This window comes from Levilactobacillus huananensis (assembly GCF_003946145.1).
Taxonomy (GTDB): domain Bacteria; phylum Bacillota; class Bacilli; order Lactobacillales; family Lactobacillaceae; genus Levilactobacillus; species Levilactobacillus huananensis.
In genome coordinates this window covers 1-51,137 of the sequence record NZ_RHOC01000013.1, presented here as the reverse complement: position 1 = coordinate 51,137, position 51,137 = coordinate 1, and the positions used below count along the sequence as shown (strand labels likewise).

52 protein-coding genes and 1 tRNA gene are annotated in these 51,137 nt (G+C 48.4%); 34 read left to right on the top strand and 19 right to left on the bottom strand.

Features of this window, described 5'->3' with window-relative positions:
• Positions 1–109 precede the first annotated feature (109 nt).
• Positions 110–2,359 carry a glycoside hydrolase family 3 C-terminal domain-containing protein gene (locus EKM71_RS09545; RefSeq protein ID WP_125574383.1) on the bottom strand — a complete coding sequence of 750 codons (2,250 nt, stop codon included), beginning with the start codon at positions 2,357–2,359 and terminating at the stop codon, positions 110–112.
• A 400-nt stretch (positions 2,360–2,759) separates the two neighbouring features.
• Between EKM71_RS09545 and EKM71_RS09540 the strand changes: the two genes are divergently transcribed.
• From EKM71_RS09540 to EKM71_RS09510, 7 genes are all read left to right on the top strand, one after another.
• Entirely contained in the window at positions 2,760–4,397 is a 1,638-nt protein-coding gene (locus EKM71_RS09540; protein WP_125574382.1) for a peptide ABC transporter substrate-binding protein, read from the top strand.
• 110 nt (positions 4,398–4,507) lie between these two features.
• Positions 4,508–5,056 (top strand): DNA-3-methyladenine glycosylase I, encoded by a 549-nt coding sequence (locus EKM71_RS09535; RefSeq protein ID WP_125574381.1) that lies wholly within the window; start codon positions 4,508–4,510, stop codon positions 5,054–5,056.
• A gap of 507 nt (positions 5,057–5,563) precedes the next feature.
• Positions 5,564–6,367 carry a MetQ/NlpA family ABC transporter substrate-binding protein gene (locus tag EKM71_RS09530; protein ID WP_125574380.1) on the top strand — a complete coding sequence of 268 codons (804 nt, stop codon included), beginning with the start codon at positions 5,564–5,566 and terminating at the stop codon, positions 6,365–6,367.
• A gap of 74 nt (positions 6,368–6,441) precedes the next feature.
• Positions 6,442–7,488 carry a methionine ABC transporter ATP-binding protein gene (locus tag EKM71_RS09525; RefSeq protein ID WP_164504777.1) on the top strand — a complete coding sequence of 349 codons (1,047 nt, stop codon included), beginning with the start codon at positions 6,442–6,444 and terminating at the stop codon, positions 7,486–7,488.
• A gap of 39 nt (positions 7,489–7,527) precedes the next feature.
• Positions 7,528–8,172, top strand: coding sequence for a methionine ABC transporter permease (locus EKM71_RS09520; protein WP_191986207.1), 645 nt, complete (start codon positions 7,528–7,530; stop codon positions 8,170–8,172).
• Positions 8,173–8,361: 189 nt separating this feature from the next.
• Positions 8,362–9,303, top strand: a complete 942-nt coding sequence (locus tag EKM71_RS09515; protein WP_125574387.1) for a DMT family transporter — start codon at positions 8,362–8,364, stop codon at positions 9,301–9,303.
• Between the two features lie 15 nt (positions 9,304–9,318).
• Positions 9,319–9,945, top strand: coding sequence for a histidine phosphatase family protein (locus EKM71_RS09510; RefSeq protein WP_125574377.1), 627 nt, complete (start codon positions 9,319–9,321; stop codon positions 9,943–9,945).
• Positions 9,946–10,002: 57 nt separating this feature from the next.
• Here EKM71_RS09510 and EKM71_RS09505 read toward each other — a convergent pair whose 3' ends face one another.
• Positions 10,003–10,218 carry a P8 family protein gene (locus EKM71_RS09505; protein ID WP_125574376.1) on the bottom strand — a complete coding sequence of 72 codons (216 nt, stop codon included), beginning with the start codon at positions 10,216–10,218 and terminating at the stop codon, positions 10,003–10,005.
• Positions 10,219–10,427: 209 nt separating this feature from the next.
• Between EKM71_RS09505 and EKM71_RS09500 the strand changes: the two genes are divergently transcribed.
• Complete coding sequence (locus EKM71_RS09500; protein ID WP_125574375.1) at positions 10,428–11,411, top strand: aldo/keto reductase; 984 nt, start codon at positions 10,428–10,430, stop codon at positions 11,409–11,411.
• A 51-nt stretch (positions 11,412–11,462) separates the two neighbouring features.
• Here EKM71_RS09500 and EKM71_RS09495 read toward each other — a convergent pair whose 3' ends face one another.
• Positions 11,463–11,837 (bottom strand): glycine cleavage system protein H, encoded by a 375-nt coding sequence (locus EKM71_RS09495; protein ID WP_125574374.1) that lies wholly within the window; start codon positions 11,835–11,837, stop codon positions 11,463–11,465.
• Positions 11,838–11,979: 142 nt separating this feature from the next.
• On the opposite strand from EKM71_RS09495, the gene EKM71_RS09490 reads away from it, so the two are divergent.
• Positions 11,980–13,020, top strand: a complete 1,041-nt coding sequence (locus EKM71_RS09490; protein ID WP_225418027.1) for a lipoate--protein ligase family protein — start codon at positions 11,980–11,982, stop codon at positions 13,018–13,020.
• Positions 13,017–13,331: a DUF7671 family protein gene (locus tag EKM71_RS09485; protein WP_125574373.1), complete on the top strand. Its 315-nt coding sequence runs from the start codon at positions 13,017–13,019 to the stop codon at positions 13,329–13,331. Before EKM71_RS09490 ends, EKM71_RS09485 begins: the two co-directional genes overlap by 4 nt.
• Before the next feature lie 449 nt (positions 13,332–13,780).
• On the opposite strand, the gene EKM71_RS09480 is transcribed toward EKM71_RS09485, so the two are convergent.
• Entirely contained in the window at positions 13,781–15,430 is a 1,650-nt protein-coding gene (locus tag EKM71_RS09480; protein ID WP_225418026.1) for a peptide ABC transporter substrate-binding protein, read from the bottom strand.
• A gap of 140 nt (positions 15,431–15,570) precedes the next feature.
• On the opposite strand from EKM71_RS09480, the gene mutY reads away from it, so the two are divergent.
• The 5 genes from mutY to EKM71_RS09455 all read left to right on the top strand — a co-directional run bounded on the left by mutY (position 15,571) and on the right by EKM71_RS09455 (position 18,602).
• Positions 15,571–16,710, top strand: coding sequence for an A/G-specific adenine glycosylase (gene mutY, locus EKM71_RS09475; RefSeq protein WP_125574372.1), 1,140 nt, complete (start codon positions 15,571–15,573; stop codon positions 16,708–16,710).
• A gap of 158 nt (positions 16,711–16,868) precedes the next feature.
• Positions 16,869–17,189 carry a hypothetical protein gene (locus EKM71_RS09470; protein WP_125574371.1) on the top strand — a complete coding sequence of 107 codons (321 nt, stop codon included), beginning with the start codon at positions 16,869–16,871 and terminating at the stop codon, positions 17,187–17,189.
• A gap of 10 nt (positions 17,190–17,199) precedes the next feature.
• Complete coding sequence (locus tag EKM71_RS09465; RefSeq protein ID WP_125574370.1) at positions 17,200–17,808, top strand: alpha/beta hydrolase; 609 nt, start codon at positions 17,200–17,202, stop codon at positions 17,806–17,808.
• Positions 17,809–18,004: 196 nt separating this feature from the next.
• Entirely contained in the window at positions 18,005–18,208 is a 204-nt protein-coding gene (locus tag EKM71_RS09460; protein ID WP_011668621.1) for a cold-shock protein, read from the top strand.
• Between the two features lie 151 nt (positions 18,209–18,359).
• Positions 18,360–18,602, top strand: a complete 243-nt coding sequence (locus EKM71_RS09455) for a cytochrome b5 domain-containing protein (protein ID WP_125574369.1) — start codon at positions 18,360–18,362, stop codon at positions 18,600–18,602.
• 96 nt (positions 18,603–18,698) lie between these two features.
• Here EKM71_RS09455 and EKM71_RS09450 read toward each other — a convergent pair.
• Positions 18,699–18,772 (bottom strand) — tRNA-Arg (locus tag EKM71_RS09450).
• A gap of 229 nt (positions 18,773–19,001) precedes the next feature.
• Here EKM71_RS09450 and EKM71_RS11105 point away from each other — a divergent pair.
• The 3 genes from EKM71_RS11105 to EKM71_RS09440 all read left to right on the top strand — a co-directional run bounded on the left by EKM71_RS11105 (position 19,002) and on the right by EKM71_RS09440 (position 20,215).
• Positions 19,002–19,151 (top strand): hypothetical protein, encoded by a 150-nt coding sequence (locus EKM71_RS11105; protein ID WP_164479009.1) that lies wholly within the window; start codon positions 19,002–19,004, stop codon positions 19,149–19,151.
• Between the two features lie 199 nt (positions 19,152–19,350).
• Complete coding sequence (locus tag EKM71_RS09445; protein ID WP_125574368.1) at positions 19,351–20,043, top strand: NAD(P)H-dependent oxidoreductase; 693 nt, start codon at positions 19,351–19,353, stop codon at positions 20,041–20,043.
• On the top strand, positions 20,036–20,215 hold the full coding sequence (locus EKM71_RS09440; protein ID WP_125574367.1) for a hypothetical protein: 180 nt from the start codon (positions 20,036–20,038) through the stop codon (positions 20,213–20,215). The genes EKM71_RS09445 and EKM71_RS09440 overlap by 8 nt, the downstream gene beginning before the upstream one ends.
• A gap of 64 nt (positions 20,216–20,279) precedes the next feature.
• Here the strand turns inward: EKM71_RS09440 and thiD are convergent, their stop codons facing one another.
• Entirely contained in the window at positions 20,280–21,095 is an 816-nt protein-coding gene (thiD, locus tag EKM71_RS09435) for a bifunctional hydroxymethylpyrimidine kinase/phosphomethylpyrimidine kinase (RefSeq protein WP_125574366.1), read from the bottom strand.
• A gap of 105 nt (positions 21,096–21,200) precedes the next feature.
• On the opposite strand from thiD, the gene EKM71_RS09430 reads away from it, so the two are divergent.
• Both EKM71_RS09430 and codA read left to right on the top strand, forming a co-directional pair.
• Positions 21,201–21,497 carry a hypothetical protein gene (locus tag EKM71_RS09430; protein ID WP_125574365.1) on the top strand — a complete coding sequence of 99 codons (297 nt, stop codon included), beginning with the start codon at positions 21,201–21,203 and terminating at the stop codon, positions 21,495–21,497.
• A gap of 36 nt (positions 21,498–21,533) precedes the next feature.
• Positions 21,534–22,769, top strand: coding sequence for a cytosine deaminase (gene codA, locus EKM71_RS09425; protein WP_125574364.1), 1,236 nt, complete (start codon positions 21,534–21,536; stop codon positions 22,767–22,769).
• Positions 22,770–22,864: 95 nt separating this feature from the next.
• Here the strand turns inward: codA and EKM71_RS09420 are convergent, their stop codons facing one another.
• On the bottom strand, positions 22,865–23,338 hold the full coding sequence (locus EKM71_RS09420) for a hypothetical protein (protein ID WP_125574363.1): 474 nt from the start codon (positions 23,336–23,338) through the stop codon (positions 22,865–22,867).
• Between the two features lie 270 nt (positions 23,339–23,608).
• On the opposite strand from EKM71_RS09420, the gene EKM71_RS09415 reads away from it, so the two are divergent.
• The 4 genes from EKM71_RS09415 (at position 23,609) to EKM71_RS09400 (ending at position 27,850) form a co-directional block, all read left to right on the top strand.
• Complete coding sequence (locus EKM71_RS09415) at positions 23,609–24,439, top strand: ribonuclease H family protein (RefSeq protein ID WP_125574362.1); 831 nt, start codon at positions 23,609–23,611, stop codon at positions 24,437–24,439.
• A 113-nt stretch (positions 24,440–24,552) separates the two neighbouring features.
• Positions 24,553–25,002 carry a VOC family protein gene (locus EKM71_RS09410; RefSeq protein WP_125574361.1) on the top strand — a complete coding sequence of 150 codons (450 nt, stop codon included), beginning with the start codon at positions 24,553–24,555 and terminating at the stop codon, positions 25,000–25,002.
• 311 nt (positions 25,003–25,313) lie between these two features.
• Positions 25,314–25,928, top strand: a complete 615-nt coding sequence (locus EKM71_RS09405) for a sugar O-acetyltransferase (RefSeq protein WP_125574360.1) — start codon at positions 25,314–25,316, stop codon at positions 25,926–25,928.
• Between the two features lie 308 nt (positions 25,929–26,236).
• Complete coding sequence (locus tag EKM71_RS09400; protein WP_318530887.1) at positions 26,237–27,850, top strand: BCCT family transporter; 1,614 nt, start codon at positions 26,237–26,239, stop codon at positions 27,848–27,850.
• A gap of 269 nt (positions 27,851–28,119) precedes the next feature.
• On the opposite strand, the gene EKM71_RS09395 is transcribed toward EKM71_RS09400, so the two are convergent.
• Positions 28,120–29,397, bottom strand: a complete 1,278-nt coding sequence (locus tag EKM71_RS09395) for a DUF805 domain-containing protein (protein ID WP_125574385.1) — start codon at positions 29,395–29,397, stop codon at positions 28,120–28,122.
• Positions 29,398–29,590: 193 nt separating this feature from the next.
• Between EKM71_RS09395 and EKM71_RS09390 the strand changes: the two genes are divergently transcribed.
• Both EKM71_RS09390 and EKM71_RS09385 read left to right on the top strand, forming a co-directional pair.
• Positions 29,591–30,049, top strand: a complete 459-nt coding sequence (locus EKM71_RS09390) for a universal stress protein (RefSeq protein WP_125574358.1) — start codon at positions 29,591–29,593, stop codon at positions 30,047–30,049.
• Between the two features lie 94 nt (positions 30,050–30,143).
• Positions 30,144–30,821 carry an HAD family hydrolase gene (locus EKM71_RS09385; RefSeq protein ID WP_125574357.1) on the top strand — a complete coding sequence of 226 codons (678 nt, stop codon included), beginning with the start codon at positions 30,144–30,146 and terminating at the stop codon, positions 30,819–30,821.
• Here EKM71_RS09385 and EKM71_RS09380 read toward each other — a convergent pair.
• A complete protein-coding gene (locus EKM71_RS09380) occupies positions 30,766–31,167 on the bottom strand; it encodes a DUF488 domain-containing protein (protein WP_125574356.1) in 402 nt (133 codons plus the stop codon). The two genes, EKM71_RS09385 and EKM71_RS09380, sit on opposite strands and share 56 nt — an antisense overlap.
• Before the next feature lie 51 nt (positions 31,168–31,218).
• Here EKM71_RS09380 and EKM71_RS09375 point away from each other — a divergent pair, with 51 nt between their 5' ends.
• Complete coding sequence (locus EKM71_RS09375; protein WP_125574355.1) at positions 31,219–31,845, top strand: DNA-3-methyladenine glycosylase; 627 nt, start codon at positions 31,219–31,221, stop codon at positions 31,843–31,845.
• Between the two features lie 112 nt (positions 31,846–31,957).
• On the opposite strand, the gene EKM71_RS09370 is transcribed toward EKM71_RS09375, so the two are convergent.
• The 4 genes from EKM71_RS09370 to EKM71_RS11095 form a co-directional block, all read right to left on the bottom strand.
• Positions 31,958–32,677 (bottom strand): demethylmenaquinone methyltransferase, encoded by a 720-nt coding sequence (locus tag EKM71_RS09370; RefSeq protein ID WP_125574354.1) that lies wholly within the window; start codon positions 32,675–32,677, stop codon positions 31,958–31,960.
• A gap of 114 nt (positions 32,678–32,791) precedes the next feature.
• Positions 32,792–33,586, bottom strand: coding sequence for a type I methionyl aminopeptidase (map, locus tag EKM71_RS09365; RefSeq protein WP_125574353.1), 795 nt, complete (start codon positions 33,584–33,586; stop codon positions 32,792–32,794).
• 192 nt (positions 33,587–33,778) lie between these two features.
• Positions 33,779–33,940: a hypothetical protein gene (locus tag EKM71_RS11100; RefSeq protein WP_164504776.1), complete on the bottom strand. Its 162-nt coding sequence runs from the start codon at positions 33,938–33,940 to the stop codon at positions 33,779–33,781.
• A 97-nt stretch (positions 33,941–34,037) separates the two neighbouring features.
• The gene (locus tag EKM71_RS11095) at positions 34,038–34,214 is read right to left on the bottom strand and encodes a hypothetical protein (protein WP_164478999.1); all 177 of its coding nucleotides are present in this window, start codon (positions 34,212–34,214) and stop codon (positions 34,038–34,040) included.
• Positions 34,215–34,416: 202 nt separating this feature from the next.
• Here EKM71_RS11095 and EKM71_RS09360 point away from each other — a divergent pair, with 202 nt between their 5' ends.
• Positions 34,417–35,823, top strand: a complete 1,407-nt coding sequence (locus EKM71_RS09360) for an MFS transporter (protein WP_125574352.1) — start codon at positions 34,417–34,419, stop codon at positions 35,821–35,823.
• Positions 35,824–36,035: 212 nt separating this feature from the next.
• Here the strand turns inward: EKM71_RS09360 and EKM71_RS09355 are convergent, their stop codons facing one another.
• Genes EKM71_RS09355 through aroE form a run of 3 tightly spaced genes read right to left on the bottom strand, consistent with a single transcriptional unit; the run spans position 36,036 to position 38,192 of the window.
• Positions 36,036–36,476, bottom strand: coding sequence for an ASCH domain-containing protein (locus EKM71_RS09355; RefSeq protein ID WP_125574351.1), 441 nt, complete (start codon positions 36,474–36,476; stop codon positions 36,036–36,038).
• 22 nt (positions 36,477–36,498) lie between these two features.
• Positions 36,499–37,320, bottom strand: a complete 822-nt coding sequence (locus EKM71_RS09350; RefSeq protein ID WP_125574350.1) for an SDR family NAD(P)-dependent oxidoreductase — start codon at positions 37,318–37,320, stop codon at positions 36,499–36,501.
• Entirely contained in the window at positions 37,317–38,192 is an 876-nt protein-coding gene (gene aroE / locus EKM71_RS09345; RefSeq protein WP_125574349.1) for a shikimate dehydrogenase, read from the bottom strand. The genes EKM71_RS09350 and aroE overlap by 4 nt, the downstream gene beginning before the upstream one ends.
• Positions 38,193–38,340: 148 nt before the next feature.
• On the opposite strand from aroE, the gene EKM71_RS09340 reads away from it, so the two are divergent.
• From EKM71_RS09340 to galE, 3 genes are all read left to right on the top strand, one after another.
• Positions 38,341–40,059, top strand: coding sequence for a phosphoenolpyruvate carboxykinase (ATP) (locus EKM71_RS09340; RefSeq protein WP_125574348.1), 1,719 nt, complete (start codon positions 38,341–38,343; stop codon positions 40,057–40,059).
• A gap of 438 nt (positions 40,060–40,497) precedes the next feature.
• Positions 40,498–42,228 carry a phospho-sugar mutase gene (locus EKM71_RS09335; RefSeq protein ID WP_125574347.1) on the top strand — a complete coding sequence of 577 codons (1,731 nt, stop codon included), beginning with the start codon at positions 40,498–40,500 and terminating at the stop codon, positions 42,226–42,228.
• 311 nt (positions 42,229–42,539) lie between these two features.
• Positions 42,540–43,541 (top strand): UDP-glucose 4-epimerase GalE, encoded by a 1,002-nt coding sequence (galE, locus tag EKM71_RS09330; RefSeq protein ID WP_125574346.1) that lies wholly within the window; start codon positions 42,540–42,542, stop codon positions 43,539–43,541.
• 400 nt (positions 43,542–43,941) lie between these two features.
• On the opposite strand, the gene EKM71_RS09325 is transcribed toward galE, so the two are convergent.
• From EKM71_RS09325 to EKM71_RS09315, 3 genes are all read right to left on the bottom strand, one after another.
• Positions 43,942–45,897, bottom strand: a complete 1,956-nt coding sequence (locus EKM71_RS09325; RefSeq protein ID WP_125574345.1) for a M13 family metallopeptidase — start codon at positions 45,895–45,897, stop codon at positions 43,942–43,944.
• A gap of 148 nt (positions 45,898–46,045) precedes the next feature.
• Positions 46,046–46,549 carry a MarR family transcriptional regulator gene (locus EKM71_RS09320; RefSeq protein ID WP_125574344.1) on the bottom strand — a complete coding sequence of 168 codons (504 nt, stop codon included), beginning with the start codon at positions 46,547–46,549 and terminating at the stop codon, positions 46,046–46,048.
• A 307-nt stretch (positions 46,550–46,856) separates the two neighbouring features.
• Positions 46,857–47,741: a hypothetical protein gene (locus EKM71_RS09315; RefSeq protein WP_125574343.1), complete on the bottom strand. Its 885-nt coding sequence runs from the start codon at positions 47,739–47,741 to the stop codon at positions 46,857–46,859.
• A gap of 214 nt (positions 47,742–47,955) precedes the next feature.
• Between EKM71_RS09315 and EKM71_RS09310 the strand changes: the two genes are divergently transcribed.
• The 3 genes from EKM71_RS09310 to EKM71_RS09300 all read left to right on the top strand — a co-directional run bounded on the left by EKM71_RS09310 (position 47,956) and on the right by EKM71_RS09300 (position 50,755).
• Positions 47,956–48,381: a universal stress protein gene (locus EKM71_RS09310; RefSeq protein WP_125574342.1), complete on the top strand. Its 426-nt coding sequence runs from the start codon at positions 47,956–47,958 to the stop codon at positions 48,379–48,381.
• Between the two features lie 452 nt (positions 48,382–48,833).
• Entirely contained in the window at positions 48,834–49,952 is a 1,119-nt protein-coding gene (locus EKM71_RS09305) for a YibE/F family protein (RefSeq protein WP_164504775.1), read from the top strand.
• Entirely contained in the window at positions 49,949–50,755 is an 807-nt protein-coding gene (locus EKM71_RS09300; RefSeq protein WP_125574341.1) for a YibE/F family protein, read from the top strand. Before EKM71_RS09305 ends, EKM71_RS09300 begins: the two co-directional genes overlap by 4 nt.
• The last annotated feature ends 382 nt before the right edge of the window (positions 50,756–51,137 follow it).

Genomic DNA, 51,137 nt, shown 5'->3' with positions numbered 1-51,137 from the left:
ATTGAGTACTATATTTGGTCATAAGAAAAGCCCCACAATCGTTAGATTTATCTGTCTAACAATTGTAGGGCACTTCACCACATGGTCAGTGCCTTTTTTGACATAGAAGTTAATTGCGTTGGTTGGCGAGACTGATAAAATCGGCCACAAATGTTTCCGGCACACCGGTGGCTACCAGAGCCCGCAACGGCATGTTGAGGAACATGAGATTCTGGGTTAGCTGTGGCTGATCAGCCTGTTGGTCGCTGAATCCGAGGGGATTGTTGGCGCCAAGTGGCTTGAGAACTGTTGCCTTAAATTGGTCCAAAAGTTTGTGGTCACGGACGATCGTGGTCAGATAGGTTTCCATGGTGATAGGAGCTGGGGAGTTCTTGAAGTCCATGGTCAACTTGGTCTGGAGACGAATGTCACGAGAGGATTGACCCACCATGAGTTCGTAATCACCAGAATCGGCCTGCCAACGGTGTTTGCCATCGCACCACCAACTGAAGTCTTTTCGACTGAGTTTGAGGGTGACAGTCTTGGTTTCGCCAGGTTCTACGGTAACCTTGGTAAAGGCCCGCAGTTCCTTAGTTGGCATTGGTACATGGGAAGAATGGTTGGCGACGTAGAGTTGTGGCACAGCCTTCCCAGCGAGGTCACCGGTGTTAGTTACATTGAAGGTCACGGTAGCCCCGTGCTCGTCCTGATCAACCGCGAGATCAGTGAGTTCAAACGAGGTGTAGCTGAGTCCGTAGCCAAATGGGTAGAGGACATGCATTTCGTGCGTATCGTAGTAACGGTAACCCATGAAAATTCCTTCCGTGTAGTATTCGTGTTGGGGATCTTGGCCAAAGGTTGGTGCCATTGGGGTGTCGGTCAAACGAATTGGAAAGGTTTCGGTTAAGTGACCAGAAGGATTAACCTTACCAGTCAAGACATCCCAGGTGGCTTCACCCACGGCTTCACCGGCCAGGTAGGTTTCAACAACGGCGGTGACTGAGTGAATCCATGGCATTTCAACCGCGGAGCCATTTTGAAGGACAACCGTGGTGTGGGCGTTAATACGACCCAGACTGCCAATTAAATCTGTTTGATTTTCCGGTAGCATCAAGGAATTCTTATCAAAGCCTTCGGATTCATCACTAGCAGGATAACCGGCGAAGATGATGACGTGATCGGCTTCCTTGGCGGCGGTCAAGGCTTCTTGAACCAGGTGGTCATCGGTTTCACTCTGGTCTAGCCGGTAGCCGGGGTAGTAGGTCGCGTCCAGACCAGTATGCTTAAGGGCATCCAGTGGGGTGACCAAATAAGACGGATTGACGTGCGAACTACCGGCACCTTGATAACGCGGATTTTCGGCGAGTTCACCGATGACGACGATCTTGCCTGATGTTTTAGGACGCAGAGGTAATTCTTCGTCGTGGTTCCGTAACAGAACGATACTATCGTCCGCAATCTCACGGGCGAAAGCGTGGTGTGCCTGATGGTCGTAGTCGCCAGCAGTGGTCTGTGGAGCCCAATCATCGATGAGGTGGAGGATATGGCGAACAGCCTTATTCAGAGTTCCTTCATCCAGTTCACCGGTTTCGATGGCTCGCAGAATTTCATCGATCGAGGCTTGACCCTTTCCGGGCATCTCGAGATCGAGGCTGGCACGTAGGGAGCGAGCATGGTTGGCCACCGCCCCCCAGTCGGACATGATAGCCCCATGGAAGCCCCATTCGTCTCTTAGAATATCACGTAACAGGTGGTGATTCTCAGCGTTCAAGACGCCATTAACCTTGTTATAGGAGGTCATGATGCTAGCAGGGCGAGCTTCCTTCACAATAATTTCAAAGGTTCGCAGGTAAAGCTCACGGAGTGTCCGTTGTGACATGTCGCTGGACGCCGTGAACCGTTGATTTTCGCGGTTATTAGCGGCAAAATGTTTGACGGCAACCCCGACGTGTTGAGATTGTACGCCGCGAACATAGGCACTGGCGAGTTTACCAGCGACTAAGGGGTCTTCGGAGAGGTATTCGAAGTTACGACCACCAAGGGGTGAGCGTTTCAGGTTAACGCCTGGTCCTAAGAGGAGACTGACCTGTTCAGCACGGGCTTCTTGACCGAGGTGTTCACCGAGACGTTGCATGAGGGATTGATCCCAAGAACTAGCCGTGAGGGCTGCTGAAGGGTAGGTAATGGCAGTCACGGAATTCGTGATGTCACCAGCATCTGCCCCTGGTTTTTGCTTACGGAGTCCAGAAGGGCCATCCGTCAACATGAGGGCGGGAAGCCCGAGTCGAGAAATAGCGGCGGTGTACCAGAAATTCTTACCGGAGACCAGTGCGGCCTTCTCGGGTAACGTGAGTTCAGCAAGCGTGCGTTCGATGTCCATACGTTCAAATCCTTTCTACTTTTTCAGCTAGTCCTAGTATACCGTTTTCCCGGAAGTGATGTTAGTAAGGAAACCGTTTCTTTTGACAAAGCCTGGCAAATAGCGTACCTTTAAATTTGTGCAATCCATTTAATAACTAAAAGTAAGGAGGAAACCACGATGCTAGCCAACGAACGCCACAATCAAATGACGATCACTGCATGTTGCAAATGTAACATGACTATTTGTGTTGGGTTAAATCGTGATTTCCAGGCAAACCAGTAGACCTACATAACGACAACGATTGTTGTCGCTGTAGCGGGTTTCCTCTCACGATTGACTGTGAGGGAAAACCCGCTTTTTGTTTGTTCGTTTAGGGGATTGCACGCCACTAAATTGAAGAAAAGGGAGCGTTAATGTTATGAGAAAATGGACCGGAATCGGATTAGTTGCCGCAGTAGTCGCCATGGGATTGGGTCTGGCTGCATGTGGGCAATCATCATCAGCGACGCCCCAGCAAGACTTGAGGTTACCAGCGACGGCACAATTGGATACGATTGATTTGGCCAAAGCCACGGGTTATGGTCAGACTGGAAACGTCTTTGAAAGTTTCTATCGGTTGGGCAAGGACGGTAAAGTAGCCCCTGGCTTGGCGGATTCTGCCAAGATGTCCAAGGATAAGAAAACTTGGACGTTCCACATTAGAGACAATGCCAAGTGGAGTAATGGCGATCCGATCACGGCGCAAGACTTTGTTTATTCTTGGCGCCGGACGCTGACCCCAGCCACCAAAGCGTCCTATACGACGATGTTTTCCGGAATTAAGAACGGAGACAAGATCATCGCCGGCAAGGCTGATCCTAGTGAGATTGGGATTCATGCTAAGAACAAGCACACGGTGGTTATCGAATTGGATAAGCCAATTGCCTACTTTAAGATTCTGATGGCCTATCCGCTATTTGCCCCACAGAATGAAAAGGTCGTTAATAAATACGGAAAGAAGTATGCTACGAAGTCCGAGTACATGGTGTATAGTGGACCGTTTAAGATTACCAATTGGAGTGGGACTGGGAATACCTGGTCATTCGTCAAGAATAACCACTATTGGGACAAAAAAGTTGTGAAACTGAATAAGATTAGTTACCAAGTGGTTACCAATCCGCAGACTGGGCTGAGCCTATACCAGAATCAGAAGCTTGACTTCGCACAGCTCTCGACGGAACAGGTTAAGAACTACAAGAATAACAAGGCGTTCAAAGAATATCCTTATTCCATTGTTATTCACCTGAAGTACAACTTCCAGGATGCCGATAAAGAAAAGCGGCGTATCATGAATAATCAGAACATCCGTCAGGCGATTGCCTTATCCATCAATCGTCGTCTCTTAACCAAGAAGGTCTTGGGGGATGGGTCTGTGACGCCGACTGGTTTTGTGGCCAGTGGTCTTGCCAAGGATCCAAAAACCGGTGAAGATTTCGCTAAGCAACAAGTGGTTAAGAATACCACAACCTACAACCCAACGTTGGCGAAGAAAAAATGGGCGGCTGGTTTGAAGCAACTGGGGGTAAAGAAGGTTAATCTAAGCATTATGGCTGGAAATGACGATGTCGCTGCCAGTACTGTTACCCAATATTTGAAGGGAACACTGGAAAAGAACTTACCTGGTTTTGACCTCACGATTCAAAATGTTCCGGCTTCAGTCGCTCAATCACGGGCAACAAGTGGTGACTTTGACCTCTTCCTCTCCCACTGGGGAGCCGATTTCAATGATCCCATTTCCTTTATGCAGATCCCAACGAGTTCTAACGCCTTGAATTATGGAAAGTGGTCCAACAAGGCTTACGATGCCTTGATTGACAAGGCCCAGAATCAAGACGCTGGGAACGATGAGGCCCGTTGGCAAGACATGGTTCAGGCCGCTAAGCTCATTAACAAGGAACAGAGCTTTACGCCGCTCTACCAGGCCAATTACGCCTATCTGCAACGGTCTACGGTTAAGGGTGTGATTCACAACACGGCCGGAACGCAATGGAGTTACAAGTACGCTTACCTCAAATAGAACTTTTAGATCCGTGAAGGACGTCGATTTTGTCGGCGTCCTTTTTTTCTTTACACTGACTGGCCAATCCCGTTACAATTAAGAGAGATTAAAAGGGAGAGGGGAGACCAATGGCAATTGGACCACATGATGGTCAACAATGGAAGACGGATGGTGCTGCGGAGTATGACGCTTACTTCGGGACCCCAACACATGATGATCACGTGTTATTCGAACTATTGACGGTTGGAGTCTTTCAGGTTGGCCTGAGTTGGCAAGCAGCGGCTAGCAAGTTACCAATTTATCGGCAGGTCTTTGACGGTATGGCGATTCCGTCAGTGGCGGCCATGATTGATGAATTAGCAATTCCGGAGATTGCGGCGTTTCCGGGGATGATTGGCAATCATCGAAAAATTCGGGCCGTTTTACAGAATGCCCGGGCAATTCTCAAAGTGCAACAAGAGTTTGGCAGCTTTTCCGCCTATTTATGGGCTTTTGTTGATGGGACACCTTTCCTATTGCCAGCACCGCAACGTGACGCACTGGCCCATCAGTCGACGTTGGGTAGTGCCGTTGCCAAGGACATGAAGCGTCGTGGCTTTAGCTTTGTGGGACCAGTGGTGACGCACATGTTTCTGCTGGCTGCGGGCATCTTGCAAGAGCCGGTCGTGCCGGACTAAGTGAAAATTAGGTGAGAATTTATGGGAACCTGAAACCGATTTATTTAGGGCACTGATTGGTCAGAGCCGCTAGGACGGGATCCGTTATGAATAAATTTATTATCGATTGTGCTTGACACCGAATTAGAATTGCATTAGACTTGCTATTAAATTAAGCGATTGAAAACAATGTGATCAGGAGAGTAACCACCGTTAATGGTTTCAAGAGAGCTCGCGACTTGCTGAAAGCGGGTAACCCACGGCGGGGTGAAGATGGCCTGAAATGAATTGGTACCGCTGAGTCTGTTCGATGAAGTGGTAATGCTTGGCACTCATTATCGTGCACGCACTTTAAGGCGCAAGCTGGCGAGTGTTAATGAGGGGTCGGCATCGTCTGACTTGAATTAGAATGGTACCACGACAGAGTTCGTTTCTATTAAATTAGAAGCGGACTCTTTTCTTTTGGTCATTGTTTTCAATCGCGAGCTTCAAAATAAATCTTTAAAAGGGATAAAGGGGATTTTGAGTATGAAGAAATCATTTAAACATTTTAGTTGGCTATTATTACTGTTAGTTCCACTGTTGATTGTGTCTGGCTGTGGCAAGTCCAGCAGCAAGACGGTTAAGGTCGGGATCATGGGATCCGACGAAAAGATTTGGAAGCCGGTTCAAAAGAGACTGAAGAAGGAAGGGGTCGACATCAAGTTGGTGACCTTTACCGATTACAACCAGCCTAACGCAGCCTTAACGAACCATGAAATTGCGCTTAACTCGTTCCAACACACGTACTTCATGGACCAATGGAACAAGGCACACAAGAGCAACATCGTTTCCATCGGGAAGACCGTTCGCGCACCACTACGTCTTTACTCCAAGAAGGTTAAGAACGTTGCCGATATCAAGAAGGGCGAACAGATTACGATTCCTAATGATTCAACTAACGAGGGTCGGGCCTTACACTTGCTTCAATCGGCGGGTCTGATTAAAGTGGATGGTAGCAAGGCATTACCAACGCCTAAGGACATCACTCAGAACAAGTTGAATTTGAAGATTACGCCAGTTGATGCCGCTCAGACGCCACGTTCCTTAACGGATGCCGTCGGTGCCGTCATCAACAATGAGTTTGCTGCCGAAGCGAAGTTACCAAACAGTGAAACAATTTATAAGGAAAAGATCAACAAGGCTTCAATTCCTTACATTAATATCATTGCGACGAACAAGGCTGATAAGAACAACAAGACTTACAAGAAGATTGTGAAGGCTTACCAGACCGAAGCGACGAAGAAGTTATTGAAGAAGTACTATCACGGATTAACTATCCCAGCTTGGTAACAAGCTGAGAGTTCTAAGTTAAAATTAGCCGGCATAAGGCGAGTAAGGAGCACGAAGATTTGACTAACGAAGCGATTATTGAGTTAAAGAATATCGACGTCACTTTCCATAATAAGGGACAGACCGTCAACGCCGTGAAGGATGTGTCATTGACCGTCGATCGCGGAGACATTTATGGGGTAGTGGGTTATTCCGGTGCGGGGAAGAGTACCCTCGTGCGGGTCATTAACCGGCTTCAGCCACCGACTGCCGGCACCGTTGTGGTGAACGGTCAAGATATATTACACCTGACGCCCCGGGAATTGCGGGTAGCCAGAACTAAGATTGGAATGATTTTCCAACACTTTAACCTGATGGATTCTCGGACAATTGCGGATAATGTGGGCTATCCTCTACGTTTCCGTTTATCTAAAAAGAATCGGCAAGAAAAGGTGGCGCACCTCTTGGAACTCGTTGGTCTGAGTGAAAAAGCCAACGATTATCCGGCCCAACTCTCTGGTGGTCAGAAGCAACGGGTGGCCATTGCTCGAGCACTGGCCAACGACCCCGAGATTCTGATTAGTGATGAAGCGACGAGTGCCTTGGACCCCAAGACCACGTCATCCATCCTGGAACTATTGAAGCGGCTGAACAAGGAGCTTGGCCTCACGGTGGTGCTAATTACCCATGAAATGGAAGCCGTCAAGGAAATCTGTAACAAGGTTGCCGTGATGGAATCCGGTGAAATCATTGAACGCGGGGATCTGGTCTCGATCTTCAGTCAGCCTAAGAAGCCACTGACACAGGACTTCATTAACACCGCGACCCAGATCAACCAGGCTCTGGAAAAGATTTACAAGCAGTCCAGTGCGCTGGACCTGAGTGACCATCAGCAGTTAGTGCAACTCCAATACGTGGGTGCAAGTACTGATGCACCACTGATTACGGAACTTTACAAGCGATACGATGTGGTTTCAAACATTTTATATGGGAACGTGGAAATCTTACAGGACACGCCACTGGGAAACTTGATCGTGGTCATGTCTGGGGAACCGGATAAGTTGCAAGAAGCTTGGCAATACTGCCAGGATGCCGGGATTAAGATTACCCACTTGAAGCCCACGGATTCGGAGGTGGCTTAATTGAGTTGGTTTGCTAAATATTTTCCTAACGCTGTTACCATGAAGAGTGACTTCATTCAAGCCACCGGTGAGACGCTGTATATGACGCTGATTACTGCTGTAGTGGCAGGGATCCTCGGAATGATTATCGGGATTGGTTTAATCGTCACGCAACCCGGTGGTATTCTGGAAAATCGCATCATTTACAACATCTTCGATAAAATTGTCAATCTCTGTCGGTCGATTCCATTTGTTATTTTGCTGGCCGTGATTGCCCCCTTAACCCGGGTGATCGTCGGAACTGCCATTGGAACGACTGCGGCCATTGTGCCACTGGTGATTGGGTCCGCACCATTCTATGCGCGACAGATTCAAAATGCCTTGGCTGAAGTTGACCACGGGGTAATTGAGGCGGCCGAATCGGTCGGGTCCAGTCCCATGGGCATTATCTTCCGGGTCTACCTCAAGGAAGGCTTGCCTGACATTATTCGTTCTTCTGTTCTAACGTTGATCAGTTTGATTGACCTAACCGCTATGGCTGGTGCTATCGGTGGGGGTGGCTTAGGGAACCTGGCCATCAATGTTGGGTACAGCCGGTTTGAAACGGATGTGACTGTTTTGGCCATGTTGATCATTCTAGTCATTGTCTTTGCTATTCAATTAGTGGGAGACTTATTGGCTCGTCGCGTGGATCACACCGCCTAACTGTTATTAAAACTCGAAAAGGAGAGTTGGGAATGTTTCCCACTCTCCTTTTCCTATGAAGTCTGTTAACTGGCAAACGGGGTAATCTAAAAAGTTTTAAAATCTAGGATTTTGTTGCCAAATTCTAATGATTTTTAGGTAAAATAGACAAATTAAAAACACACGTGTGACGTGAGAGAGAAAGGATTCATGGGCTTGAAAAAATCAGGATCAGCAACCGAAAACGTCGTCAAAGGAATTTTTTGGGCGACCGTTGCGTCGGCAATGTTTGGAGTGTCGGGAACGGTGCTCCAGTTCATCTCACAAGGACAATCGATTCCCAGCAGTTGGTTCCTATCTGCCAGAACGATGGGGGCGGGGGTCACCCTATTGGTTATCAGTCTGATTATGTATGGCAAAGAAACGTTTACGATCTTTAAAAGTTGGCGGGAGATCGGCTTGGTCGTTGCCTATGCTATCTTTGGTTTAGGGGCGAACCTGTTGACCTTTTACATTTCCGTTCAAACAGGGAATGCCGCTGCAGCCACAATTCTCCAGTATTTAAGCCCACTGTTTATCGTGTTGGGAAGCTTACTGTTTAAGCATGTACGACCACTACGAAGTGACCTGATTGCCTTCGCGGTGGCCATGGTCGGGGTCTTTCTGGCAATCACCCGAGGAAACATCTCACAATTGGCCATTCCGTTTGATTCCCTGATGTGGGGGATCGGGTCTGGGATTACCGCGGCTTTTTATGTGGTGTTGCCCCGGCCACTGGTCCGCGATTACGGACACCAACCCATCACGGTGTTGGGCTGGGGAACCTTCATTGCAGGGGTCTTTTTTAACATTCACCAGCCAGTGTGGGTACAGACGCCACCTCTGACGAGTACGCTCTTGATGTCGATGGCCACGGTCATTATCATCGGAACAATTCTGCCATTTGCACTGATACTGTACAGCACCCACTTCGCGCCATCTGATGTTATTAGTATTGTCGATGCTGTGCAACCAGTGATGACCTTCGTCCTCTCGATTATCTTCTTGGGATTGAAGATTTCCATCGCCGAAGTTGTGGGTTCCATCTTGGTGATCTTGGCCATCTACCTGCTTCAACGCGGGCGGCGAAAGATTGTTGAGAAGGATTTTTGACGGGAGTGAGCGAAATTGACAACTTTTGATTGGGTTCGCCACGGTCAAACACAGGCCAATGTGGACCAAATTTTTCAAGGTCAATTAGATACAGCCGCGACACATTTGACCGTTCGTGGCTTACAACAGGCCGAGCAGTTGGCGCAGGCACTGCGGTCAATTAAATACGATCGCGTCGTCAGCAGTCCTTTACATCGTGCCCGGCAGACGACCGCCGCATTAACGCAAGTGATTCCCCTGGTCCCAGAGTTTGATGAACGCCTACAAGAGGCTGACTACGGGCAGTGGACCGGGCAAACCTATGCGGCCGTTAGTGCTGAATACGCGACATCCTTTGATCCGGTCACTCGGGAAGTTTTACCGAATGAGTTAGCCCCAGTCGGTGGTGAATCGTATTTGATGATTCAGCGGCGGGTCGGGCAGTGGCTGGCCGAACAGGTCGTGGATCATCCTGATGACCACGTGCTAGTCGTAAGTCATGGTCTGACGATTAAGGCCCTCGCCCTTCTCGTATTGAGTGCACCGGCAACGGCTGCCTTACCTGAACCTAGCAATACCAGTGTGACGCGGATGACAATTGATCCGGTCACCGGCCGACGTTATCTGCAATTTTACAACTTGGTAACTGGCAATTTTAACTAAATGACTGTAAAAAAATAACCTCGCCAATTGGCGGGGTTATTTTTAGTTGAAAGTCGGTTACTTCTTGAGGTTATCTTCAACGTAAGACCGAACGTCATCGTCGGACTTCGCATCAATTTCCTTCATCGAAGCTTCAGTCTTATCAGTGTCGTGCCCATTGGCTTCCATGAAGTGGTCCCACAATGCGTCACGAACAGGCATAGCCTGGTCGGACCAGTCGAATACTTCACTCATCTTTTCATCCAATAAAGCAGTCTTTTCAATATCAGCCATAACCAATTACCTCCAAAAAGAATTTGGGGTCAGTGGAATTTGTGATTGGCATGAATCTCACCGGCTTCATCTTTAATGTTAGTCCTTTTAAGGGAGAATGGTAAATATTTTGTTCAAATCATCCGTTGGGTCTATTGACGAGACGGGATATAAACGGCAGAATGAGAGATATCAGATAGGCAGAAAACTGCCAGAAAGTGGTGTGTGCTATGGAATACCGGCAACTCGGTAAGACTGGGTTCAAGATTAGTGAAGTGTCATTAGGAACTTGGCAGTTAGGATCAAAATGGGGCGAACCGTTTGACGAAAACGATGCCCAGAATACCCTAGCTGCTGCCTATGACGCCGGGGTAAACTTCTTCGATACTGCTGATATCTATCAGGATGGGTTGAGTGAACAGGCATTAGCCACGTTTATTAAAGACAAACGCGATAAGGTCTTCGTCTCCACCAAGGTGGGCCGGAAACTTGATCCACACGTTGCAAGTGGGTACACGCCCGCCAATATTACCAAGTTCGTGGAAGCGAGTCTTCAGAACTTGAATGTCGACGCTTTAGATAACGTGCTTTTACACTGTCCACCAACTGCTGTGTACTACACACCAGAGGTCTTCTTCGCTCTCGACCAATTGAAAAAGGCTGGGAAGATTAAGAACTATGGGGTTAGTGTCGAACGGGTTGAGGAAGCCATGAAAGCCTTGGACTACGACATTTCCGCCGTTGAAATTATCTACAATATGTTCCGTCTACGGCCAGCCGATCGATTCTTCAAGATGGCTCAGGAACAAAACGTGGGCATTATTGCTCGAGTACCGCTGGCTAGTGGCTTGTTGAGTGGTAAGTATACGATGGATACTGCGTTCGGTAAGGCCGACCACCGAAACTTCAACCGTCATGGGGAAGCCTTTGACCAGGGGGAAACATTCTCCGGAGTGGATTATGCAACTGGTGTGCGCGCAGCCGATGAGCTCAAGGAACGCCTGCACGCCGGCGACCACTTGGCTCAGATGGCGTTACGTTACATTTTAATGAGCGATGCTGTCAGCACGGTAATCCCTGGGGCCTCCAAGCCAGAGCAGATTAGCCGTAACGTGGCTGCTGCTGATGTCTCTGCGTTTACGCCGGAACAGATGGCAATTGTTCGCGATGTCTACGATAAATACATCAAAGATCCCGTTCAGTATCGTTGGTAACTAAAAATGGTCATCAGCCATGTTGAAAGATGTGCTGATGACCATTTTTAATTAGTCGGTTTGAAGTTCTAGAACCCAATTGGCTGCTTGATCATTGGTGTTGATTGCTTCAGGATTAGACATCAGGGTGTCATTAATCTTAACGACGGTACCAGCGGTTGGTGTCTGAAAATTCTGAACGGCCTTGTCACTCTCAACTTCGAGGATATCGTCGCCAGTTTCCAGATGATCCCCGCTCAGGATGGGGAGATCCACGAAACTCAGGGTGCCCATCTGTTCACGGGCATCGCTAGCCAGTCCCAGACGATAATGGCCCTGATCACGTTGTTCCAGCCAGACGCCATCTTTGATGGTGAGCACTGGTGCCGCCTGGTGTCGACGTTGCCACCAGGTTGTGAGTCGTTGCCAAATTGTTTGTGTCGCCATCGCAGTCCGCTCCTTCTTGATTGTGTCTTCAGTATAGCCTTTAAACGGCCGGCCTGACAACTGGAATCCCTTGAGAATTGGAACGGGAAGAGGCGGTATGCTAAACTACATTTATTAGAATGAAGCCAAGGGAGCTGACACGATGTTTCTCATTGATACCAATCGAAATGGTCAAGCGGTCACGGACGCTGTCGTGAATCAATCTATTGATAATTATTTGGTTAATGATCTCAAGTTGCCGGGACATGGATTCATGATGTACGTCAATCAACCAGCTGTTATTGTCGGCGTCAATCAGAATGTGGCGGCCGAGGTTGACTTTCACTACCTCGCCGATCAGAACGTCCAGTTGGTACGCCGAACCTCTGGTGGTGGTGCCGTCTATCACGATGAGCGGAACTTGATCTTTGAACATATTGTGAACGGTGATCCTCAAGATGGATCAGTATTTGGCGACTATGCCATCTTCGCCGCTCCCATTCTAAAGGCATTAGAAGCCATGGGAGTTTCCAATCTAGGCATTCGTCAGAAGAGTAATCTCGTTGTGGGTGAGAAGAAATTCTCGGGGATGACCATGTTTAAAAACGGGGAGGGGTACGCTGCTGGGGGGACCATTATGTATGATCTCAATGTCGATGCGGCGCACCATGCTTTATTGCCGGTTACCAAGCATGCACATCGCGGGGTAGCCTCCAATCGGGTGGCTATCACTAATCTCCGCCAATACCTGGCGCCAGCCTATCGAGATCTGACGATTCAAGAATTTAAGACGGCTTTACTTTGTCACATTTTTCAAGTGGATCGCATAGATCAGATTAAAACGTATCAGCTGACAAATCGGGACTGGGCCGTGATTGACCAACGACTCGCCGAAAAATATCGTACGGATGCCTGGAATTACGGGGCCAATCCCGGTTTACGGGAATATCGCCGTTGCCAATTAGTGACTGGCGATCTCCACCTGAACTTTACACGACAGTCGGGACAGTACCGACGCGTGGCTTTGTTTGGCACGGTGGGGACGCCGACTGAATTGGCGGCGATTGCCGAGCAATTGACGGGACAGTCAGCCACGATTGCGGCGGTGACGCCGGTGTTGTCGGCTGCCGCTGAACAAGGCGTGCTGGCAGCAAACGATGTCGCCATCGTCGCGTCAGCCTTGACGAAGGAGGATAACGAATGAAGGGCAAGTATGCCGTGAATCAATATATAGGTGTGCCGGTAGTGACCAACGCCTCGGGACAATATGAAATTAAACGGGAACCAGATGGGAATTTCAAACTGCATTCCTGGCGAACTGGAAAGCACAGTAAGGGAAAATATCAGGGGGTTGGGCAGATCTTTCTGACGGAAAATAACCTCAAGGTGGCCGTAGTGGCAGCTTCTCCCGTGCCATTTAAGGAACGTCACCAGTTTACGCCGATGCAACGACTGACGAGTGAATTCGTGGGTCCTGATGTTCTCGATCTGGCCCAAGCACAATTACCGAATTAGATCGGTTATCAGAGTGCCCACCTGCTGTAAACTGGAAAGTATCAGTTAACGCGACCACTACGACTGACGTCATCTCTGGCCGCCGGCTAAGGGAGTTGGAGTTGATAGGGATTTTGGTGGCTAATTTCGGCCAATCTTAGTTAACAGGCTAAGTTGAAAACAAACCAAAAAGCACGACTGAAAGTGTGAATTAAAACTTTCAGTCGTGCTTTTTGGTTTAGAGTCTATATGAATTGATTACGCTTACGAAGCTGGGGCATTGTTAATTTGAGCCCGGTTGTGACTTAAAGCAAAGCTGGCAATAGAAGACAACTTTAGCTGTTGGCGACCGACTTTGGAGGCGCGTGATTTTTTCAGCTTCAAATTGCGTGAGAAGATTATAGATCTGAAACGAATTTCTGGGTGTCGAGGTTCCAGACTTATCTATATAACGGCCGAGTCAACCTGAGTTAATGGACAAAGTAGGCACTCTTGAAATTGGACTGTGTGCCGACCGTATTGTAGACAACACCATTCAATTTGGGATTAACCAGGTAGGTACTAGCTGGCTGTATCAGTGGCGTGGCACCCTGTTCTCTCATGAGGACGCCCTCAGCCTTGAGGAGAATCTGCCAACGCTGAGAATTGAAACTAGGGGCATTGCTGGCTTGATCAATTAGGTCATCATAGGTCTCATTGGACCAGTGTCCAAAATTGGCGGCGTTGTCGCTGGTGAAGAGGTCCAACATAGCTAAGGGATCGGCATATTGGGCCCGCTGGGTAACGACTGTTACGTCAGCAGTCACAGGTGCATAGTCACGGTTAAGGCCTTCTTCGCGAGGCTTTAGTGTGATGGTTAATCCTGGCAGAGTTTCGACAAGTTGTTGCTTGAGGATTTTGGCAACTTTTTCTCCGGAACCGGTATCCGAGTAGCCAAGTGTGAGGGTGACTCGCTTTTGATGGTTCGCCCTTAGTGCGGCCAGCCATTCTGTTTGTGCGGTCTTGGGCAGGAAGGCCAGCGTCTTTTGTTCAGGTTGCGCGGCAGCAAAGTCTGAGGTTCCTCGGACACCACGACTGAGACCGGCTGGAACAATTCCTTTGGCTGGCAATGAGGTGGACCCATAAGAAGCCTGCGTGAGCACGCGACGATTAATGGCATGGGAGATAGCTAGACGTGCCATCTTCTGGCGCATAAGGCGCGTGTTAGCAGTATTTCCACGTTGGCGGTAGACCAAGTTGACCATTTTTGAATAGGGCCGGGCTGTATAGTCTGCGCTCTTTTCGAAACTCTTGAGGTTGGTTTTGTTGACGAGACGGATTTCATCTAGTGTTCCGTCCTCGTAGGCATTCCAAGCGGCGCGCTGGCTAGGGTACATCCGAACGTCGACCCGGCGGAGGTAGACGTGTTTGCGATCCCAGTAATGAGGGTTGGGGACCATGTGCCAGTGTTGAATACTGAACTTATGACTGGAAACCATGAAAGGTCCTGCATAGACCTGGTATTGGGGTTTGGTGCCATAGCGCTTACCCATTTTTTTCGCAAATTTTTCGTTTTGTGGCCCAAATAAGGGAAAGGCCAATCGTTGTGGTAGTTCGGCCATCGGATGGTCCAGGTGGACGACTAAGGTGAAGTTATCCGGGGCACTGACACCTAATTGGCTGGCTGGCAACTTGCCATTTAAGATCTGTCGGGCGTTTTGGATGCCGTCAAATAAGTCGGCATTGGGAGCCTTCGTGCGCGGTTCCAAGGCACGTTGCCAGGCGAAGACAAAGTCACTAGCTGTAATTAAATCACCGTTACTCCAGTAGGAATCTTTCCATAGTGTGAAGGTATAAGTGGTACGGCTTGCATTGATCGTCACCTTTTTGGCAAGAGCCAGCTCTGTATCGCTGTCACCCATTGCCGAATAGAGGCCTTCGATCGTGTTATTTAAACGACCGAATTGAGAAAGTTTATCCGTGTCTAAACTGGTGATGGGATGAGTTGTAGTGAGGGTTAAGTCTTGATTTTTAGTCATGACTCCCTGACTATCGCTAGTCGTATCTGTTTCGTGGTTCGTGGAACAACCAGTCAAGCTGACACCTAGCATCAGGATCCCTAAGATTCGCCAATATTTCACGTTTACCCCTCCGATAGTGAACTGCATTCTTCTCTGATAATAGGTGAGCGAGACGGTGGCGTCAAGCTGTTTTGGCCGGTGACTTGTGGCACCGCAGGGAATTCGCTAGAATGGTGAAAACAAGTAGAGGAGCGAGACGGATGGAACAATGGTCTAAAGAAACAATTGTCGAGTTTCGCCGCACCTTACTGGCGTGGTACGACGCCGAGGGCCGCGACTTGCCGTGGCGGCATGGACGAAATCCTTACCACACTTGGATCAGCGAGGTCATGTTGCAACAGACTCAGGTCCAAACGGTCATTCCTTATTATGAGAACTTCATCGCGACCTTTCCAACGGTAACGGACTTAGCTTGGGCACCAGAAGCCACGCTGTTGAAAGCTTGGCAGGGGCTGGGCTACTATTCACGTGCGCGTAACTTGCAACGGGCAGCACAGCAGCTGGTTACCGACTATCATGGCCAGTGGCCGGAAACGGCAGCCCAACTCGAAGACCTGATTGGGGTTGGACCCTATACGGCCAGTGCGATTGCCAGCATTGCCTTCGACCAGGTAGTGCCCGCAGTGGACGGTAATGCTTTTCGGGTGTTTGCCCGATTACTCATGATCGATGCCGACATTGCGAAACCTAAGACGCGACAACTCTTCACCGATATTATTCAGCCAATCGTGGATCCGCAGCGCCCGGGTGCTTTTAATCAGGCCATCATGGATCTGGGATCGAGTTACATGACAGCTAAGAATCCAGACCCAGAGCACTCGCCAGTTCGGCGGTTTGATGCCTCGTATCGCGTTGGTCGGGTCCTTGATTTTCCCGTGAAGACCAAGGCGCCTCGGCCGAAATTAATGCCCTATTACGGTCTCATCGTTCATTCGCCAGCGGGCTATCTGCTGGTTCAACGAGGAAGCCAGGAAATGCTATCGGGTTACTGGTGTTTTCCGCTCGTCAAACAGACTGACCTGCGAGATGAGAAGCAGGCGGACGAGGCGACCGAAGAGATGGATTTGGCCGTGTTACGGGAGAAATGGTTACGCGAAAATCAACTGGCGTTACCCCTTCAGCTATTAGGTGGTCGCCCAGTTAGCCATACCTATACGCATCAGCGCTGGCAAGTTAAACTACTTGTGGCGGAACTTGCAGTGACCCCTTCGTTAGATTTCTTGCCAGGGCAATGGGTGGCCGCCGATCGTGTGTCTGCGTTGCCCCTTCCTAAGGTTCAAGAGAAGATGATGGCGCGTTACGAGAAGCAGGTTGGACATGCGGTGTTCAAAGAAAATTAGTTTCTCTTCGAGCCAAGTTGCAGTATCATCAAAGTAATCAATGATGCGGTGTAGTCAGTGGCTCTGACCAGTGACCGCAAGTGTTTTTAAAAAATGACAGTCGGTTTGATGGTCAAAAGGGTTTACGATTCTCGGCCATCACGAGGGGGTACTTAATCATGCAAACGGTGTTTGATGTTCTCAAGTCAGTATCCGTGAATCATCAGGAAGTCGAAAGTCACCAAGTGGTTGTGACTGATGCGAAGGGGAAGCCCAATGGCTTATTGACCGATCTGCTTCATGATTTAATCAATAATGCCTTACTCTTTGTTTCGCTAAAGGAGATGGCGACTGCTCCGGCATTAATCGAGCGTCTGAGAAGCCATACGCCACTGCCTGACGATGTCTTAAGCGAGTACAGTAAGATTCTAACGGAGCCTTGTTATGGCCTTAATTTTGCCCTTCAGAAGGCTCAAATTGAGTTGATTGTTCGGCGGTAGGAGAGATAACATGACGGACGAGTTAATTGAAACGGCCCCGGGAGCGAATACGGCGCCACCAGTCTTGCTGTTGCAGGGGACGGGGGGCACAAATGAAGAAATGTTAGCTTTTGGTCGGCGACTGGTCCCGCAGAGTCCCTTGTTGACGATTGGGGGTCGGTTGGGCGAAGGTGCACAACGACAGTATTTTCAGCAGACGGCAGCCGGCCCCATCGATCCACAACAAGTCGCTGATGAATCGGCCTGGTTGGGTGCCAGCGTCCGGCAGATTTGTCAGAATCATCGCTGGGATGTTGATCACTTGATCACGGTAGGTTATTCTAATGGTGCGGCGATGGGATCTTATGGCTTGCGTACCGGAGATTTACCTGGGACCCAAGCCGTTTTATTTCACCCGTTATGGGTTGCAACACCTCGACTTATTGAACGGCCAAAATTAAATATTTGGCTGTCTGCTGGGCAACGTGACCCGTTAGTAACGGTGGCTACGGTGCAACAAGTGGCGGCTGATTGTCGGCGTACAAAAGCCGCGGTAACCCTTTACCAGACTGGTGGTAGCCATATGCTGACACCACAAGAAGTGCGTGCTGCTAAAAACTGGTTGGGTAAAAACGATTGAGGGAGTACGCTAAAAAAGATTTGAAAAACGAACACTTCTCATTTGCTATTTTGGAGAATACCTGGTATTCTATTGATAATGTATTTATGGTTCGGAAGTTTTAAAGGCTCGACGTTCTTATAAGAATGGCTCCTTTTTACCCCAGCTTTCAAATGCAAATAATATTGCGCTATGCGCACACGGAGGTTTCATTCTTATGGAACAAGGTACTGTTAAATGGTTTAACGCTGATAAAGGTTACGGCTTCATCACTTTGGAAAACGGCTCAGACGTGTTCGTTCACTTCTCAGCTATCAACAGTGAAGGCTTCAAGACGCTTGAAGAAGGCCAACACGTATCCCTTGATGTAGAACAAGGCGACCGTGGCCCACAAGCTGCTAACGTATCGGTTGTCGACTAATTTACATTAGCCTAAATCGTGTCGTAAAAAACCACTAACTTCGGTTAGTGGTTTTTTTTGACTAGAGAGTTATCAGGTGAAAGGCGAATTGCTTGTAAAGTTTGATTAGTCAGTTTACGATAAGACTAATCAAATTAGGCGGTGATTTTGAATGAGTGAAACGATTTTTAACCAAACTGAGCTAGCCAAGTTCAATGGCCAAGATGGGCAACCAGCCTATGTGGCGGTTGATGGTGTTGTCTACGATGTGTCTGGTGTCGAAGCCTGGCAGGGTGGCAAGCATCATGGCAATCTGGCGGGGAACGAGCTCACCAGTGTTATTGATGGCCAATCTCCTCATGGTCGCAAGGTTTTGGCAAAGCTTCCTGTAGTGGGTAAGTACCAAGACGACTAGCGTTTAGTGGTCGGTAATGAGAGATGAAAAAATAGGCGTCGTGGGCATAATCTGCTCACGACGCCTTCTTTAACTTATTCGATTACTTCTGAATGATGTCGCAAGAGAGATTCGAACCCTCGACCTACGGTTTAGAAGACCGTTGCTCTATCCAGCTGAGCTATTGCGACCTAATGGAAGTCTGCTCGACAACTTCTTAATTATAGAGAAGCCAACGCAACCTGTCAATTACTGTTGAGAATTGCTCCTGACCATCACCCCATTATGAGGTTTACAGGATTAACTTACTTTCGTGAAAAAATCTCAAGAATTTTTAATTTTTGATCCAAACCGCTTGCAATGTTCCTGTAACATTACGATAATATAACTGTAACCTAAAAGTTGACGGGAGGAATTGCTATGCATGCACTAGTTATTATTTTATTTATTATTGGTTTAGCGGCAGGTGGTCAGTTATATCTCAACAACCGAGAGGCGTTCCGAAAAAATAGTAAGCATCTTGCCACCCGGAGCAAGTTACCCGACGACTCTGACCGTCGCTTGATTTAACTAAATTTTCATTTAGCAGTGGCTGGAATCGTTATTCCGGTCACTTTTTTTATACGCAGTTTTACTAAAATGGCTAGGGGTTGCGTACTAGTGATGCTAGGTGGGTGGACAAGACGGGCCTCAAGTCCCCAATTAAAGCAATTTTGTGATAAAGTGAGGCTACAATTAAGTACACGACAGAAAGGGAGTTCATGCGATAATGAAGACGTTAGTATTGGTGGCCCATCCCCATCTGGCAGATTCGAGTAGTCAACAGTTCCTAAAAGAAAGTCTGCCGGCCACAGGGATCGACTGGGAGTGGTTGGACGGTCAACAGACCATTGACGTGAACCAGGAACAGTCAATGCTTCGTCAGGCCGATCGGGTCATTCTTCAGTTTCCCCTTTATTGGTTTGCCGCACCGGCTAGTCTCAAACAATGGGAAGATTCGGTGTTAACCAGGAAGTTTGTTTATGGCGATCATCGGTATCCACTGGCAGGCAAGGAACTCGGCGTGGTTGTGACCACGGGGATGCCTGGCAAGGCCTTCCAACGCGGTGGTGCCGAGGGACTTACCTTGGATGCCGCACTGGCGCCTCTGGCGGCGGTCGCACAACGGGCTAAGATGACTTGGCTACCTATCTTGGCTATTCATCAATTTGGGTATCTCAATGAGAATGAAAAGCTTCAGCTAGTGGTTCGCTATCAACGTTACTTGACGCAACCCCAACCAGATAGCCTGACTTCTCGGCAAAACTGGTTTGCCGAACGATTACCAGGGATGATTGATCGGTTACCGGCAGACCAGCAGACCAAGGGCAAATTGATTGCCAGTGTCTTCGATCAGAAGAGTGCCGATCTGGATCAGCTAACAGATACTCTGGCACTGATAAAGGAGCAAAGTGATGACTGAGAATGCAGCATGGTTAAACGAACAGATTGACCAGCTCGCCCAACAACAGGTGAAGTTTACCGACCGTGCCTTTTGGCTAGCTTTAAAACAACTCATCGCTGAACAGGACCGGCGAGCGGATCAACTTGGGGGCGAAGTCGACGGTCGTACCTGGAGCCCAGACCAGTGGTGACCGGGCCGATGACAAAATAAAAGAGTCACGGCGGGTGTCGTGACCCAGTGTAATATGTGAATGACTAAAAGTTTTGTTCCATTGCAGCCCAATGGTTGATAGGTCCGAATTTGTGGCCGACTTCAACGGGATTACCGATGGCGGTATTTACAAATTGCTTGGCAATCATAATGGCATCCTTCATTGGAGTCCCCTTAGCGAGTTCTGCGGTAATGCAAGCAGACAAGGAGTCACCGGTGCCGTTCACACGGTCCGTCTCATGGTAAGGCTCACTTAACCAGAAGTTCTCCCCAGATTCTAACAACACGAAGTCTTTGACATGAGTCTGGTTTTCCTTGGCATGACTACCCTTGGCGATGACATTTTTGGCGCCCATCTTTTGCATCTTATGCGCAGCTTCCTCCATGTCAGCATCGTTGTTGATCGTCATTTCGGCAATCTTCTGAGCTTCATAGAAGTTGGGTGTGAGGACCGTAGCGAGAGGTAATAATTCGGTTCGTAACGTGTTAAAGGCACTTTCTTCAAGGAGTTGGTTACCATGTTTGGTCATGATGACGGGATCCACGACTAGGGGACCAAAGTTGGCCGCCTGATAGTTCTTCACGACATTATGGATCAACTCGGAATCAGCCAGCATCCCGGTCTTAGCGGCCTTGATGTGGTAGTCGTCGGCGAGGTCTTTAAATTCTTGGTCGATGAAATCGGTTGGCATAGGGATACTAGCGTGAATACCATAGGAATTACCGGCAACGCAGGCGGTGATGACTGAGGCACCGTGAACGTGCCGAGCAAAGAAAGTATGTAGGTCGGCTTGCATGCCGGCACTACCGTCGCTATCAGACCCAGCGATGGTGAGGGCTTGTGGAAATGAGTTGACCATAAGAGTGAAACCTCCAGTGTTTTAAGAATGGGTCTAGCATAGCATAAGTGATTGTAAGCGCGCTATTAAGTCTCTCTATAAATAAATCTATGAGGAGTGAGAACCATGTCTAAAGCCTGGCGTCAGTTGGTTTTCTGGTGGGTCATGGGTGTCGCTGTCAGCTGGTATGCCATCGTCGGAGCTGTGACGGTGGCGTACCAAATCTTTTCCAGTGAACCTGTGACTTTATCGATCGGGATCGGATTAACTGTGATAAGCTTAATAGGGTTAAGTCGTGCCGCCAAGCGTGGTTCTGCATGGGGCCTTATCCCGTCAACGGTGATTACTATTGCCCTGATTCTGGGGTTGGTGGTGGATGCCACATTGTTGGGGCTAGGCATGACGATCCCAGGCTTTTATTAGATGACAAATAGAATTGTAGGAGGTCGATTAACGCCCATGTTAATTCAACAAGGTCTTATCGAAAATGCAACACAACCGCAAGATATTCGGATTGAGGATGGCAAGTTTACGGCAATTGCCGATCATTTAACGGCAAAGGATCACGAGCAGGTGATTGACGCGCACGGTAAATTGATTTTGCCACCATTTGTTGATCCTCACGTTCATTTGGACAGTACTATGACGGCTGGTGACCCAGAATGGAACCAATCCGGGACCTTATTCGACGGCATCCGCATTTGGTCAGAACGAAAGAAGACGCTCAGTATCGAAGACGTCAAGACCCGTTCGCGCCAAGCGTTGGAACTTCAGGCTTCACATGGGGTTCAGTTCGTGCGGTCCCATGTGGACGTCACTGACCCTGATCTCACGGCATTAAAAGCCTTGATTGAGGTTCGTGATGAAGTTAAAGACTTTATTGAATTACAATTAGTCGCCTTTCCCCAGGAAGGTATCCTCTCCTTCCCACATGGGAAAGAGTTAATGGAACAATCCGCTAAGTTGGGTGTCGACGTTATCGGGGCCATTCCTCATTTTGAATTCACTCGTGAGTACAGTGTGGAATCCCTCCACTTTGCCGTTGAGCTCGCTCAGAAGTATGGTAAGTTAGTCGATGCGCACTGTGATGAAATTGATGACCCGGCTTCCCGTGGCTTGGAAACATTGGCCACGTTAGCTTTAGAGACTGGTTTGGGTGACCAAGTGACGGCCAGTCACACTACGGCCATGGGGTCTTATAACAATGCCTATGCCTACAAGCTGATGCGTCTCTTACAGATGTCACACATCAACATGATTTCCAACCCACTAATTAACACGCATTTAGGTGGCCGATTCGACACGTATCCTAAGCGTCGCGGATTGACTCGTGTGAAGGAATTGAACGCTGCCGGGGTTAACGTGGCCTTTGGGGAAGATGACATCAAGGATCCGTGGTACCCAATGGGTGACGGAAACATGCTGGATGCTCTGCACATGGGGATCCATGTGACACAAATGATGGGTTACGATGACATTAATGGGTCATACAAGTTTGTCACAACTAATGGGGCCAAGGCAATGCACGTGGGTGACCACTATGGCATCACTGTTGGCAAGCCAGCTAACCTGGTGATCATGAACAATGATAATTTCTACAACGCCTTGAACCAACGCTCTGAAGTTCTCTACTCGATTCACCATGGTAAGATGATCGTTAAGACCGATCCTAAACAGGTTCACTTAGATCTTTAAATTAATGACGACCTTCTCTGCCTGACGGTGGAGGAGGTTTTTTCTAGTCAAAAAAGGCGTTCCGGAATTTTCCGGAACGCTTGTCTGAGTCACACCTATTTACGGGTGTGTTTAGTTTTTTTAACAGTAATGACACTAGCCGGTTCGGCAGGTGCCGCTGGTTTACGCTTGGCTTGATTCATGTCGCGTAATTCGGCCTTCAGCGCTTCAAGCTCGTCAACGTGATGTGTCTTCCATTCCTTGTAGGAACTGGCAGAGTCCGTATCGTTAGGCTTCAAGCCCATGTTGAGCCAGAAACAAGCTTCAGATAAACTAGAAAAGTTGTGAATCCAAAGAGTCTGGCCGTTGTCGGAATCAAAGGCAACGTAGGAACGGTAATGTTTCTTCAGAAACGTATGACGTCGAATCTTGAAAGCCTCGCGTTTTCTGGTCATCCGGTAATCAGGTAAAATGTATTGGCCGGAGGTGGACAGCTGGGGAAAACGTTCATCACGTTGTTCTCGCTGATCCTTGAGCATTGCGCGGGCTTGGTCGACGGTGATAAGTGAAGCGTGGATTGGATTCTTCATCAAAAACCCCCTTAAATAATTGAAAAAAATACAGGTACTGACAGTCTCCGGCCAATACTCACACTATCTAGGTTATCATAATATAAAAGTTATGAAAACAATTTAACCTTTTAAATTAACCTTTTTTAAGGAACGTTGAATTTTCAGAAACTTTCAGGTGAAATACCGGAGATGGTAACGGCACCATAAACTTGGCAATTGTGGATTTACGGGATTGTGGGTAAAGTATGGTAAACTAGCTTAGATTAGTTTGAAAGCGGAGGGATTTAGGTGGCACAGAAATACTATGCGGTGCGCAAGGGGAAAAAGCCTGGCATCTATCGAACTTGGCCGGAGACCCAGAGCCAGGTGAGCGGATTTTCCGGTGCTCAGTACAAGAGTTTTGCGACGGCAGCTGAGGCTAATGCATTCATGAAAGGACAGGCAGAAGCCAAGACTACTGCCAAGCAGCATCAAGCAATACAGACAACGACGAGCCCCGCTGATGCGGACATCATCGTGTACACAGATGGTGGTTCACGGAATACGGGGAACGTTGCCGGTGGACATGTTCGAGCTGAGGATAAGGCGGCTTGGGCGTATCGAATCGAGTTACCTGACCGCGTGGAGAAGGGCTCGGATGGTGAGTTTGGCGCAACCAACAATCGGATGGAAATCATGGCTTTTCAAAATGCGCTGCAACATCTGGTTGAGCTGGGGGTAACGGATCAGCAGATTTGTTTTGTTCTAGACTCGCGATATGTTTTGAACGCTGTGACCCAGGGCTGGTTGGCTGGGTGGAAACGCCGCGGCTGGAAGCGCAGTGCGGGACCATTGGCCAATGCTGAACTTTGGCAAAAAGTCGATCACCTGTTACCACAATTCTCTCACCTGAGTTACCAATGGACCAAGGGGCATGCGACCAATCAAGGGAATGTCTTCGTGGATCATCTATTGAATGAAACCATGGATCACATGAGTGGTGGAAATCACACGCAAATGTCGACTTCGGAGGTCGCAAAAGTTCAGACCGAGGCAACGCCGAAACACGGCCAAACGACGGCCCAATCTGTGGCTGATCTGAGCCGTAGTTTACAGGATTTTCCACTTCTTGATAATTAAGGGTATAATGAGACCTAAGGATTACATGCGGATAACCTAATTTGGGGGACTAGACTGGTTTGCCGGTTCTAGTCATGGGTTAAAAAATTAAGTCAATGAATGGGGTACCGATGATGCAGGCAAAATTAATTCCGTATCTGGAATTTGAAAACGCGAAAGAGGCCATCAGCTATTACGAGCGGGTGTTTGGTGCAACCGATGCCTATCGGGTTAGTCCGACAGCGGGTGAGGTTGAGCAATTTGGGTTGGAACCAACCATGAATTTGGCCGAAATGACCATGAGTGGCGGCTTTCGGGTCATGGGCCTAGATATTCAGTGTGCTGATGCGTTGATGGGTCAACCGACCTCGTCGACTTTGGTGTCATTAATGATTGCGGTGGATGAACAGGATTCCGAAGGAGTTAAGGCTCTGACAGACCTCTATCAACATCTGCTTAAATCAGATATCAAGGTTATCAGCCCGTTTACCACGCAGACTGCCGGTGGGAAGATGGGACAGGTTGTTGATGCCTATGGCATTACCTGGATCTTACGGGAACAACCGATGTTACTGGATAATTAAAGAACTTTAGTGGGGTCAACGCTTAGTGCGCTGACCTTTTTTGAAATAGATGTAAATTGGTTGCCTGCAGTTGCCGGTGATCTCGTCTGGCAGTGTTGGCCACTTAATCTTGAAATGAGAATTTTTTGGTTGGCTTATAGTTTGTGTCGAAAATGAAGCCTAACGTTGTCGTATGAATCGGATAAGCAGGTATCCGTAAACCAGGCCGATTAAGCGAAAAGTCAGTTATCTGACCAGTTGTCAATGCGAACTGATTTGGGGGCCAGACCAATCGCGTGTTATCATGAAACGCAAGAGGAGTGATTCAAGATATGGCAACGGAACGAGAAAAGATGACGGCGGGACAACCGTATGAACAATTTGACAAGGAACTTATCGCACGGCGGATGGTGGCACGTAAACAATTACGGGCAGTCAATCAGCTAGATGATAATGCAGAAAGAAACAATGGTTATCGTGAGTTAATCGAAGATACCGGCGACGATTTCTTCGTTGAAGCGGGTTTCAAGTTTGATTACGGTTGGAACATCCACATCGGGAATCATTTCTACGGGAACTATGATATGACGTTCCTAGATACCTGTCCGATTACGATTGGGGAGAACTGCTACTTTGGTCCCAACATCGGCCTCTACACGCCAGTCCATCCATTAAACGCCATGGCTCGGAAGAATGACGTTGAGATGGGGGCCCCCATTACCATTGGCAACAATGCTTGGTTGGGTGGTCGGGTCACGATTCTTCCGGGAGTCACGCTGGGAGATAACGTGGTCGTCGGCGCTGGTTCGGTCGTGACGAAGTCCTTTGGGGATAACGTGGTTATCGTGGGTAATCCAGCCCGGGCTATTAAGAAGATTGACAATAGTGAGGCCGGAAATGCCGCTGCAAAGGCACGTTGGGCAGACAAGCTCGGCGACAAGGCTTAAAAGAGCGGAAACGTAAATTCTAATCAAATTCTTAGATTCCTATCATGATAGGGCGTGTAACCGCTTTAATTGCAGTTTAAAAATCTTATTGTAGTGCTAGATTTTACTAATCATTGCTTCCGCGTATAATGGGTTGTGGATATCGCTTTAAGAAGATTTGCGAAGGCAATTTGTATACAACCGTTAGGCGCTGTACAGGTGGCTCGTAAGACGACCTGGTAACAGCGCTTTTTTCGTACAATCTCTTCTGAAGTGGTGCCGCTGGGAGTCCATCGGATTTCTCAGGAATCAAATGAGGAGGATTATTTATTTTAGCGCGTAAAAATATTGATAAGTTAGTATTCGTACCAACCATCGTGTTATTTATACTCGCGTCATTGTTATTCATTTTAGGCGGTGGCCAGTTACAGACTAGTCTGAGCGCCATCTTGAATTGGATTGATACTCGCATGTCATGGGCCTATATGATGGTGTACGTGGTCAACTTTTTATTTTTTATGTATTTGGCATTTGGTAAATTTGGTAAGGTAAAACTTGGTGACCCGGAAGACAAGCCTCACTATAGTAACTTCCAGTGGGGGTCCATGGTCTTCGCTACGGCGATCGATGCCAGCATCTTGATGCTGTCCATCGTGGACCCATTGCGCTACTTACAACACCCAGCGTTTGGACTGAAGCCTTTCTCCGGAGAGGCTTACAGCGCAGCACACATGTTGGGGCAGTTCAACTGGGGTCCCATGGCTTGGATGATGTTTGCGCCAGCCACCATTGCGATTGCTTACGTGTTGTACGTCAAGCACGCCAAGGTTCAGCGGGTTAGTGCCGCTATCACCAGTCTTCAGGGGGATAGTAAGGGCAAGGTTATTGCGCGGCACGTCGTGGACTTCTTGGTCGTTTTTGGTATCATGGGCGGAATTGGATCGTCCGTGGGGATGGAAATTCCAATTATCTCCAAGGTTTTAAGCCGGCTTACCGGTGTTCAAGATAATTTGATGCTAAAAATTGAACTCTTTGTGATTCTATTTATTCTGTTTGCGGTTACGGTCTTCCATGGTTTAAACGGTGGGATCAACCGCTTAAGTTCCGCCCATATTTGGACGGCGCTGGGGCTATTAGCGATAATTTTAATTATTGGACCCACAGTTTATATTTTAAATTCTGAAACAAATAGTATTGGATTAATGGCCCAAAAGTTTGTGGCCATGTCGACTAACACCTTACCTAACGGGGGAGATAATACTGCTCAGCAGGAAACGATTTTCTACTGGGGTTGGTGGCTCTCCTATATGCCCGTCATGGGGCTCTTCATTGCCCGGATTTCTAAGGGACGGACGATTCGTCAAGTCCTCGTGGGAATGTTGACTTATGGGGCTTTAGGGTGCATGAGCTTCTATGCCATCTTTGGTGGCTACTCCTTGTGGTTACAACGTACCGGAGCCGTTAACCTGGTTCACATCTTAAACACGCAAGGTCAAGCTGCTGTGGTTGCCACGGTGATTGCAACGTTGCCCTTTAAGATGATTATCTTGGCACTGTACTGTATCTCATGTTTCATTTTCTTAGCCACAACGATTTCGTCATCAGCCTTCATCGTGTCGTCCTTCACCAGTCTTCACTTGGATGACGGTGAAGAACCAAGTCGTTGGAATCGGATGGTCTGGGTGGTTGTCTTCATCTTCTTCTCCTTCGGGATTGTGATGGTCGGGGGCTTCAAGACCGTTCAGACGGTTTCCACAATTGCTGGGTTCCCACTGATGTTTGTCTGTGTGCTGTTATTACATTCTATCTGGCACATGTTGGCTGCCAAGCCAAAGACGGCACCTGTGGTCGTGCCACAACCAGTGGTTATCCGCCGGATTACTGTCGAATTGCCACGTGCGGTTCGCGGGCCAATGATCTTGTCACCAGACCACGCCAGATAGCGTGTAAACGCGGGCTTGAACCAGAGTTGTGATCAGTACCCGTTGGGCGAAGCCGAACGAGGGCTGGTCGAGACTAAACGGAAGGGCAGCCTGAACGAACACGTTTCCGAGACTGCCAGTATTCAGAGCACTCGGCGAGAGTCACGTTCTTCTATCTGACGGTTCTCAACAGGTCAAATTAAACTGAACAAAAACAAGAGTCACCGGCACCTCTCCGTAAAGGGAAGGTTGCCGGTGACTCTTTTCATTTGAGCTAAGATACAGAGCGTCTAGTTTAATTTTAAAGTTGTATCGAAGTTTTTCGCAAAGTCGTTGTCGTTTTCATCGTTGGTATCGTAAAAAGCATCCCATTTTAGGCGAATAGACGTGATGCTGGCAGCCGACTTGAGGTTTGGCAAGAGAAAATAGACGTTACCGGCTTGACTCGTGCCTTTATTCAGATCGCCGTCGAAGGTATCACTTAGGCTCATATCAGAATTCACCTGCTGGCCGAGATTGGTGTTTAATGTGGCTTGTGTTGGGTAAGCGGCGATGTCGCGACCAGCTTTAATCTTGAAGTGAACTGCAATGACGCCATTGAAGGCCTGTTGCTTATCGCTGTTATCGAGCTTGACTGGCTTAGCTGTCTTGGCGACGACCACCTTGTCGATGGCAAAGATGGATTTTGCCCAGCTCTTGTTTTGGTAGGTGATGGGATAGGTGTGCTCTTGGCTAAGTTGAACCTGAGAATCTTGAAGAGTTAAATTTCCCCCGGTAGAGGACTTGTCAGTGGACTGGTCTGCCGTTTGATTGATGGAAATAATAGCGGCTCGAGTCATTGTACTCATTGAGATATAGGAGAAGGCGAAGACTAGTGTTAGAGCTGCTAGGATTGTCCAAGGCCACCACTTCTTCGTCCAAGCTTTTGGTGATTGTGGCTGGTTGAAGCGGTTGTTGACGGTCACCGCAGGCTGGGTGAGGAGGACGATCAAGATAATGGGACCAATGGTTGGAATCAAGGATAACCAAAGAAAGTGGCCAGAATGATTAGTGTCGTGTAGGCGGCGAATAGTGGCAGTGAACTGGAACACACTGAGCAAGGCCACCACCGCACCAATTAGGAAAAAGGCGATGTACTTGCCGGGAGTCAGGGTCAAGCTTTTGGCGAAAAAGACCAAAGTGAAGAGACCCATGACAACTAAAGTGATTAAGAGAGTGTCCAAGTAGAACCACCAATAGTCTGCCCGGGAGAACCGTCCTTTGAGGGTAAAAGCCGCCTTGATGGCGCGGTCAAAGGCATTGACCATATTTGACTGGTTGGTGGGATCCATGTCTACTTCTGAGGCAGGTGTTGAAGGTGTTTCTGGAGCTGGTTGTGACGTTGAGACTGTTTCAAGTTGCGCATCTGATTCAGACGCAATGTTGGGATCCGCAGAAGGTCCAGTCTCTCGTGAATCGGTAAACTTTTCTGTAGGCTGCTTCGTGCCACAGTGCGGGCAAAACGTGGATTCTATGGGGATTTTTTGACCACAGTGTAGGCAAAACTTGAAGTCAGGGTCAGTTGGCATTGGTGGCACCTCCGTGAGTTGGGCGCGTTATGTAAATATCGCTTTATTTCAACCATACACTAGCTGATTTAGATTTAAAAGGGTTAATTGTTGACTAGATTATGCTTGGTAAAATGTTATGGGGCAAACGGCTTCTTTCCCATCAGATATGATACAATAGGCTCGTGTCACCAATCATTGCAGGAGGGGTTTTATGGCAGACGAAAGTAATAATCCACTATTTTTCCGGCGGATATTAATCACGATTGACGAGGACGACCGGCCGTCGACGAGCCGGGCTTTCCGGTTCGCGTTAACGATGGCCCGGGACTATCAGGCTCATCTGGGGATTGCCTCCGTACTCGAGAACAATGATATCAGTATCTATGAGTCCTTGATGCCCGACAAACTCAACCAAAAGCGCGATCACTTGAAAGCCATTGTGCAAGACTACGCAAATAGAGCCAGAGCCTTTGGCGTCGAAGATGTTCGTGCCATTGTGGGTGAGGGTGGCGACGTCGATGACGTTATTCTTCAAAAGATTGTTCCAGAGTTCGAACCTGATCTGATCGTTTCAGGGGCCGATGTTGACTTTGCCAGCCACGGCCGTCCTGGTGCCATTGGGTTGCGTCTGGCAAAGAAGTCCGACGTCTCGGTTATTGTTATTCGATAAACAAATCATGGTTCACTGCCCTAAATGAGGCAGTGAACCATTTTAGGATCAGTTATAATAAAGTCAGAAAAAGGCTCGAAGGAGGAGAAAGCACATGCCAACACAACAACGACCAGGATGCTTATTCGATCTCCACGGGGTTTTAGCCGACTCGTGGCAGTATCACCTGCGATCATGGCAGGCAATTGCCACCGAATTGGGGATTCCCTGGACGGCCGAATTAGCTGCCAAATTACCAGGAATGAGTCGAGAAGACTCATTGGAGGCCATACTGGCCTCTGTAAGCCGTCAGAGGGACTTTAATGTGAGACAGAGACAAATGATCACGAACCATGAAGATGCACTGTACAAGCAGTATGTGACCGTTCTGACTCCGGCAAACTGTTTACCCGGCATTCCGGATTTTCTGCAGAAATTGACGCAAGCTGGTTATCCACTAGCCGTGGCCTCAGCATCGACCAATGCGGCCAGTGAGATTGATCACCTGGGACTGCGGGGGTATTTTCCACATATCGTGGACGCTCGGCAACTCAAGGCCAGTAAGCCCGCTCCGGATGTCTATCTAGCTGCGGCAAAATTGATTGGTTGCGATCCCAGAGCGTGCGTGGCGTTCGAGGATACCGTAACTGGGGTACAGTCGGCCGTTGCGGCTGGTTGTCGGGTGATCGGTATCAACCCCGTTCCTTTAGCTGGTGCGACCATCATGGTGACTCGGACTAATGACCTGAGTCTGTCAGTCGTTCGGCAGGTACGCGATCTGCCAGATGCTTAAGGAGAAATTCTTTTAAAATGATGGCCTGATTATGTTCTTCATCCTTAGCACCGTATAATAAGATGATATCTTGCTCGGAGAGCTGCTCGGTGATCAGATTCAAGAAAGCTGGTAATGCTTCGTTGGCTTCAATTTCGGCCAGGTAGCGTTTTTTGAATTCTGGGAACTTCTCTGGGTCATGGTTGAACCACTTGCGTAAGTCGGTAGTGGGGCCCATTTCCTTTTCCCATGACGCCAATTGTGCAGTCACTTTTGAGATACCACGTGGCCAAAGCCGGTCGACTAAGACGCGGTAACCGTTGAGATCAGCGGGTTTTGTATAAATTCTTTCACACTTAATTGCCATAAGGAATCATCTCCATGGCTTTATTCTAACATAGCAAATGGGAGGCAAATGATGTCAGATGCATTAGCGAATTTCTTTACGGGACGACCAACATCCCAGATTGCTCAGGACTTGTTAGGGCACGAACTGGTTTATCAAACATCAGGTGGAACTATGAGTGGGTGGATTGTCGAAGCTGAGGCCTATCTCGGGGAACAAGACACCGCGGCCCACGCTTTTAACGGGCGACATACTGCGGCCAATGCGGCCCTGTACGATGTGCCAGGAACCATCTATATTTACACACTACGAGGCTATTACATGTTTGATGTGGCGACCCAGGCCGAAGGGACACCACAGGGAATCCTGATTCGTGGTATTGAACCACATGAGGGCCTCAACTTGATGCAACAGAACCGCGATAAACCGGTGCCAGAAGTTACGAATGGGCCAGGGAAGTTGATGGCGGCCCTGGGCATTCAGTCCAAGGGCTTGAACCGTACAATGTTAGGTGCTCAGAATTTGACGATTACGCCAACTGCGACACGTATTCCGCGTGAAATAGCGGCAACATCGCGGATAGGTGTGTCTGCGGGAAGTTGGCAGGACCGGCCGTTGCGCTTTACTGTGGCCGGTAATCCCTTTGTCTCCGGTAGTCGAAAGCGTGACTGGGATCGCGAAGGACACGGGTGGAAATAAGTCGGGATGAATACAAGATTGATGGGGAAATACTTAAAATAGGCTCGAATCTTTAGCATCCTCTTTCGTAAGGGATAATAGAGATTCAAGCCTATTTTACTTAGCTTGCTGATTACTGATACGGTTTCGTTCCAAAGTGGACCGCCGCAGCCCCCAAATTGAAGCGCTCATAGTGGACTTGCGTTAGTCCTGCCGCTTCAAACATCGCCACCAACTCAGTCACGGAGACGAAGCGATGCGTTGAACTTTGGAGGTAATTGTAGGCCTGGTAATGATGAACCAGGCGCCCCATCATGGGAACCATGTGACCAAAGTAGAGCTGCCAGCCGGCATGGACCAACCGGTTGTTAGGTTGTGAGGTTTCGAGGCAGACCACTTGGCCGCCGGGTTTGACCACTCGGGCCATCTCGCCGAGAACCTGATTGGCATCGGGGACGTTTCGCAGGCCGAAACCAATTGTGACGACGTTGAAACTATTGTCTGGGTAGGGCAGATGCATGGCATCGCCCTGACGCAAGGTGATGCGGTCTTGCAAACCAGCTGATCGCACCTTGTGCGTGGCTTCTTGAAGCATGACCGAACTGAAATCTAAGCCCACCACTTGGCCACGGGGGCCGACTGCTTGGGCGAGGGTTAACGTCCAGTCACCCGTGCCGCAGCAAAGGTCGAGAGCAAAGTCTCCGGGTTGAACGGTCATCAGGTCCATGACACGTTTTCGCCAGATGCGATGAGTCCCCAGACTAATGAGACCATTCATCTGGTCATACTGTGGGGCGATATGGTCGAAGATTGTTTGGATAGTATCCTCCGAGGTTTGATTGGTTAAGGTCAATTGTTGTTACCTCCTGACTGAATGACGCCTTTTTATTACCTTCAGTGTAAAACAAAAGAGTGAGAATCAAAACTGATCCTCACTCTAAATTGAAAGCTTGATTAGATTTTAGAATTAGAGTTGGTACTTCTTGTCGATCTCGTCGCCTTGTGAGGTTAGGATCTTAGGACCATCATCAGTGATAACCAGAGTGTGTTCGTATTGTGCGGACAGAGATCCATCGGCTGTCACGTAGTAATCCCAAGACTTATCAGCAGTTTGACGAGTGGCAATCTCCCAAGTTCCCAGGTTGATCATGGGTTCGATGGTGATGGTCATTCCGGCCCGTAACCGTAGTCCCTTACCGGCTTCACCGTAGTTGGGAACATTCGGTTGTTCATGCATCGTTGGTTGAATCCCGTGGCCGATTAACTCACGGACATCTCCCATGTGTTCTTGACCTTCCGTGTAGGCTTGGATAGCGTGACCAATATCACCGATCCGGTTACCAACGATAGCTTGATCAATCCCCAGGTACAGAGACTTCTTGGTCACATCCATCAGGTGTTGGGCTTCCGGACTGATCTTGCCAACCGCGTAGGTCCAGCAGGAGTCACTCTCAAAGCCATCCAGGTTGACGGTCATGTCAACTGCGACAATGTCGCCTTCCTTGAGTAAGAGCTCCTTACGAGGAATGGCGTGGGCCACTTCGTCGTTGACACTGACACAGGTGGCATACTTGTAACCTTCAAATCCCTTTTCGGAAGGGGTGGCACCGTGTTCTTCAATATACTTGTTGGCAAACCGTTCGATTTCCCAGCTGGAAATCCCGGGTTTAATGATGTCACGTAATCCCTTGTGGACACCGGCTAAAACGGCTCCGGACTCCGCCATTTTTTCAATTTCACGTGCTGATTTAATGGTTATCAACGTGTTACCTCCTCAAAAATTTCGTCTGATTTCGCTGAAATCAAGTAGCCGCTGACGTGCGAATAAGTCCGTAAGTGTCAGTTAGCGACCTGGAACCAGACATTTTCATACAATACTAATTTACACCTAATTTGTTATTTAGGCGAACCAAGTCTTTGATGCAATCGCTGCTGGGAAGCTTTAGGCCAGCTGTTACTTTTGCTTATCAAAGAAGTGGGTTTTAATCAAACGGGCTGCGACTAGGTCTAAGAGGCCGTGTAGGGTGACCCGGAAGTCCGTCACCAAGCAGTAGACCAACCAGGTCAGTAGGCTGAAGAGACTTAAAAATATCAATTCATTGATGATCGTCTTCATCCACGAGCAGATCCTTTCAAATCGGCTGACGGCAGAAACGAGCTTGAGACGACTGTCCCAAACTCGTTTGTGAGGTGCTCTCTGATGGCAGTCGTCGTTATTCGGCGGTTAACCGGTCAATTGTCCCGTTATCAATTTGGGTCAGTATTCGCTTAGCTTCAGTTATCCGAGCGTCACAAAGAAAGTTCATGGCGTTGTCTTTTTCGTCTTTAGCGCGATTCATTTGTTCGGTTAAAAAATTAATTTCGTCATGTAAATAGGCTACTAAGTCCATACTTTACCCTCTCTTTATCGTATCATGGTTGTGCTCGCAGGTTTGCAAACACCAATTACATTCATTGTACCAAAGTTTACTTCATAAGTAACTTGATTGCGTAGACCGACCATAGGACGCGTTGGTTTACAGAGAATGAGAAAAGGACTACGATGGATATCAGTTGATAATGTTTCTAAAGTGGAGAAGTGGGAGTGAGTGAATGGAGAAGTCAGTTGATTTACAGGGAAAGCCATATAATCACCTAGCATTCATTTGGACGTTGCTAGCCGGGACCTTTACCATGTCGATTAGCCAATCGTCCTTATCGACGGCCTATCCGACATTGATGCGGTACTTTAACGTACCAGCATCAACGATTCAGTGGCTAACGACGGGATTCATGCTGGTGATGGTGGTTATGATGCCGATCAGTCCGTGGATGCTCAATAACGTTCGTTTTCCGGTCATGTTTGTGAGTGTTTTGGCTTTATTCGATATTGGGACCTTTATTATCTATCTGGCGCCCAGCTTTGGCCTAATGATGCTTGGCCGGGTGATGGAAGCCATGGCTGTGGGAATCATGTTTCCCTCGTATCAAACGGTCATGTTGCGCATTACACCGGAAGACCAGCGTGGCGCGGTGATGGGGATGGCCGGACTCGTCATGGGATCGGCATTAGCCGTGGGTCCGATAATTTCAGGAATTGTGTTGCGTTACACCACCTGGCAAGGGCTCTTCGTGGTCTTCATGGTCGTTATCACCGTGGTCTTCGTGATCGCCCTCAAAACGATCAAAGACGTTATGCCACAGGCCACGTCGCATTTGGATTACTGGTCCGTGTTGAGTAGTATTGGGTTCATTGGCATTCTCTATGTTGTCAATCAAATTGGCAAGGTCAACGCTAACTGGGGACTCATGTTGGGGTTGTTGATCGCCAGTGTCTTGGCAGTGACGTTCTTCGTTTGGCGTCAATTTCACGTCGAGACACCACTTCTGGATTTGCGGGTGCTCAAGACGTTTAATTTTGACTTAGCTGTCCTATTAACGGGGGCCTCCTATATTGCCTTGATCGTGGTGACGATTATCTTTCCTCTGTATTATCAAGAGGTATTGGGGTTGTCACCATTTGCCTCGGGGATGGCGCTGGTACCAGGGGCTATCGTCCTGAGCTTACTGAACCCATTGACGGGGAAGTTGGCCGATCGGATCGGCTTTAAAGCCACGATGTTAACAGGAATGAGTATGATTGTCATCGGTTGGCTTTGGTTGAGCCTAGTCGGTGGTCGCCAGTCATTGCTGGCGATGGTGCTGACGGCGGCCTTAATTGAAGGCGGTAACGCCTTTGTCATGATGCCCGCGGTCACCTTGGGAGCGAACTCGTTACCAGATAACCTGATCTCCCATGGGACAGCCGTGATTACCACGGTACGGCAAATTTTAGGGTCGACTGGGGTTGCCGTTGCCACGTTGGTTCTAGCGATGGTTACCAGCAATCATGCCAAGGTGGGCAGTGCCACGGCGACTCTCGCCGGATATCGGGCTGTGTTCCTGACCTTCCTGGGGGTTGCTATTGTTGGTTGGATCTTCGCGGTCATGTTGCGTGATGGTCGAGCTTCGGCTAAATAATTTGAAATTTTCGAAAAACAATTGAGACAGTGCCCCCTCTGAGTGGATTTTTCACTTCAGAAGGGGCACTTTTTTGTGATACTGTCTCAAGAAAAAGTTGATTTGTTTAGTAAAGGTCGCCTTAAAATTGAAAGAGGTTAGCGTGTCCGGTATCAGATAAGTCACGAGCCTGTCTTGGCCACTGACACTCATTTTTGACTAGGTCAAGTCACCTAATCGACGCGTTCAAAGACTTCGCAGAGGCAGGGAATCTGGTCGCTAAATGGGACATCGGATTCGTTTTGGTACTCTTGGGTAAAAACTTCACGGTGAACACGACGCCAATAGGCTAGTGTCCGATCACCTTCACCCTCATGATAAGCGTGTTCGGCTGTGACCTGGTCGAAAGGCATTGTCTCGACCACTTTAGTTTGTGTGACACAGACTGGGTGATCATGGCCATCTAGAATAATGTTATATTCGCCCACGAAGGGTCGCGCTTCATCTGGTTCATAGAGACCTAGAGCGGATGTTGTGGCTGTTTTTTGGCCAATTGCCACAAGATGAGCGAGTTCAGTCGCTTCAGTATAGCCAAAAGGGTAGGCATCATAGTGGTCAGTTGTGACTTCTGGGTGGCGGGACTTGAAATCCTGCCAGAATTCATCAATTGTCATAAGGTGTTCCTCCTAAAAGAGATTAGTGAGTTTCGGCGAAGCCACGACGGCCGCCTGGTTTAGGGATCTGGTTTTGCATCATAACGCTGAAGCCGCCGTCGATGGCGAGGCTGGTGGCATTGACGTAACTTGACCGGTCACTAGCTAGGAATAGAATGGCATTGGCAATATCATCGGTTGTCCCAATCCGCTTGCTGGCGGTCAATTTCTTCCGACCGTCTTCGACTTCAGGGTCTGCGTAAAAGGCTGCGGACATCGGTGTCTTGACCAAACAAGGTTCAAGAACGTTACTCCGAATACCGAACATCCCCCATTCAGCTGCGACCTGTTTTGACAGCATGTTGACCCCGGCCTTGCTGGTGCTGTACGCACCACTGTAGGTTTCGGGAATGTCGCTGGCTACCGTTGAGATATGAACGAAGGTCCCATGCTTCTGGGCGATCATGTTTTTTCCAAATTCGTGGGTGATAAGGTAGTAGCCATTTAAATTGACATCCAAGACCTGTTTCCAGGTGGCATAGTCCAGATCCTCAAGGGGATCGAACTTCAAAATGCCGGCGGTGTTGATCACCACATCAACGCAATTAAAGGTTGATTGAACCTGGGCGACGGCTGACTTAACGCTGGACTCATTGGTGACATCACAGCTGACGGCCAAGGTTTGAACGTCATAGTCATGGGTCAATTGTTGAGCGAATGTCGTGGTAGGGCCATCTTCACGGTCCAACACGACGACTTTGGCCCCTTGCTCGGCAAGAGCGGCACAGATCTTGGTGCCCATGCCGCCGACCGCACCCGTAACGACACAAACTTTATCGCGTAATCCTAACCATTCTGTTGTCATTCATGATCCTCCTTAAATAAGTGTTTTCGTACGTGCTCAACGGGCATCTTTTGGCCGGTCCACAGCTTAAATGCTGCGGCTCCCTGATTCAGTAACATGCCTTGTCCATTTAAGATGTGAGCCACGTTGGCCTGTTTGGCGACTCGCATGAGTTTGGTTTCACTCGGCGCGTAGACGGTATCGAAGACCGTCATTTTGGTGTGAAACCAAGTGGGATCTGTCACGAGGGACTGGTCTGCGAGTTTGCCCATCCCCAGGCCAGTTGCATCGACGTACAGATTGCTCTGTGTGAGGGCATCTTGAAACCGATCCTGGTGTTCTAATAGGGTGAATGTCGCGTGACAGTCGGTTTGCTCATTGATTTCGGTGACGATCCGCTTGGCGTTCGCCACGGCACTGTCATTAATATTAAAGATATTAAGAGTCTTTAGACCGGCTAGTGCGGCTTGGATCGCGATGGGTGTGCCCGCACCACCAACTCCGGCGAGGGTCATGGTCTGGTTCTTGAGTGAGACGCCTTCATCTTTCAAGGCGTTGACGAAGCCGATACCATCGGTTGTATAGCCGGTGAGGTGACCGTCGTGATTGACGATGGTATTCACGGCGCCGATCATTTTGGCCGCGGGGTCAAGGTCATCGAGCAGGGGAATCACAGCCTGCTTGAAGGGCATTGAAACGCTGGCACCTAACATGTTGAAAGCGCGAATGGCATCGATGGCAGACTCGAGGTGTTCAGGGGCGACATCAAAGGCTAGAAAGCGGGCGTTAATGTGGTCCGCCTCAAAAGCAAGATTGTGCATGGTCGGAGATTGTGAGTGACCGGCCGGGTGAGCGATGAGGCCCACTAAGGCTGTATGTCCATCAATTTTCACGACAAAAGACTTCCTTTCGAAACAAGTTCCATCTTTATCGTAAGCCTCAGGCGACTGGATTGCCACCAAAGTTGCAAGAAGTCACTTCCCTCGACTGGTAAAGTAGGCTAAAATGACGATTAAGGAGAGTCTTGAAAGGAGAAAGCTTATGCAAACACCCGAATCATTGAACTTACCGTCATTTTATGCGAACCCGGACCGCAATGTGGCTGTATTGAATTATAATGAACACTTCGTTACCAGTATTTTCGACCTGGTGAATAGTCCCGAATTGGCTGGCTTCGTAAAGTTGTTCTTAGAGGAACAACGCGATCGGACGCCGGATGCTGCGGATCCCCAAACAACCTTCGATTTGGTTACGCCAGACGTGTATCTTGCGACGATCAAGGCCGTTCTGACTGACCGGGTGGACGCATTTGATCGCTTCAAGCCAGCCGAAATTCTGGCCAGCATTGAAGATCTCTACTCGTACTACCGGACATATCTACGCGTGGCAACGATGACTGTCACGCGTAATGACGTGGTCACCAGTGAATTTATGACAATTGACCAGCGGTTTAATGATCTGGTTATTCGATTATACCGGACGATTGAAGAAAAACTGCAAGGTCATCCTAACCATGTTTATCGTCAAGTGAGTGCTGGGTCGAGTGCCTGCGTGTTGTTACGACGATTAGCATGGACCATGCCTCATGGTTATGAGGTCCTGAAGGATATTCGGTTCATCAGTCGCTTGATGTTGCGGCCACCAATGATGTTACATACCAAGAGTAATAAGCGAAAAGGGACTTTTACCGCTACTAAGGTCAATCCGTTGGTGAACTTTACCGGAACCGAGGACGACTGGTTCTGTTACCCAGCAAAGATTGGAGAGAGTCTGGCCTATCTGTATTTTCACCGCGACTATTTGGCTTCCGGCCTGGCATTGGCGAACCTCTTTCAGTTAGCGGACAGTACCGAGGTTGCCGCCCATAAACCAGACCTGGTTCTGTTATTTGGAACGCCAGGTGTAGCGAGTGATACTGATCCTGAAAATGGACATTACTTTTATGATTCGACTAACGATATTTATGTTGGTCAAGTGCCTTATAACGATCAAACGACCTATTTTGGATACATGAAAAAGATGTGCTTAACGTTACACAACTTGCATATGATTGCGCAGAAGCGCCTGCCAATCCATGGATCTATGATGAAGATTACCTTCGCTAATGGGCAGACCAAGACGGTGGTCTTCTTCGGAGACTCCGGTGCTGGTAAGTCCGAGTCCATCGAGGCACTCCAAGAAGTGGCTGACGATCAGATCGTCAGCATGGAGACCATCTTCGATGACATGGGGAGTTTCACGTTAAATGGGCAGGATCTCTACGCGCAGGGAACTGAGACCGGGGCATTTGTCCGTTTGGATGACCTCAGCAGCGAGGTTGCCTTCAATAACATGGACCGAGGGATTTACATGAATCCCGAACAGAAGAATGCTCGGGTTATCATCCCAGCCAATACTTGGCCACGTGTCGTGGCACACCATCATATTGACATGTGGGTTTACGCCAATAACTACGACGATGCTGTGGGTATTCATCGTTTCGACGACCAGCAAACGGCTAAGGCAACCTTTGTGGCCGGCAAGCGTAAGGCGTTAGGGACGACCGATGAAGTGGGAATGAGCACGACATTCTTCGCCAATCCCTTTGGCCCTGTTCAAGAACAGGCCGCCACTCAACCAATCATTGATGCCGTCTTCGATCGTTTATTTGCCGATGGCGTTTACGTGGGTGAGATCTACACGCACCTGGGCAACGATAAGTCACAAGATAAATTGAACGAGTCGGCCCGAGAACTCTTGGCAGTTTTATTGGCTATTTAAACGTCAGGGAATCTCATTTTTCCCTAGCAGTCAAAACAATTTAATGACCTATTTTGATGATGAAGTGTCGTTTGAGTCTCATTTTTGGGGACTGAACGATACTTTTTTTAGGGCCGACGATCGCAGACCAGGCTATTTTAGTAAAAATAAAATAATCTAGGGTTTTAAAATAAGGTACAATGAAAGCGGATTATATCACGGTTAATGTAGAAGAGGAACCCGAAATGAAGCCGTTGTATAAGGAAAAATGTATGAGCTACACTGGTTTAGAAAGCACAAACGGGGTATCATTTTAGTGAACGCCAAGATTAACAGGGGAAGCGTCAATAGGTTGGACCAAAGCAGAGACCACGCTACGAGTGGTGTTACCGGTCCGAGGCATCCAATAAACCTATGGCGTTAGTCGTTAGAAAGTATAATTATTAAGGAGAGATACTCATGAGTTGGCAAACGAATTATCAAGATTGGCAAGAACAACCCACAATGATTCCTTATATCCATGACGAATTAATGGCCATGGCTGGGAATGACGAAGCTTTAGAGGTCGCTTTTAGCGGTCCCATGAGCTTTGGTACTGCCGGGATGCGTGGTGTCATGGGACCTGGTATCGGTCAAATGAACGTCTACACGGTTCGGCAGGCGACCGAAGGGGTTGCACGCTATCTCGATACGCTGGATGAAGCGACGAAACAACGCGGGGTTGCCATTAGCTTTGACTCCCGGTACCACTCCAGTGAGTTCGCTCATGAGGCCGCTCATGTCCTGGGAGCTCACCAGATTCCTAGCTTTGTCTTTGATGACATGCGGCCAACACCGGAACTGTCTTTTGCTGTGCGGCATTTACAGACGGCAATGGGAATCATGATTACGGCCAGTCATAATCCGAAGCAATACAACGGCTTCAAGATTTATGGACCAGATGGTGGCCAGATGCCACCGGTTGATTCGGATAAGATTACCGAATTTGTTCGCTCCGCCACTGACATCTTCACCATTCCTGTGGCCGATGAACGAGACCTAAGACAGCGGAAGTTGCTCCGGATTATTGGTGAGGATGTCGACCAATCTTATCTCGCCAATGTGGCCAGCGTCACGATCAATGACGACCTGATTCAAAAAGTTGGGAAGACGATGAAGCTGATTTATACGCCACTACATGGAACGGGAAAGGTCATTGGCGAACGCGCGTTACGGGCAGCTGGTTTTGAAAACTTTACGATGGTGCCAGAACAGGCCATTGCCGATCCTGAATTTCCAACGGTTCCATTCCCCAATCCAGAATTTGCGCAAGCTTTTGATATGGCAATTGCTTTGGGAAAGAAGGAGGGGGCTGACCTCTTAGTTGCCACCGATCCCGATGCCGATCGTCTAGGTGCTGCTGTTCGTCAACCGAGTGGAGAGTACCAACTTTTGACTGGAAATCAGATTGCCTCGATCTTGTTGGCCTACATTTTGAAAGCCCGCAAGGAAGCCGGTCAGTTGCCAACAGATGGTCGCGTTGTGAAGTCCATCGTGTCGACGGAACTGGCAACCAAGATTGCAACGGCCTATGGCATTGAAATGAAGAACGTTCTGACCGGGTTTAAGTTTATTGCCGAACAGATCCATCAGTACGAAACACAACACGACCATACCTTCCTCTTTGGTTTCGAAGAGAGTTACGGCTATTTGATCAAACCATTTGTCCGGGACAAGGATGCCATTCAGTCGACAGTCTTGTTGGCCGAAGTTGCAGCCGACTACAAGCAACGTGGCATGACGTTGTACGATGGCATTGAAGAGCTCTATGCAACTTATGGTTACTATGCTGAAAAGACGATTGCTCAGGAATTTCCTGGCGTCAACGGTGCCCAAGAAATGGCTCATCTCATGACCGAATTTAGAGAAAATGCCCCTCATGACTTTGCCAATGTCGCCATTACGGAGACCGAGGACTTTTCAACCGGTGTCAAGACGTCAGCCACGGGTGAGACGAGCGTTATTGAGTTGCCACAAGCTAATGTTCTGAAGTATTGGTTGACCGATGGGACTTGGATTTGTATCCGGCCTTCTGGGACTGAACCTAAGGTGAAATTCTATGTGGGAACCAACGCCAAGACTGATGAGGCTGCCCACCAGAAGTTGGCTACTTTTGAAGCGGCTGTGAAAAAATACGTGGCATCAATTTAGAACCAAATATTTTAAGAGTCTGGGATTAAATACCCAGAATTTTTGTATGCCAAACATTTCAGGCCGATTCGTGGGAAAATCAGACAATAAACGGCGTGCCCCAGGGTCTTCAGATGGGTGCGTTTGGCACCCGATCAGACTGACGTCTTTGCGGGGCTTTGAGTTTGGATTTAGACGGGCGAATGGTAATCTTAAGAAGACAGGGGTTAAAAAAGGGTTACATTTGGGTTGTTTCACAATTAGGACTGGTCAAGTTCGGTAAAATGATGGAAAATAAACACATCACAGTCAATTTGAGGAGGAGTTTACCCATGACAGTTTTAGTCTTAGGTGGCGCGGGCTATATCGGTTCCCATGCCGTTGATCGATTGATTCAACGTGGTTATGATGTGTCAGTAGTTGATAACCTAGTCACCGGTCATCGCGCGGCGGTCAATTCCAAGGCCCGATTCTATGAAGGGGACGTTCGTGACAAGAGTTTTCTAAATGACGTTTTCGATCGTGAAAAGATTGAAGGGGTCATTCACTTTGCGGCATTTTCAATCGTGCCAGAGTCGATGCAGGCCCCACTGAAGTATTTTGATAACAACACGTCCGGTATGGTGACACTGCTAGAAGTGATGAAGCAACATCATGTGAAACGAATTGTATTCTCCTCAACGGCGGCTACGTATGGTGAACCCCGACAGATTCCCATTCGAGAGACCGATCCTCAAATTCCGACGAACCCGTATGGTGAAAGTAAGCTCATGATGGAAAAAATCATGCACTGGGCGGACGACGCATACGGAATTAAGTTTATTGCGTTGCGATACTTTAACGTGGCTGGTGCCAAGGAAGATGGTAGTATCGGAGAAGACCATCATCCTGAAACCCACTTGATCCCGATTATCCTCCAGGTGGCTGCCGGAGAACGACAGGAACTGGCTATCTTTGGGGATGACTATCCGACAAAGGATGGGACGAATGTTAGAGACTACGTTCACGTGGTTGATTTGGTGGATGCCCATATTTTAGCGTTGACCTACCTCCAAGACCACAATGTCAGCGATGCCTTTAACCTTGGTTCGTCAACCGGTTTCTCTAATCTTGAAATATTGGAAGCCGCGCGTCGCGTGACTGGCAAGGCGATTCCCGCCAACATGGCGCCGCGACGGGCCGGTGATCCCAGCACCTTAATTGCGGCTAGTGACAAGGCTCGTGAGGTGCTGAACTGGCAGCCACAATTTGACAATGTGGATGATATTATTCGAACCGCGTGGAACTGGAAGCAAAAGCATCCGGCCGGGTATGCCGATTTCCAAGAGGTATAAGCGCGACAGCGGGGAACCTTATTAATTAAGAATAGTTTCAGGATTCATTGGCTAGTACTGCTAATGGATCCTTTTTTAGTGTACATATACGAGATAATCGAAATGGCTTCGCACCAATAGGAAAGTGAACAAGCTTGGAGAATCGTTTCTCATTCGATAGGGAGGTCGTGAGAAAGACAATTGTGAAATCAGATTAATGGGTGTTGATGACGACGGCTAACCTGATCTTCACCGAGAATGTTGGTTTTCGGGACAGATTAAGTTATTTCCAACCGTTACTAAGGAACGGTGCGGACATGGATCAGCGCTGATCGGCAAGTGAATCCAATCAATTGGACGAAAAAAAAGTTGTGCCAGCTTAAGTTGCTAGCACAACGTTTTTAATGATGACAAACTTAAGTTACCAGATCTTAACGCGGTCTGCTGGTGCCAAGTACATGGCATCTCCAGGTTGCACGTTAAAGGTCGTGAAGAAGTCATCGAGGTTCTTGACTTGGACGTTGGCCCGAAGCTTAGCCGGGGCGTGCACGTCAATCGATAGCAAGAGTTGCATGTATTCGGTCGTGGCCTTCATCCGCCAAACGTTAGCCCAGTTGATGAAGAAGGCACGCAGGTCGACATCGTCAGCAGATTTAGCGGCCTCTAGCGCACAGCTTAGGCCCCCACCATCGGCGATATTTTCAGAAACGGTTAGCTTTCCATTGACCTTTTGACCAGCAAATTCAATGCCATCAAATTCTTTGATCATGGCTTGTGCCAGGTCTTGGAAGTGAGACAGGTCGGCATCCGTCCACCAGTTATTGAGATTCCCAAATTCATCGAATTGAGCCCCATTATTGTCAAAGGCATGTGAGATTTCGTGGGCAATGACGGCCCCAATCCCACCATAATTGGCGCTGCTGGACTGGTCCAAACTGTAGAATGGCTTCTGCAGGATAGCCGCTGGGAAGACAATTTCGTTGTTAGTTGGGGAGTAGTAGGCGTTGACGGTGTTGGCACTCATTTCCCAACGGTCACGATCAACCGGGTGACCCCAGTGACCGAATTCGTCAGCCAGAGCCAATTCACCGAAGTGTTGAATGTTATCGAATAATGATTCGGTGGTGTCAACGTGGAATTGCGAGTAGAGTGGGTCAATCTGGTCGGGGTAACCAACCTTGATGGTTAACTTTTGTAATTTAACGATCGCTTTCTCACGGGTCGCGGCACTTAACCAGTCGTTGGTCTTAAGCCGCTGTTGGTAAACATGCGTCATTTTTAGGACCATGTTACGCACGTCGGCCTTGGCAGTTTCACCGAAGTATTTCCGACCGTAATAATCCCCAACAACTTGGGAGAAGCTTCCAGTTGCCAAGTAAAAGGCGGCTTTTTCCGGTGAACGGGCCTCCTTTTTACCAGAGAGGGCGCGACTGTACGTGCCCCCGACCTGCCGATATTCTTCGGTCAAAACGCCGGTGGCATCGAAGATGGCGCCGACTAGCATCCAACTCTTCAGATTTTCAAAGTTGGCAGGAGTCAAGATGTCATTAGCAGCGTCGAAGAAGGCAGGCTGTGGCAGAATAACTTCAGTCGGCGTGTCATGTAAGACCTGAGTGAAGGCAGCCGTCAAGTCTAATTGGCTGACCTGGGCATCCACGTCGCTGAGTGTGCGAGGATTGTACATCTTCACGTAGTCGGCCGCTTCTTCGGAAGACTTTACGTGAGGTGCAATTTGAGCATCAAAAGCCTTGGCTTGTTCGACGATGGTTGCAGCCCTGTCAGCCGAATAACCATTCAGCTCAAGTAGTTTCACAGCCGTCTGCGTGAAGATTGGTAGGAGTTGTTTAGCTGCGGCGTTGCCCGGTTCATAATAAGTTTTGTCAGGTAGGAAGAGATCAGGGGCGTCCACGAATAGGGCATAACGGCTGGTATCTTTCATATCGGGCTCTACCGTCATCGTGATCGGCGTTGGGAGTCCCTTTTGATACCACTCGGCCAAGTGGTCACTGAGATCGGCCCAGTTTTGAAGGGCTTCAATTTTGGCCAACCAGGGTTTCAAAGGTGCCGTTCCCGTAGCTTCTCTTTTTTGGGTATCACTTGTCATAGCGTAGAGCTTTTTGAACTCGGTCATTTCTGGATTGGCAGGCTTTAGCTTACCAGCTAAGAGATCAGCAAAGTCGCTCATTAAAGTCTTTTCGATGCCGTCAACCAGATCCATGAAGCCACCGGTCGAGGCGTGGTCACCAGGAATAGTGGCTGTTTCAGCCCATTTACCATTGACCGCTTCGTAAAGGTCTTGTTTTAAGAGCGCTGAATTGATGTCACCGGCGGTTGTACCGTTGGTAGAAGGTTGTGCTGAGAAATGATTAAATCGCATACAAAAATCCTCCTTAAAATTAGTCGTTAGACACAGGTTAACCCATTTGCCTTTAAAAGGAAACTTTTTTATCATCATAATTTAATAAAACCAATCAAAGGCCATAATAACAGGGTCAAGACGAAGCGTCTTGACCCTGTTATTTGGGCTACTCGCCACCTAAAGCTTTGCGCTTTGCACGGAGTACCGGACGCCGGAACTTTGGCCGGGTTCGATCCCAAATCGCGATATTCTGTTGATACTGCGTGAAGAAATCGTTGATGTTCGCGGGCTTCATGTTTGCTGGAATTTCTTCCCAAGTCCGCGCACTTTGTAGGAAGGCTTGACGGATGTCGTGTTCAACCGTAACGCCTTTAGTGGTCAGGCGAAGGTACTTGACCCGACGATCATCCATCTTGGCCTCTTGTTCAACGAATCCGTCGAGCAAAAGAGCCCGTAACTTTCGAGCTGCTGCCGAACGCGTGGTGTGAGTGGCGTCCGCCAATTCACTTAAAGTGATGTTTCGTTGTTCATGGATTTGTTTCAACAACAGATACTGTTCGAAACTAACCGAGTATTGGCCGGTGATTTGTTCAGCCGCGTTAATCATCACTCGGAAAATCTCGCGATACTGCCGCAGGAATGCTTCGAATACCCTTTCTTCGTTTTGCATGATACTCCCCCCTTGAAAACACTGGTGCTGGCATAACAATCCTTGCGTGACAAAATAGCCACGCAACTTCACTACATCAGCATACCGTTATTATGCCGCCTCAATGAGTGGGATAAAAATGATTGCGCTTAGACACGAATAGTTTGGCCTATTCAGTTTGTAATCTCAATTTGCACTTCGACCCCGGGTGAGAGGGTGAAGGCGAGTGTTGGCGGGAATGTGTGGATCCAGCTTCTTAGGCGAAATCTTGTTATTGTAAACAAAAAGTCCGCGAAGCCTGTTGACTTCGTGGACTCGATTTAGCCCTTTATTTTGTCATGTAGATGTAGAGAGTATCGGTTGAGAAACCGGTGTTGAACTTGATGCCCTTAGAAGTGATGGTCTTGGTCGTTGTGGAGGAACTATTCTTCTTAGCGTCCTTCAGAACCTTCTTGAACTTTTTCATCACCGTCTTAGGTTCAGTGTCCAGGGTCGTTCCCAACAAAGCAAAGGTTGTTCCGAACTTCTTTTGGCCGGTCTTTTCCTTCATTTGCTTAATAGGTGTTATCAGAGCTAAGCCCATCAACTTACCATCCTGAACATTGGCCCGAACCGTGGTGTACTTGGTATCAACCAGGTTTTTAAGACCATCTTTGGTCGTAGTTGGCAAGAGGTCATCCTTGGCCTGACGTTTGGCCGTGACCATCTTGGCCTGCATCTTTTTTGCTGCAGCTTGTTGTTGCTGAACAGCAACAGCTGCTGCGGCAGGGTCAGTTTGGGCCAAATCAGTCAACTTTTTCTTGGTGGCGGCTTGATTCTTCTGTGCCTGCTGAAGCTGTTTCTGGGTCTTAGTTGACAGGTAGCTGGCAATCATCATCTGATTGTATTTAGCTGCAAACTTTTTGTAATTGCCCAGAGATTTAACTGGATAGACGGTAACAGATTTCTTAGTGTTTCCTGCACTGATCTTAACTGACTGTTTAGTCGTTGCAGCAGGAACTTGGAAGAAGTAGGTCCCGCCCTTAACTGCAACAGACTTCTTAGTTTGGTTATCGATTTGATAGTTGACGCGCTTAGTCTTGGCCGTCCCCTTGATAACAGCGGTCAAAGCGGTTGGACGGTAGCTACTCTTTTTGGTGGTTAGTTGGTCGTTTGAACAGCCGGCGAGAGTTAGTGCGAGTAACCCCAGGGTGCCCAACAATAGCTTTTTCATTATGTTATCCATCCCTCTAATTAATTTACTTGATACATCTTACCACATTCCGAACAAAAAGCGAGAATGAGAATTGGCTAACATTTTGCTATGCTCTCTAAGAGTCTCGTGATAAATGGGTCAAAAGCCTTCCATACCGGGCTTTTTCCTGATATGATGAAGTTGTTGAAAGCGATACCACATATATGGTTTACTATGGAAAGGACGGGTTATGATGTATGAACGCATTTTAGTACCAATGGATGGGAGTAAGAATGCCCATGCTGCTTTGAACGAGGCTATTAAGTTAGCGCAAAAGCTGGGTGCCAAATTGTTCATCGTGGCCGTCGCCAGTGATCAGACATATGCCCACTATGGCGCGGAATTTGGCAATGAAATTGTGACACACTTTAAAAAGGCAGCCGCCAAATTCTTAGATGGTGCCGTTCAAGAAGTTAAGGATGCGGGAATTCCCGTGGAAACGCACTTCACGACGGGGCTTGCTAAACCATCTATCGCGCAGACTTTTCCGGAGAAACTCCACACCGACTTGACTGTGATTGGTCGTTCGGGAGTTCACGGATTGGGACGGGCTATCATGGGTTCAACCACGAGTTACGTGGTGCACCACTCAGAGACCAGCGTTTTAGTCGTTGATTAAATTGACTACGATTGGGAAGGTTCGGCAGATATTGCTGGACCTTCCTTTCAATTTAGGCATAAAAAAAGAGACCGGAAAAATCCGGTCTCTTTTCAGTCGAAACGTTTGGTTACTTCTTATCCTTTAACCAACGTTGTAAGTTTGAAATGTCGTCGCGGCGCTTCCGGTCCTTTTTACGGTTAACCTTCCGCCGGCCTTGTACGCCATTTGGATGTGCTTTTCTCATTGTATGAACCCTCGCTTAATTAAAATAACAATCGACTGTTATTGTACTGTTTTTTCTCAGGGAATGCAAGGCTTACAGCATAATCCCCAATGATTAACACCCTGGTAAGGTTGGTAGAATAGGGATTGCTGTGATTTTATTAAAGTTTATATTGACGCCGAGGCTGACCCTGAAAGAGTGTTATATTGAGAATGATAACACGGCAAGTTGAGAAGGGACAGGGAAGATGCAGAAAAATTTACATAAGCGTCGGACAACGATGCTTGTTGCCTGGTTGGTGGTCATCGCCATCGGAGGTCTACTCGTCTGGGTAACCCAGCACAATGCGCGTTGGTATCACGAACCGATCATCAGGGTCACACAGGTCCGGACACAACAGAGAACAACAGTGGAAGATGATTTTCATAACCAGGACATCCAGACCAAACAGCTTTTGGCTGGCAAGATTCTAAACGGCCGGTATGCCGGGAAGACAATTACCCTGAATAATGTGTACTCCCGGTCCAAGGCGATGGATCAACGGTACCGAGTGGGAAGTCAGCTCTTCGTGACGTTGCATCACCACCACGGCAACTTGAGTGGAACTGTGAAAGACTTGAAACGGGATGGACCGCTGGTCTTGATGCTCTGGGTCGTCGTGGGATTACTCCTGCTCATCATGCAGTTTAGTGGGTTCATGGCCTTTCTCAGCGTAGCCCTCAATGGGGTCTTGTTTCTAATGGCAATTCTGTTAAATGGCTCGACGCAAGGGGCACGGGTTCTCTGGATTTTTGGGAGCTTAGCTATCGTATTTGCCGCGTTAACGTTGTGGTTGGTGTTAGGGGGGACGCGTCAGATGGTGATCACCTTAGCCACGACGCTCAGTGGAACGATACTGGCTTTGCTGATTGCGCTACTAGTCTTCCATTTTACTCATGAGAAGGGGATGCATTACGAGGCCATGGAATATGTCACGCAGCTTCCTCGCCCCTTGTTCTTGGCGGAAACGTTATTGGGATCGCTCGGGGCAGTCATGGATGAGTCGACTGATATTATCTCCTCATTGTTTGCGCTGAAACGGGAGCGGCCAGAACTGGACGCTCGTCAAATTTTCAAATCCGGTCGTCAGATTGGCAGTACCATTATGGGTCCCTTGATCAATGTTCTCTTCTTCATCTTCGTGGCTGATACCTTTCCGATGGGGATTTTGTACCTAAGAAATGGCAATAGTTGGGGATACACTTTTGCGATGAACATGTCGATGGGGGTCGTGCAGAGTCTCATCAGTGGGATTGGGATCGTCTTAGCCGTTCCACTGGCTAGTTTCTTAGCAAGTCGATTGATGATAAAGAAGGTGACACAATGAGTACTATTAGTGTGCTAGGGCTTGTGCTCTTACTACTAATGGCTTTAGTTGGTGGCAAGGCGGGGATTCAATCCTTTCTGGCCTTAATTCTGAACTTTGGCCTCTTGTTTTTGGCGATGGTTTTAGTAGCCTTCCAATTTCCAGCGTTGACGGTGACGCTAGTGGTTGGTTTGCTGGTATTGGCCCTGACAATCTTCATGAGTAGTGGGGATGATTTGTCGAGTACTGTGGCCTTTATTGCCTCGGCCATTGTACTCGTCGGGTTGATCCTAGTGATTGTGCCGGTTGAACACTGGGCCATGGCACAGGGGTTCGGCCCCGAAGATAGCGAGGACCTTGAGGGACTTTCCGTCCTGGTCGGGGTTAGTTTTACGCAGGTGACGATCGCGACGGCAATTCTAAGCACTCTAGGAGCCATTGCAGAGGCAGCTATGGCAATTGCGGCAGGATTAGGTGAGATTCTAGAGCAACATCCTCAGGTGGCTATTAAGAGCCTCCTACGGGATGGCATTGATGTGGGTAAGCAAATTATCGGGACAACCTTCAATACCCTTTTTTTTGGTTTCTTCGGAGGCTTTTTAGCCCTGTTCATCTGGTTTACCGGTGTCCACTATTCATTTGGTGAGATCTTAAATGATAAGGTCTTTGTGGCAGAGATCCTGATGATTCTCTTTGCCATGGTCAGTGTCATTCTGACGGTGCCGATTACGACCTGGGTTATGACTAGAGCGGTGACCGGCCAACGGCGCCACCAGGTAGCTATGGCGGTTAAACAGAATAATGAGAAAAAGCACGTTGACTAGACAACGTGCTTTTTAGCTTATTTAAGGAGATGGTGTCCTAGATAACAAGGGGCGCCGTCTCCTTTTAATGATGTTTTCTGATGAACCATTAGGGGCTGGCAGGTGAAGAAGGGTGGACATTACACGCTTATTCTTGATTGGCAGATAAAAAGTCATGACTAATCTTAGCTAAGATATCAGTGAGAAGGCAGCGCCAAGTAGGTGATGGGATTCGAATGAATTGAAAATTAATCAGACAAAAAAGCGAGCAAATTCGATGTCGAATTTGCTCGCTTGAACACGGCTTAGCAACTGGCGTTTGCTATAGTCCCCTTAAGGTTGACAGATGAAAAAGTATAATTCATCTGTTAACTTTGAGGGGACTTTATTATGCCTAGAACTA

Coding starts and splice junctions, on each gene's coding strand:
- EKM71_RS09360 (WP_125574352.1), top strand. CDS start 34,417: ATGGAGAAGTCAGTTGATTTACAGGGAAAGCCATATAATCACCTAGCA.
- EKM71_RS09310 (WP_125574342.1), top strand. CDS start 47,956: ATGTATGAACGCATTTTAGTACCAATGGATGGGAGTAAGAATGCCCAT.
- EKM71_RS09535 (WP_125574381.1), top strand. CDS start 4,508: ATGGCAATTGGACCACATGATGGTCAACAATGGAAGACGGATGGTGCT.
- EKM71_RS09390 (WP_125574358.1), top strand. CDS start 29,591: ATGGCAGACGAAAGTAATAATCCACTATTTTTCCGGCGGATATTAATC.
- EKM71_RS09520 (WP_191986207.1), top strand. CDS start 7,528: ATGAAGAGTGACTTCATTCAAGCCACCGGTGAGACGCTGTATATGACG.
- EKM71_RS09355 (WP_125574351.1), bottom strand. CDS start 36,476: ATGACAATTGATGAATTCTGGCAGGATTTCAAGTCCCGCCACCCAGAA.
- EKM71_RS09395 (WP_125574385.1), bottom strand. CDS start 29,397: ATGCCAACTGACCCTGACTTCAAGTTTTGCCTACACTGTGGTCAAAAA.
- EKM71_RS09385 (WP_125574357.1), top strand. CDS start 30,144: ATGCCAACACAACAACGACCAGGATGCTTATTCGATCTCCACGGGGTT.
- thiD (WP_125574366.1), bottom strand. CDS start 21,095: ATGGTCAACTCATTTCCACAAGCCCTCACCATCGCTGGGTCTGATAGC.
- EKM71_RS09515 (WP_125574387.1), top strand. CDS start 8,362: ATGGGCTTGAAAAAATCAGGATCAGCAACCGAAAACGTCGTCAAAGGA.
- EKM71_RS09380 (WP_125574356.1), bottom strand. CDS start 31,167: ATGGCAATTAAGTGTGAAAGAATTTATACAAAACCCGCTGATCTCAAC.
- EKM71_RS09300 (WP_125574341.1), top strand. CDS start 49,949: ATGAGTACTATTAGTGTGCTAGGGCTTGTGCTCTTACTACTAATGGCT.
- EKM71_RS09315 (WP_125574343.1), bottom strand. CDS start 47,741: ATGAAAAAGCTATTGTTGGGCACCCTGGGGTTACTCGCACTAACTCTC.
- EKM71_RS09405 (WP_125574360.1), top strand. CDS start 25,314: ATGGCAACGGAACGAGAAAAGATGACGGCGGGACAACCGTATGAACAA.
- EKM71_RS09540 (WP_125574382.1), top strand. CDS start 2,760: ATGAGAAAATGGACCGGAATCGGATTAGTTGCCGCAGTAGTCGCCATG.
- EKM71_RS09420 (WP_125574363.1), bottom strand. CDS start 23,338: ATGAAGAATCCAATCCACGCTTCACTTATCACCGTCGACCAAGCCCGC.
- EKM71_RS09465 (WP_125574370.1), top strand. CDS start 17,200: ATGACGGACGAGTTAATTGAAACGGCCCCGGGAGCGAATACGGCGCCA.
- EKM71_RS09335 (WP_125574347.1), top strand. CDS start 40,498: ATGAGTTGGCAAACGAATTATCAAGATTGGCAAGAACAACCCACAATG.
- EKM71_RS09445 (WP_125574368.1), top strand. CDS start 19,351: ATGAAGACGTTAGTATTGGTGGCCCATCCCCATCTGGCAGATTCGAGT.
- EKM71_RS09470 (WP_125574371.1), top strand. CDS start 16,869: ATGCAAACGGTGTTTGATGTTCTCAAGTCAGTATCCGTGAATCATCAG.
- EKM71_RS09340 (WP_125574348.1), top strand. CDS start 38,341: ATGCAAACACCCGAATCATTGAACTTACCGTCATTTTATGCGAACCCG.
- EKM71_RS09440 (WP_125574367.1), top strand. CDS start 20,036: ATGACTGAGAATGCAGCATGGTTAAACGAACAGATTGACCAGCTCGCC.
- EKM71_RS09305 (WP_164504775.1), top strand. CDS start 48,834: ATGCAGAAAAATTTACATAAGCGTCGGACAACGATGCTTGTTGCCTGG.
- EKM71_RS09495 (WP_125574374.1), bottom strand. CDS start 11,837: ATGGCGACACAAACAATTTGGCAACGACTCACAACCTGGTGGCAACGT.
- codA (WP_125574364.1), top strand. CDS start 21,534: ATGTTAATTCAACAAGGTCTTATCGAAAATGCAACACAACCGCAAGAT.
- EKM71_RS11100 (WP_164504776.1), bottom strand. CDS start 33,940: ATGAAGACGATCATCAATGAATTGATATTTTTAAGTCTCTTCAGCCTA.
- EKM71_RS09455 (WP_125574369.1), top strand. CDS start 18,360: ATGAGTGAAACGATTTTTAACCAAACTGAGCTAGCCAAGTTCAATGGC.
- EKM71_RS09460 (WP_011668621.1), top strand. CDS start 18,005: ATGGAACAAGGTACTGTTAAATGGTTTAACGCTGATAAAGGTTACGGC.
- EKM71_RS11105 (WP_164479009.1), top strand. CDS start 19,002: ATGCATGCACTAGTTATTATTTTATTTATTATTGGTTTAGCGGCAGGT.
- EKM71_RS11095 (WP_164478999.1), bottom strand. CDS start 34,214: ATGGACTTAGTAGCCTATTTACATGACGAAATTAATTTTTTAACCGAA.
- EKM71_RS09485 (WP_125574373.1), top strand. CDS start 13,017: ATGAAGGGCAAGTATGCCGTGAATCAATATATAGGTGTGCCGGTAGTG.
- EKM71_RS09505 (WP_125574376.1), bottom strand. CDS start 10,218: ATGGCTGATATTGAAAAGACTGCTTTATTGGATGAAAAGATGAGTGAA.
- EKM71_RS09430 (WP_125574365.1), top strand. CDS start 21,201: ATGTCTAAAGCCTGGCGTCAGTTGGTTTTCTGGTGGGTCATGGGTGTC.
- EKM71_RS09320 (WP_125574344.1), bottom strand. CDS start 46,549: ATGCAAAACGAAGAAAGGGTATTCGAAGCATTCCTGCGGCAGTATCGC.
- EKM71_RS09325 (WP_125574345.1), bottom strand. CDS start 45,897: ATGCGATTTAATCATTTCTCAGCACAACCTTCTACCAACGGTACAACC.
- EKM71_RS09490 (WP_225418027.1), top strand. CDS start 11,980: ATGTTTCTCATTGATACCAATCGAAATGGTCAAGCGGTCACGGACGCT.
- EKM71_RS09350 (WP_125574350.1), bottom strand. CDS start 37,320: ATGACAACAGAATGGTTAGGATTACGCGATAAAGTTTGTGTCGTTACG.
- galE (WP_125574346.1), top strand. CDS start 42,540: ATGACAGTTTTAGTCTTAGGTGGCGCGGGCTATATCGGTTCCCATGCC.
- EKM71_RS09375 (WP_125574355.1), top strand. CDS start 31,219: ATGTCAGATGCATTAGCGAATTTCTTTACGGGACGACCAACATCCCAG.
- EKM71_RS09410 (WP_125574361.1), top strand. CDS start 24,553: ATGCAGGCAAAATTAATTCCGTATCTGGAATTTGAAAACGCGAAAGAG.
- EKM71_RS09545 (WP_125574383.1), bottom strand. CDS start 2,359: ATGGACATCGAACGCACGCTTGCTGAACTCACGTTACCCGAGAAGGCC.
- EKM71_RS09530 (WP_125574380.1), top strand. CDS start 5,564: ATGAAGAAATCATTTAAACATTTTAGTTGGCTATTATTACTGTTAGTT.
- EKM71_RS09500 (WP_125574375.1), top strand. CDS start 10,428: ATGGAATACCGGCAACTCGGTAAGACTGGGTTCAAGATTAGTGAAGTG.
- mutY (WP_125574372.1), top strand. CDS start 15,571: ATGGAACAATGGTCTAAAGAAACAATTGTCGAGTTTCGCCGCACCTTA.